Raw genomic sequence first — 56,399 nt, 5'->3', positions numbered from 1 at the left:
TTCCCGTCCGCCGCGTCCCGCCGCGCCCGGGCCGTCGCCGGAAACGTCATGGTCGCGTGACGGGACCGCCACAACGGCGCGGCCCGGGAACTGCGGCGGGGCGCGGCGTCGTGACCCTCCACGCGTGCCGGTGCGGGGCCGGCCGGGAGACATCGAGGAGCACCCATGCACCACACAGCAGGCCCGCGCCGCTCGGCGGCGGCGCTCGTGGCGGCGGCCGCCGCCACCGCTCTGATGACGGGCTGCGGTCCGGCCGAGGACGGGGCGTCCGCCACCCCGCCCGCGCCGCCCGCCGCGTCGGTCCCGGCGCAGCCGGCGCCCACGGGCGGCCCTTCGGCCGGCGGCGGGGGCGGCTCCTCCACCGGCGGCGGGGGCGGGACGGCGCCCACCCCAGCGGCGTCCGCCCCCGCGGCGTCCGCTCCGGGCGGCGGTGCGGCTAAGCCCTGCACGATCGACGCGGTGAAGGTCTCGGACGCCCAGCAGGCGCAGGTCCGGCCGCCGGGGACCGGAACGGGCGCCGCGGTCCTCTCGGTCACCAACACCTCGAAGCACCCCTGCACGCTCACCGGGTACCCGACGGTCGCCGGCGCGGGCAACGGTTCTCCCGGCAAGAACCTGCCCCTCGCCGTCACCCACAGCGGCAAGGCGTCGGCCGTGCCGCTGGCACCGGGCGCCCGCGCCTGGACGAAGCTCACCTTCGTCAACGTCCAGGGCGAGGCGGACGGTTACTGCGTCTCGGGCGCCACTCCCTCCAGTTTCCCGACCCTCGTCATCGGGGTCCCCGGCGCGGGCGCGCACCAGATCGCCATGGACGACGGGGTCTTCGCCGAGTGCGACGACAAGGTGACGGTCACCGCCTTCACGGCCGCCAAGCCGTCCTGACGAGGAGCCGAACCGGTCGAGTGCGCCGGCGCGGCACGCGCGTCCGGCGCGCGACCGGCGCTCCGCGACGGCGAACGGGCCGCCGGGGGGGCGGCGGGCCCGGCGGTGCCGGTCGGGCCTGCCCGGCCTCGGGCTTCGCTAGGCTCGCCGGCATGGAAGTCCGTACCCCGCCCGTCCTGCTCCTGCCCGCGCCCCGGACCTCCACCGGAGAACTCATCGCCCGGGCAGCGGCCTGGCGCGGTTACGAGGTGACCGGCCGGGCGGCGAGCGCCGCAGGGCGCAGGGCGCACTGGTACGGCGGCCCCCGTGCGGCCGCGCGGCTCGCCGGCCCGCTGGGCCTGGGGCTGCTCGAACCGGCCGACGACTGGCTGACCCGCGTCCCCGGCCCCCTCCTGCGGCGCCGCGTACGGCTCACCACCCTCGCCGAGGCCCGTCGGCTGCGGGAACGGGCCTTCGTGAAACCGCCGTCGGCCAAGCTGGACCTGCTGCCCGCCGCCGTCCACGAGGACGGGACCAGCCTGCCCGGCGAACTCGACGGCTCCACGCCGGTCCTGGTGAGCGGCGTGGTGGAGTTCCTCGCGGAGTACCGGCTGTTCGTCCTCGACGGCGAACCCGTCGCCGGCAGCCGCTACGCCGTCTGCGGGCGCCCCGACCCGGCACCGTTGGACGCCGGGAGCCGCGCCTTCGGCCGTACGGTCCTCGACGCCACGGCCGCGGACCTGCCCAGCGCGGTGTGCCTGGACATCGGCCGGCTCGCCGACGGGGGCTGGGCGGTGGTCGAGGCGAACATGGCGTGGTTCGCCCACTGCTACGCCGCCGAGCCGGAACGCGTCCTGGACACGGTGCTCCGCGCCGCCGGCCCGGTGGACGCGGTCGCCGACCGGGACCGGCCGTACCTCTTGAGCGGGCCGGAGGACCGTCAGGAACGGGTGTGACGAGCCCCGGCCGGCCCAGCCGGCCGCCCGGGCCCGGCCCGGATCCACCCGACACCCCTCAGGGACGGGTGGCGACGAAGGTGTGGGTGATGCCTGTCCGCCAGCCGGGCTGGGGAAGCACGCGGACACCCGTGAATCCCGCGCGGCGCAGCCGGCGGGCGAACGCGTCGGCCGTGTCGAAGTCGAGCACGCTGCGCCACAGGTGGCGGTAGAGCGCCGCGTCGCCGTGGCGGCGGCCCCACGGCAGTACGACGGTGGCCATGACCGCAGACCACACGGCGCGGTCGACGGCGCGGCCGCTCAGGGCGTACTCGTGGACGGCGAGCCGGCCACCTGGCCGGAGCACCTCACGCGTGTGGCGGAGCACGGCGTCGGGATCCGCGACGTTGCGCAGGAGGTAGGCGGCGAAGACCGCGTCGTAGGGCCCGATGACGCCGGCCCCGGCCATGTCCTCGACGGCGGCGTGGACGAAGGTCACCCGGCCGGGCCACGGCTTGCTCCGGGCCCGGGCCAGCATCCCGGCGGACGCGTCGATTCCGGTCACCGCGGCCAGAGGCGCGGCGCACAGCAGCGCGGCGGTCGAGGCGCCGGTGCCGCAGCCGAGGTCCAGGACCTTGCTGCCGGCGCCTCGCCCGGGGAGGGCGAGCCGGCGCGCGGAGCGCCGTAGGTCCCGGTGGTAGCCGGGGCTCGCCGAGACCATCCGGTCATAGGTGCCGGACGCGTGGTCGAAGGCCCCCGCGAGCTCGGCGTCCCTCAGCACGGCCATGTCGGTACCTCCCGCTGGGTGACGGCTTCCCGCCCAGCTTGGCCGACGTCCCCGCGGTCGCGGCTCGGCACGGCCGGTTCGTCCCGCCCGCCCGGACGGCATGTGGGCCGCATGGCCCAAGAAGTGGTGCATCCGGTGCGGAGGGCGGTACGGAATCACCCACGGGCCACAACGGCGGTACCGTCGGCAAGGAGAGTTGCGATGCGCGTACCTGATCCGCTCGACGTCGACCGGGACGTGTCCGCGGCCGTCGGCACGCACCTGGGCGGGGTGCTGGAGCGGCGTCTGGAGGAGGCCGCGGCGACGGACGCGGCCTTCGCCGCCGACATCGCGGGCCGGGTGGCGGGCTTCGCGCTGGAGGGGGGCAGCAGGCTCCGTTCGCAGTTCGTGTGGTGGGCGCTGCGGGGGTGTGGGGGCGGGACTGACGAGGCCCGGCGGGCTCTGGGGGTCGCGGCGGCGCTCGAGCTGCTGCAGACCTGCGCGCTGATCCACGACGACGTCATGGACGGCTCCCCGCTGCGCCGGGGACGCCCGGCGGTCCACATCGGGCTGGACACCCAGTACGGGACGGGCAGCCGCGTCCTGCCGTGCGGCACGTTCGGCGGGGCGGCCGCCGTGCTGGCCGGCGACCTGGCCATGGCCTGGTCCGACGACGAGTTCAGGGAGGCCGTTCGGGGCGCCCCCGCGGAGGTCCGGGCCGCCCGCGTGTGGCGGGTCATGCGTACGGAGATGGTGGCGGGCCAGTACCTGGACCTCCAGGCCCAGGTCACCGGCGCCAGGTCGGCGGACGTGGCCGTGCGTACGGCGGTCCTGAAAACGGCCCTCTACACGGCGGGGCATCCCCTGGCCCTGGGTGCGGTGCTCGCGGAGGCACCTGAGCCGACGGTGCGGGGGCTGCGGGAGGCGGGACGGTCGGCGGGCCTGGCGTTCCAGCTCCACGACGACCTGCGGGGAGCCTTCGGCGATCCCGCCGCGACCGGAAAGCCGGTCGGCGAGGACATCCGCGACGGGAAGGCGACCTTCCTGCTCGCCGTCGCACGGGAACGGTGCGCACGCGACGGGGACGATGCCGCGGCGCGCCTGCTGGACGAGGTGACGGGCGCCCCGGGCTCCGGGCCCCCGGACCTCGACCCGGTGCTGGACCTCCTCGTCTCCTGTGGGGCGCGCGACGAGGTCGCGCGGCGTGTCGAGGAACTGTGCGCCCGCGCCGCCACCGCCGTCGCCGGTGCCGGGCTGTCGCCGGAAGCGGCCGACCGGATCGGCCGCCTGATGCGCGGTGCCTGCGGTCTGGGGCCCGCTCCCGGGCGGCCGTCGGCGCCGGGAACCGCGCAGGACACCGGCGACACCCTCCTGATCCGGGAGTCCCGTTGAAGACCCTGACCGGGCCCACGGACCACGTCGTGGTCGTGGGCGCGGGCCTCGCCGGCCTTGCCGCCGCGCTCCACCTGGCCGGCCGGGGCCGGCGGGTGACGGTCGTGGAGCGGGACCCGGGGCCCGGCGGACGCGCGGGCCGCCTGACTCTCGGCGGATACCGGATGGACACCGGCCCCACCGTTCTGACCATGCCGGACATCCTCGACGAGGCGTTCCGGGCCGTGGGTGACTCGCTGTACGACCGGATCGACCTCGTCCCCCTGTACCCCGCGTACCGGGCGCTCTTCGCCGACGGGACCCGCCTCGACGTCCACACCGACGGCGACGCCATGGAGGCCGAGATCGTCTCCTTCGCCGGCGCCCGGGAGGCCCTCGGGTACCGCGCGCTCCGCGGATGGATGACGGACCTGTACGCCGTGCAGATGCGCCGGTTCATCGACGCCAACTTCGACTCGCCCGTCCGGCTCGTCCATCCGGACCTGGCACGGCTCGCGGCGCTCGGCGGCTTCGGGCGCCTGGACCGGGCCGTCGGCCGGTTCCTGTCGGACGAGCGGCTGCGCCGCGTCTTCTCCTTCCAGGCCCTGTACGCAGGTGTCTCCCCGTCGCGTGCGCTGGCCGCCTACGCGGTGATCGCCTACATGGACACGGTGGCGGGGGTGTACTTCCCGCGCGGCGGCATGCACGCCGTCCCGGTGGCCATGGCCGCGGCGGCGGCCCGGGCGGGTGTGGTGTTCCGCTACGGGGAGGCCGTCACCCGGCTGGAGCGGGCCGGGAGCCGCGTCACCGCCGTGGTCACCGCGCACGACAGGATCCCGTGCGACGCGCTCGTCCTGACGCCGGACCTGCCCGTCACCTACAGTCTGCTCGGCAGGACGCCCCGCCGCCCGCTGCGCCTGCGGCACGCGCCGAGCGCGGTGGTGCTGCACGTGGGGACCGACCGCACCTGGCCCCAGCTGGCCCACCACACCCTGTCGTTCGGCCACGCGTGGGAGGGCGTCTTCGGCGAACTGATCAGCTCCGGACGGCTGATGAGCGATCCCTCGCTCCTGGTCACCCGGCCCACCGCCACCGACCCCTCCCTGGCGCCCCCGGGCCGGCACCTGCACTACGTCCTCGCCCCGTGTCCCAACACCCGGACCGGTCCCACGGCTGCCCAGTGGGGCGATCTGGGCTCCCGCTACCGCGACGAACTGCTGCGGGAGCTCGAACACCGCGGGCTCGCCGGACTGGGAGCCTCGATCGAGCAGGAGGCCCTGGTCACCCCGGCCGACTGGACGGCGACGGGGCACGCGGCCGGAACCCCCTTCTCCGTCGCCCACACCTTCACCCAGACCGGCCCCTTCCGGCCCCGGAACCTGGTGAGCGGCACGGAGAACGCCGTGCTCGCGGGGTGCGGCACCACCCCCGGCGTCGGCGTGCCCACGGTGCTCATCTCGGGAAAGCTCGCCGCGGCCCGCGTGGCCGGCTCGGGACCGGTCCGATGACGGCACGGGAACTGGACGCCGCGGGCATCACCGACCCGTCGCTGCGCGCGGCCTACACGGCCAGCCGCCTGCTGAACGCCCGGCACGGCAGGACGTACTTCCTCGCCACGCGCCTGCTGCCGGTCGACCGGCGGGCGGCGGTGCACGCCCTCTACGGCTTCGCCCGCCACGCCGACGACATCGTCGACGACCTGGGGACGGCCGCCACCACGAGCGCGCGGCGCGCCGCCCTGGACGCGCTGGAGCGGCAGTGGCTGCGTGCCGTCCGGGGGGAGGAGGCCGGCGAACCGGTGGTCCGGGCGGCGGCCGACACCCGTGCCCGGTACGGCATCGAGGCCCGCCACTTCTCCGACTTCCTCGCGTCGATGCGCAGCGACCTGTCGGTCCGCGCATACCCGACCTACGCCGCCCTGCGGACCTACATGCACGGTTCGGCCGCCGTCATCGGGCTCCAGATGACGCCGGTGCTGGGCACCGTCGTACCGCGCGCGGAAGCCGAACCGTACGCCGCCGAGCTCGGAGTGGCGTTCCAGCTGACGAACTTCCTCAGGGACGTCGGCGAGGACCTCGACCGGGGACGGGTCTACCTGCCCCAGGACCTGCTGTCCGCGCACGGGGTCGACCGTGAGCTGCTGACGTGGAGCAGGCGTACGGGACGCCGGGACGCCCGGATCACTTCCGCGCTGCGGGCCGCCGCGGCCCTGACGAGGGAGGTCTACCGGGCGGCCGAACCGGGGATCGGCAGGCTCGATCCGCTGACCGCGCCGTGCGTGCGCACCGCCTTCGTGCTCTACCGCGACATCCTGGGGGCCATCGAGAGGGACGGCTACGCGGCCGTGCACCACCGCAGCGTGGTGGGCCGCCGCAGGAGGACGGCCGTCGCACTGCGCGGCCTGGCAGCGGCCCTCGCCGCGCGCACCACGGCCGGACGCACCCGCGGGCGCACGCCGGCGGGTGGACGTACGGCCACGACGACGCAGGACCGCGGGGCGGGGCTCCGGGGACGGGAGCGGACGTGAACGCGGACGACAGGCCCGCTGACGCACGGCGCGGACGCGGTGGCCGCGGGTACGGGATCCCGCTGCGGCTGCGCCGCAACGCCGTCCCGTGGGAGCGCCAGCGCCCGACGTGGCGCGAGGCCAGACCCGCGCTGATCGCCGAGGCGCTGGGGCGCGCCCTGGCGCGCCCTTCGGGGAACTGGTACGTCGTCGGGGCCGGCGCGGACCTCACCACACGGCGTCCGCTCGGGCGGACGGTCGCCGGGACCGAGATCGTGCTGTGGCGCGACGAGGACCGCGTGCCCCACGCCGGACCGGGAGCATGCCCCCACCTGGGCGCTCCGCTGAAGGACAGCGCCGTGCGGTGCGGCCGTCTCGTCTGCCACTGGCACGGGCTGTCCCTCGACGGCAGGCCGTTCGCCGGATGGTCGCCGTGGCCGGTGCACGACGACGGGGTGCTGCTGTGGGTGCGGCTGGACCCGGCGGGCGGGGAGCCGCCGACCGATCGCCCGGCCGTCCCCGCGCGCCCCCCGCTGGAAGCAGCGGTGACCGCCGTCTACACCGGGGTGGGCGCCTGCGAGCCGCAGGACGTGGTCGCCAACCGCCTCGACCCCTGGCACGGCGGCTGGCTGCACCCCTACTCGTTCGTGGACCTGACCGTCCTGGACGGTCCCGAGGGCCGGCCGGCGGACGCGGACGACGCGCTGGTGGCGGACGTGTCGTTCAAGCTGGCCGGCCGGGTCGTGGTCCCGGTGCGGGCGGCGTTCAGCGCGCCGGGTCCGCGGACCGTCGTCATGCGGATCATCGCGGGCGAGGGAGAGGGGTCCGTGGTGGAGACGCACGCGACACCGCTGTCCGCGCCGGGCGCGGCGCGGCCCCGTACCGCGGTGGTGGAGGCCGTCGTGGCCGCCTCGGACCGGCGGGGGTTCGCGGCGGCCCGGGCCCTGGCGCCGCTGCTGCGCCCCGCCGTGCGGGCGGCCGCCGGCCGCCTGTGGCGCGACGACCTGGCGTACGCCGAACGGCGCTTCGCGCTGCGCAGCGGCGGCCGGTTCCCCGGCTGAGCGTCAGCCCCCGCCGAACCGGCGGGCCAGCAGCCGCAGGGGAGCGCACCGGCCCCGGTCCGGTACGGTCCACAGGGTCTGCCCGCGCAGGCCCCACCGCCGCAGATGGACGTTGGCCGCGAGGAACCCGGTGGTGGCGGCCCGCTCCATGAGCGCCACCGGCAGGGCGGTGGCGACGAGGTCGCCGGCGACGGTGACGGTGGCGTCGGTGGTCTCCACGGCGGGCCGGTCCGCATGGCCGCCGACGGCGAAGAGCGGGCAGTCCTGCCGCCACTCGTCCCGTCGGTCGACGATGCGCGCGGCCACGGTCTCCGGGTAGACGCGGTGCAGCTGCCCGACGAGGGCGCGCGCGACCGCCCGCGGGTCGGCGGCCGGATCCGCGGCGTAGGCGTGGAGTTCGACCACGGCACCGCCGGTCTTCGAGGCCCAGCGGGCCGCCTCGCCCTCCCAGACGTTCAGCACGCTGATGTTGTCCAGGGGCCCGTAGCCGCTGGTGCCGAGGAAGCCCGGACGGTGGGCGGCGACGGGACGGTCGAGCCAGAGCCGGGACACGAGGAAGGGCGGGGCGGTACGGAGCCGGCCGATCCGGGCCCGCCACGGGCCGTCGCACAGTCCGGGCGAGGCGGCGACCAGCGCCCGCAGTCCCGTGGTGTCCAGGGCCAGCACCACCGCGTCGGCGTGCTCGCTCCCGAGCCGCGAACGGACCAGGTGGCCCCCGTGCGGGGCGGGCCGGAGGGCGGCCACGGGGGTACCGGTGCGGATGTCGACGCCGTGGTCCGCGAGGTAGCGGGCGAACGGGTCCCACAGGGCCTGGGGGTACGGCTCGTCGGGCACGTCGAAGAGGAGTCCTTCGGACGAGCCGAGGAAGTAGATGTGGAACATCAGCGCGAGTTCGGCGGCGGACAGGTCGGCGGGGTCGGCGAAGAAGCTGCGGGAGAACACCTCGAAGGCGAGGTGCCGGGCTGCGGCGGGAAAGCGGATGCGGTCGAGGAGTTCGAGCGCGCTGACGTCCTGGTACCGCCGGTGGACCTCCGCCGCCCGCACGTCGAACAGCGGAAGGGCCGCGCGGGCGTCCATCCGGGCCAGGTCCCGCACCGTGAAGCTGGGACTCAGGGCGGCGAAGGCCATGGCGCTCCACGGGGGTGTGCGCGGGACCCGGGCGAAACCGTCCCTCAGCCCGGAGCCGTGCACCAGGGGGTAGTCGGGCAGCGGGCGAAGACGGCCGAGAGCGGGATCGACCCGCCTGAGGAGCCCCCGCAGGTTGTAGTACTGGCGGAAGAAGGCGTGGAAACCGCGGCTCATGGTGACGGACGATCCGTCCGCGAGTTCCGTGGGCCATCCGGCCAGGCGGCCTCCGAGGGCGGCCTCGCGTTCGTACAGGGTGACGCGGACGCCTCGTTCGGCGAGCACGGTGGCCGCGGCGATGCCCGCGATGCCCCCGCCGACGACCGCGCACCTTGGGGGCGGCCCGACGGCCTTGGGAGCCCCGGCGTGCCCGGGGACGACGACGGCCCTGCGGTCGCGGCCGCGGCGCGCCGGCGCCGCGCTGTCTTGCGGGCTCATGGGCTTCTCCTGAGGGTCTCGACGTTGCGGCGGGCGAGCAGCGGCAGCTCGGCCGCGGTGCGGAGCATGGCGAGGACGGGGGTGCGCAGGCCGATGGACAGTTCCTCGACGGGGCGGGCCGTGCCGTCGAGGAACCGCAGCAGACGCTCCGGGGGCACGTGGCGGAAGAGGCGGGTGAAGAAGTCGGGGCCGTCGACGCGGCCCGTGTCCAGAGCACGGAGCAGTACGGAGTCCATGGCGAGGACCCTGGCCGGATGGGCGGGCGGCGGGACGGGAACCCGGCCGGCGTGCACGGCGGCCGCCACGGCCCGGGTCTGCCGCTGGATGGCGGCGAAGGCGTAACCGGTGGAAGGGCGGACCGCTCCCCCCGCCGCACCGATGCGGAAGACGTGCCGCCCGGGCCGGCGTTCGTACCGGCCGTCGCTCATCGGGATGGCGCCCCCTTCCGTGCCGAGGATCCGGAAGGGACCCAGCCCGAGCACCCGGCCGGTGTAGTCGCGCAGGGCCCTCTCGTACGCGGCTCCGGTCAGGGGGGCGCGGCTGAACTCGGTGTACTCGACCAGCGCCGCACGGCGGCTGGTGGGAAGCACGTACCCGAAGGAGAGGCCTCGTTCCGGCTGCGGTGTGCGGAAGTCCATCAGTTCGACGGTGTGCCGGTCGAAGGAGGGGCGTTCGCAGTGGACGAACCACCCGCGGAAGTGCTGGAGCAGCGCGGTGCGCGCGGCGGGCGGCACCGCCGGGGGCCGGGAGTCGTGGATCCAGCGGGCCCGGAGCGTACGCACGGCCCCGCGGGCGGTGGTGTACGTCAGGGCAGCGCCGTCCGGCCCGTCGGTGATGTCCTCGACCACGCCCTCGACGCGGCGCAGCCCGGCCAGGCGCGGCCCGAGGCCCTGCTCGAAGACGTCCGAGCGCAGCATCTTGTACCGCAGCCCGCCGAGGCCGCGGGCAGCGCCGCCGCCATCGGGAGCGCGCACGCGCAGCCGGCTCCAGCTGGCGGTGAGCAGCGGGTCGTAGTCGCCGGCGCCGGCTTCCCAGTAGCACCAGGTGCGTTCGGGAGGGCGCAGCGGCCCGGAGGGCGCGTCGACGAGGACGACGGCCGGGGCCCGGACCCCTGCCGGCGGATCGAGCAGCCGCCAGGCCAGGGAGAGACCGGCGGCGCCGGCACCGACGATGACGATGTCGCAGCCGTAGGTGGACCGCACAGCAGCTCCGTTCTCCCCGCCGGACGATCGCCCGCGCGCGGCGTGAACCGACGTCCCGGGGGGGGCACGAACGCGCCTTCCGGACGCTGGGCGTGGACGACGCTACCGCGACCGACCCGGCAACCGCCGGGACCCGGCGGGGCATTTCGTGTGGGACGCGGCGCGGCGATCCACTCCCAGGGGGCGGACCTCGTGGGCGAAGCGGGCCGGGCGGGGATACGTTCGGGGTCGGCGCCGAGCACCGTGACGCGGAGCAGCTCCATCCCTGTTCTTGCTCTTGCGAGTGAGGGCGCCGACTCCGGCCTCGGAGGCGGGAACCGGCGCCGCGTACCGTCCCAGACCCGCGGCGAGCTGCGGCTGCCGGCCGAAGAGCCGGTCCGGCCGGAGGCACCGGAGGCGGCGGCTCCGGTGCCTCCGGCCGGACCGGCTCTTCCCGCGCTCCCGGCGGCGTCGAGCCGGACCTTCGTCCCCGCCGGCGGCTTCCGGTCGCTCTCCGGTGCCGGTGCACTTCGCTCCCCGGAAGGCGTACGGTGCTGGCGTGATCACAGGAGAGACCCCGGGGACCGCCCTGCTGCTGGCGGCCGCGCCGAGGGGCAAAGACCGGCTCGTCAACGCCACGAGCGTCCTGTCCGCCCTCGCGGCCGTCCCGCCCGGCTCCCTGACGCAGGCCTCGGCCGGCACGGTCATCGAGCTCGCCGACCCGATGGACCAGCAGACCGTCCTCACCCGCGTCCGGGCGGCCGCCGCCGCCCCGGGGCCGCTGAGTCTGGTCCTGGCCGGGCAGCTCCACCTCGATCCCCGGCAGCACCGGCTCCACCTCGCCCTGGCCGGCACCACACCGGCGACCGTGCGCTACACCGGGCTCCCCTGGACCTGGCTCGCGGACGAGCTCAAGCCCCGCCGCCCGCACACCACCCGAGTGATCGTCGACCTGGTCGCCGCCCCCGACGCCTGGCAGCGGATCCGCGCGTACGGTCTCGCCCTGGATCCCGGCACGTCCCTCTACGGCCGAGTGGCGGCACCGCTCCCCCGCCGCCGGCCCGCCGAGCCGGCCTACCTCCGGGCCGTGGCCGCGATCTGGCGCAGCGGGCTCACGCCGCCCCTCGCCGACCTCCACGCGAAGGCCGCCCTCCAAGGGGGCCACGGGGAGGCGCTGTTCCTCGCCTCGGACGCCACCGCGCCGCCCTGGTGCTCCCGCACCGCGCCGGCCCCCGTGACGACGGACGGGGATCCGCTGGCGGTGGTCTTCGCCGCCGCGCACGCGGGACGGCACGGCGAGGCCGCCGTGCTCGCCGCCGGGTGGGAGGGGCGGGCCGTGGACCTGCACGGCCCGGGGTCCCCCGAGGCCATCCACTGGCTGGAGGTCCGGGCCGATCTCGCCCACGTCGCGGGCGATCCGGCGGGGAGCTGCGAGCTGTGGATGGCCGCCGCCACGGCCCGTCTCGCCCGCCGGCAGGCCATGGACGCCCCTGACGTGATGGGCGCGGTCGACCGGGCCCACCACCAATGGCAGCAGCTGCGTGACCCTCTCCGGGCTCGGGAACTCGGCCCCGGCCTGGCCGCCCTGCGCCGCCGGGTGCCCGGGGCCCGTCCGGGCGCCGTGGAAGCCGTCCAGCGCCGGCTGGAGCTGCTGCGCTCCGTGCCGGTGCCGGAGGTTCCCGGCGCCCGCGCCTAGGCACGGGGTGGTGCGGCAGCCGGCCGGCGTCGATACTGCACGGGCGGAACGGTCCGGCCACGGGGGAAGCGATGGGGCTGAACGGGTTGCGGCGGCGCACCGGCAGGAGGGGGCCGCGGGCCGGCCTGGCGGCCGTGGCGGCGGTCCTGGCCGCGGTCACGGCGGCGCCGGCCGCCTCCGTGCCCGCGTACGCGGCGGCCCCGTGCGGCGGCGCCGCGGGAGCGGCTCCGCCCGCGCGGGTGGCGTACGTCCCGGACTGGGTCGAGTCGATCGCCGTCGACCGGCGGGGCCGGATGTTCGCCACCGCCTACTTCAGCGGCCGCGTCTACCGCATCAACGCGCCGGGCAGCGCGCCGGTCGCCCTCACCGGGAACATCGGGGCGAACGGCGGGATCGTCGTCCGCGGCGACGGGCAACTCCTCGTCGGTACGGGGAACGACCTCGCGCACTCGCTGACCGGTGACCTCTTCCCCACCTCGGAGCTGCTGCGGGTGGACCCGGAATCCGGCGCGGTCACCACGTACGCCTCCGGCCTCGGCGGGATCGACGGGGTGGCCCTGGCGCCCGACGGGACCGTGTACACCACGACCCTCGGCGGGCGGAACATCGGCCGGGTGACCCCGGACGGCCGGGTCGACCCCGCCTGGGCGCGGGTGCCGCAGCCCAACGGGATCGCCGTCTCCCCGGACGGGGGCGAGGTCTACGTCGTCCAGACGGCCGTCGCTCCCGGCCTGTACCGGATCCCCGTCGGCGACCCGGCGCGTCCGCGCCTGTGGGTGTCCGCCGGCGCCGGGGAGGCCCTGGCCCTGCCGGACGGGCTGACCCTGGACGGCCGGGGCCGCCCGCTGATCGCCACGCACGCGGCCGGGCAGATCTGGCGGGTGGAGGACGGCGGGCTGTGCGCCGTGCAGTCGGGGCTCCCGCTCTCCACGCAGATCACGTACGGGCAGGGCGACCGGGGCTTCTCGGCCGGCCGGCTGTACCGGGCGGGTGTGGACGGGACGGTCTACGAGGTGCCGGCCGGTGCCGGACCCGCCCGCTGAGCCTGCGCGCCCGGCGGGGCTCCGTCAGGTCCAGGGAAGGGTGCGCCAGGGGCTGTCGGGGTCCGTGGTCAGGACGCGGTGGACGCCGAGGACCGTCTCGTACCACTCCCCGAACTCCTCGTCGTCGAAGTGGAGGCAGCGGCCGAGCACGTAGGCGGCCGAGAAGTCCTCCCAGGAACGGTAGTTGAGCTGGACCAGGCGGCCGGCGCGGACCACCGCGGCCTCCGCCTCCTGGAGGGAGCACAGGCGGGCGGCGAGGCCCCAGCGGGCCATGCCGGAGGCGCGGCCGTAGTCCCAGGCCTCGACGGAGCGGACGAAGCCGCCTTCGGGGAGCAGGCCGTCGGCACGGAAACGCGCCTCGTAGCGGGCGATGCGGCCGATCAGCCGCTGCACGCCCGTGACCTGGCCCTCGATCTCCGCCGGGGTGACGGAACTGCCCGGGGTGACGCCGTCCTCCGTCAGCCGGGGTGCGGCGGCCGCCTCGGCCCGGCGGCGCACCACCTTGCCCGCGGCCTGGCGCCAGTGGTCGACCTCGACGGGTCCCGCGAAGTCCAGGGCCATGGAGCGGCGCAGTTGCAGGACGAACTCCCAGACGCCGCTGACCATCTCGGCACGCAGCAGCCGTTCCACGGTGTCCAGCCAGTCCTGCCGGGTGGTGACGCCCCACCAGCGTTCCAGCGTGCGCTTCTCGTCGAGGTAGCCGCAGCCGTGGTAGGCCATGGAGTTCCAGTAGCGGCCGTTGCGTACGGCGATGTGCGCGCCGGCCGCGAGACCGAAGGCGACCGGGCCGCCGCGGGGGCCGCCGATCTCCAGGGTGTGGACGGCGTCCCGGGCGAGCCCGGGCCGCTCGACGGGGGCGGAGTGCCGCTGCCACAGGGCGCGGCCCTCCGGCCCGGCCGGCAGCACGCCCTCGCAGGGGCTGCCGGGGTTGACGACGAGGTAGGGCGGGTCGCCCGGGTTCCAGACCCGCGCGAACCAGTCGAGGTCGTAGCAGTTGTAGACCGGGTCGGCGGCGGGCGGCGGCAGCATGCCGCCCGTGTAGACGGCCAGGCACATGGACTGGGTCCGGGGGTTCCAGTAGGGGTGGAAGCGGGAGTTGCCCGGGTTGGCGTCGACGTCCGCCCGCGACTGCATCATGTACAGGTCCGCGCGGGCGACGAGGTCGTAGTACGCGGGCCAGTCGCCGCGCGTCCTCGCCTCGTACAGCCCCCGCTCGACCGCGCTCGGCGCCTGCCAGCCCTGCGCCGGTGCCGTCGGACCGGGCAGGGCACCTCCCTCGTGACCTGCTGTCAAACCCATGGGGAAACCCTAAGGGGTGGGCCGCCGGGGGCGGGGCGCCGGTCCCTCCGGTCTCAGCCCGCCGGGCGGGGGTCGAGGGGGGTGAGGACGCCGAGCCGGTCCTCCACCGCGCGGGCGGCGTCCAGGCACAGGTCCTCCCGGAAGGCCCGTCCGGCGATCTGCACCCCGCCGGGAAGGCCCGCGTACAGGCCGGTCGGCACGGCCACGGCGGGCACGCCGACGAAGCTGGTCGCGGTGCACAGCCGCATGGCCGACGCCACGCGGTCGCGGGACGCGCGGTCGCGGGACTCCAGGCCCGGTTCGACGGGCGGTTCGGTGAAGGAGGGGCCCAGCAACAGGGGGTGCTCGTCGAGGAACTCGGCCCATGAGCGGCGGATGTTCAGCCAGGTGCCCATCAGCCGGACGAGTTCGCCGGCGGTGACGGGAGGGGTCTTCTCCATCGCCATCCGGATGTAGCGGTCGCCCCCCTCGCCCAGGAGCGTGCGCACCACCGGCCAGCTGGGCGCGAACTCGGTCATGGTGATCCGGTCGTACGCCTCCAGGGCCTCGTCCAGCCGCGGTACGTCCGCCACCTCGCGCACGTCGTAGCCGGCGTCGCGGAGGGCGGCGGCCGCGTCGGCGACGGCCGCCGCGACGGCGGGGTGGACGCCGTGCCCGCCCGGGTCGGTCACCACCGCGACCTTCACGGGGCCGGGGAGCGGGGGGCCGTACAGGGGTACCGGGACGGCCCGGGGGTCGCGCGGATCGGTGCCGGCCAGTGCCTCGTACGCCAGCCGCAGGTCGTCGACGCGGCGGGCCAGGGGACCGTCGGTGACCAGGCCCTGGGACGCCGGGCCGGGGTCGTCGGGGCCGAGGACGCGGTGGTCGGCGGGGAAGCGCCCGGTGGTGGGCTTGAGGCCCGCCACACCGCAGAACTGGGCGGGGATCCGGACGGAACCGCCGGAGTCGTTGCCGAGGCCGAGTGCCGCCATTCCGGTGGCGACGGCGACGGCGTCGCCCCCGCTGGTGCCGCCGGGCGTCCGGGTGGGGTCCCAGGGGTTGGCGGTATCGCCGAAGAGTTCGCTGCGCGTGTGCATCCCGGCCAGGACCAGGGTGGGCATGTTCGCGTGGCCGATCGGGATGGCGCCGGCGGCGCGCAGGCGGGCCACCGGGGGTGCGTCGGCGGGTGCCGCGAAGTCACGGAAGCGCTCGGCGCCGAAGGTGGTCGGCACGCCCTCCACGGGGGTGGTCTCCTTGACCGTGAACGGCACGCCCGCGAGCGGCCCCAGCGGCTCGCCGGCTGCCCGCCGGCGGTCGGTGGCGGCGGCCGCTTCGAGCGCCCCGTCCGCCATCAGCTGCGTCACGGCGTTGGTCCGCGGGTTGACCTCGGCGATGCGCTCGAGGTGGCTCTCGACGAGTTGCACGGCCGAGACCTCGCCCCGGTGGACGGCGCGCGCCTGGGCGCCGGCCGGCCGCCGCCAGAAGGCTTCGTGTGTTCCCTGCATGGCCCGGATGCTCCCCCTGCTCGTTCTGATGCGCTTGCATCGGAACCATAACCGAGAACCGATGCAACCGCATCGGATAAAGTGGCCGCGTGCGGAGGTCCGTACGGCGGGGCCGGGACGGGGAGGCGGTCGGGCATGCCCAGACAGGTGGATCACGAGGAGCGGCGCCGTCTCGTCGCGGAGGCCGTCTGCCGCCTCGCGGACGAACGCGGGCTGGAGGGCGTCACCCTGCGCGACGTCGCCGCCGGGGCCCGGGTGTCGATGGGCGCCGTACAGCGCTGCTTCGGCACCAAGGAGGAGATGCTGCTCTTCGCCCTCGGTCACGTCGGCGAACGGATCTCCGAGCGCGTACGGGCCCGGCTGGTGCGCGGTCCCGCCCAGTCGGCCGCGTCCGCCCTGGGACACGCCGCCACCGAGGTCGCGCTGCTGCGCGAGGAGCACCGGGCCGAGGCCAGGGTCTGGCTGGCCTTCGTCGCGCAGGCAGCCGTGAGCGTGCCGCTGGCCGAGACGCTGAAGCTGAACTACGCGGCCCTGCAGGAGGCGTTCGCCCGGCTCATCGCGGAGGCCGGTGAGGGCGCCGGCCGTCCGGCGCCCCTCGATCCGCGACGGGAGGCCCGCACCCTCCTCGCGCTGGCGGACGGCCTCACCACGCACGTCCTGATCGGACACCTCGGCCCGGCGGAGGCCGAGGAAGTGCTCCACGCCCACGTGCGCGGACTCTGGGAGAGGACGGCCGGCGGCGGCCGGTGAAGCCACCCCTCCGGGGCTGTGGAAGAGTGCCGGCGGAACGCGGACCAACAGGACGGAAGGACCCCACCGTGCAGACGGCCGACCGGATCGACCACGGGGCGGCGGTCGTGGCGGAGACCGCCCGCTTCGCGGCCCTGCTCGCCGGCGCCGACCTGTCGGCCCCCGCGCCGACGTGCCCCGGCTGGACGCTGGGCGACCTGGTCCGGCACGCCGGGGGCGCGCACCGCTGGATCTCGGAGCTGCTGCGGCAGCCGAGCCGGCACGCCCCGGGCATCCGGGAAGTGGAACTGGGCCTGCCCGAGCGGCGGGACGGTTACGCCGAATGGCTGCGGGCCGGCGCCGCCCGGGCGGCGGAGGTATGCGCCGGAACCGACCTCGACTCACCCATGTGGGTGTGGGGTGCGGACGGGCACGCCCGGTTCTGGGTCCGCCGGATGCTGTTCGAGACGCTGGTGCACCGGGTCGACGCCGAACGGGCCCTCGGGCTCGGTTCCTTCATCGACCCCGGGCTCGCCCGGGACGGCGTGGACGAGTTCCTGGCCAACCTGCCCTTCGCCGCCCCCTTCGCACCGAACGTCGCGGACCTGCGCGGATCCGGCGAGACCATCCGGTTCCGGTGCGCCGACACGGACGGGACCCGGCTCGTGCGCCTGCGGCCCGACGGCTTCGGCCCGGTCCCGGACGACCCCTCGGTCCCGGCCGGGGCCGAGGTCCGGGCGGGGGCCGCGGACCTCCTGCTGCTGCTCTACGGCCGGCTGGACCGCACGGCGCCGTCCGTGGAGACCGCCGGGGACGAGGAGCTCCTCGGCCGCTGGTTCTCCAACTCGGCGTTCTGACAAGCGAGCCGCGCGCAGCGGAACATGCGGATCGCCCCCGGCTGTGTCAGCGTGGGAGGGCACACGCCCGGCCGAAGGGATCCTTACGTGGCGTCTCCTGGTGATCCGCCGTCCGCCACCGCCCTCACGGCGGAGGCCGCTCCCCTCGCGGGCCGGCCCGTCCGGGAGGCGCCGACCGAGCTGTGGGCGCTGGGCCTGGTGATGGCCGCGGCGCCCTGTTCGGCCCGCGAGGCGAAGCAGATCCTGCTGGCGGCGGCCGACCGCGCCCGGATCACCCCCGCGGAGGCGTCGGCCGCGATGGTCGCGGGCTCGCTCGGCCTGCCGGTGCCGACGCGGGTGGAACGGGCCCTGCGCAGGGCGGTGCAGGCGGCCCGCACGCCACTGCCTCCGGGCGCCTTCCAGGGGATCGGGATCCGCCCGAGCCGGCTGCGGACCGAGGAGGTCCTCTCACGCCTGCGCGGCTGCCAGGCCCGCCTCGCGGCCTCCCCCACGGATCCGGGCACCCTGCGCGCCATGGACGACGTGGCCTACACCCTGTGCGTCCTGATGGGACGTCCGACCACCCACGAAGCGGTCCTCGCCGCCGAACGGCACCTCACCGCCCCCGAGTAGGGCGCAGGCCCGGGCAGGGCCGGCGGCGGGCGCCGGCCCGGCCCGGACGGCCGGTCACCAGCGGACGGGCAGCTCCCTGACCCCGCGGATCAGCATGCCGGGCACCCAGCGGAGCGCGGCCCCGTCGGCGTCGCAGGCGAGGTCCGGGAAGCGCTCCAGCAGCGACCGGAGCGCGATGCGGCCCTCCATCCGGGCCAGTGGCGCGCCGAGGCAGTAGTGGAGTCCGTGGCCGAAGGCGATGTGGCCGCGCGCGTCACGGCGGATGTCGAAGCGGTCCGGGTCCTCGAAGCGGGCGGGGTCACGGTCCGCGTCGGCCATGGTGATCAGCACGGTGGAGTTCCTGGGGACCACCACGCCGCCCATCTCCACGTCCTCCAGGGCCAGTCGCGGGGTGCAGGTCTCGACCGGTCCGTCGTACCGGAGCATCTCCTCGATCGCGCCGTCCAGCAGTCCGAGGTCCGCACGCAGGTCGGCGAGCTGGTCGGGGTGGGCGAACAGGGCGCGCATCCCGTTGCCGATCATGTTGACGGTGGTCTCGTGTCCGGCGATGAGGAGCAGGACGCTCATGCCGATCAGCTCGGACGGCGACAGCCGGTCACCGCCCTCGTCGACGGCGTGGATCATCGCGCTCAGCAGGTCCTCACCGGGCTCGGCGCGCTTGGCGTCGATGAGGCCGGACAGGTACCGGGGCATCGCCTCGTACGCCTCGGCCTCGGCCTCGGGGCTGGTGCGGGCGACCATTTCGTTGGACCAGCGGCGGAACGCCTCACGGTCCAGCTCGGGCACCCCGAGCAGTTCGCAGATGACGGTCATGGGCAGCGGGAGGGCGAAGGCCTCCACCAGGTCGCCGCGGCGGTCCCCGTTCGCCTCCATGGCGTCGAGCAGTTCGTCGGTGATCTGCTGGATGCGGGGTGCCAGCGACTCGATGCGGCGCTGGGTGAACTCCCGGGCCACCAGGCGGCGCAGCCGCGTGTGGTCCGGCGGGTCGGACATCAGCATGTGCGCCAGCGACGGGTCGTCCTGTTCGGTGTTGATGATCTGGCCGATGTCCCCCGACCGGCGCCAGTCGCGGCTGAGCCGCGGGTCCGTGAAGGCCTTGCGGCAGGCCTCGTGGCCGACGACCAGCCACAGCTCCTCGCCGTCGGGCGTGCGCACGCGGTGGACGGGTCCCCGCTCCCGGAGGGCCGCGTAGACCGGATACGGGTCGCGGACGAAGTCCGGGCTGAGTTCCAGCAGATCGACCACGGCAGGCTGAGGTGCCACTTTCCATTCCCCCTGAATCGAATGCGGGCGCGGCTTCGGGCCGCGCCGTGCGTTCATCCCACAGTAGTCGCGGCGTCACCGCGGGCGGCGGGCGGCCTCGCTGTCCGCATTCGCTCCCCGCGCGGAGGCATTCCCCGGCCGGAAACGGGCAGACGCCCACCGGAGATGGGAGAACACCATGATCGTTCTGGGTGTCATTCTGCTGATCGTCGGCTACATCGCCGGCATATCCATCCTGTGGACCATCGGCATCATCCTGGTCCTGATCGGCCTGGTCCTGTGGATCCTGGGATCCGTCGGGCACGCCGTCGGAGGACGACGGCATTACTGGTAGCCGGCCGGCGCCGGACACCCGTGCGGGCCGGAGGGTCCAGCCCTCCGGCCCGCACGCCGGCACCCCGCCGGTCAGGCCCCGGGGCCGCGGTCCTCGGGCAGTCCGGTGCCGCCCATGCGCGTGAGCAGGGCACTCAGGGTCCCGACCTCGGCCGGGGCCCACTCCGGTGCGGCGAAGACCTCGGCGGCGACCTGCCCGGCGGCCTTGAGGCACTCCTCCAGGCGCCGGCGGCCGGCGTCCGTCAGGGCCGCGTAGGCGACGCGGGCGTCGCGGGCGTCCGCCTCGCGCACGACCAGGCCGATCCGCTCCAGGGGGCCCAGCCCGCGGGTGACCCCCGAAGCCGTCAGCCCCAGCGCCTGCGCGAGGTCGACCCGGCGCATGCGGCCGCCCTCCGCCCGCCCGAGGTGGAGCAGGACCATGAAGTCCGCCAGGCTGACCCCGTACAACGACCCGAGACGGGAGTCGAACCGGCGCACGAGGGCGGTCTGGGCCTTCACCAGGCGCAGGGACACGTCCAGCGCATCCAGCGCATCACTCATCGTTACCTCCTTGACTGCTCACAGCATGCGCCAAGAAGCTTGAGCAGTCAAGGACATGTCGAGTATCTGGACCGGGTGAGGGGCGGTCGCGTATCGTCCTGGCGTTCCCGACACTGGAGGCTCCGGCCGTGGGGCTCGTCCCTCTGTTCCTGATCAGCGGTTTCGCCCTGCTCGCCTTCGCCTTCGGCCGCCTCGCCGTACGGCTGGCCCGCCGCGCGCCCCTGTGGGCGTACGCGGCCGCTCCCCCGCTCGCCGTGATCGCCACGGGCTGGGCCATCGGCCTGCTGCTGTGGCCCTCGTACGCGGCCGCCCCCGCGGCCCTCCTGTGGTGGCTGGGCGGCCTGACCGGGGCCGTCACGTGGTGGACCTGTCAGGCCCGCACCCACCGGCGCCGTCACTGACCGTCACGGGCGGCCTCTCCGGGCCGGCCCGCGGTCCCCGGCGCGACAGCCCTTAGGGTGAGCCCGGTGACGAGGAACGCGAACACGGATACGGAAGCCGGCCGGGTGCTGTACGGGTGCATGGGGCTGGGCGGAAGCTGGGAGCCGGGTCCGTACGGGCCCCAGGACGTCGACGCCGCCGAAGAGGCCGTCCGCGCCGCCCTCGACATCGGCATCACCGCCTTCGACCACGCCGACATCTACCGGCACGGCAAGGCCGAGGCCGTCTTCGGCGAGGTCCTCGCCCGGACTCCCGGGCTGCGCGAACGCATCACCCTCCAGACCAAGTGCGGCATCCGCCTGGCCGGCCGGGACGGCGGCCCCGGCCACTACGACCTGCGCGGCCCGAGCATCGTCCGGCGGGTCGAGGAGAGCCTCGAACGGCTGCGGACCGACGTCATCGACGTGCTCATGCTGCACCGCCCCGACCCGCTCGCGGACCCCGACGCGACGGCGGCCGCCCTGATGTCCCTGCACGCCCAGGGGCTGGTGCGCGCCTTCGCCGTCTCGAACATGGGGGCCGCGCAGATCGCCCGCCTCCAGGCCCGTCTGGACGTACCGCTGGTGGCCAACCAGCTGGAGATGAGCCTGCACAGCCGGGCCTGGGTGGAAGCCGGGGTGCTGCTCAACACCCCCGAGGGCGCCGGCCACGGCTTCCCCTTCGGGACGCTGGAGCACTGCCTCGACCACGGCATCCGGCTCCAGGCCTGGGGCGCGCTCGCGCAGGGCCGGTTCACGGGCCGGCAGCGGACCCCCGCCGAGCACGCCACCGCCGCCCTGCTCGAGGAACTGGCGCGGAAGAAGGACACCACCCCGGAGACGGTGCTGCTGTGGTGGCTGATGCGGCACCCGGCCGGCATCGCGCCGGTCATCGGCACGGCCCGGCCCGGCCGGATCCGCGCCTGCCGCGACGCGGTCCTGCGCCGGCCGGACCTCACGCACGAGGAGTGGTACGAGCTGTGGACCACGGCCCGGGGCGTGCCGCTGCCCTGATCACTGGTCCCGGCGGCCGGGGGCCAGGTGGGCCACCGCCTCGGCCAGGTCCTCGCACACCTCCTCGATCTTGCGGCGGACGTTGTTCTGTTCGGTGACCAGGGCCGACAGCAGCAGTCCGGTCAGGGCGGCCGCCCCGTTGAGGGCCTGCAGGTTGACCATGACCTCCAGCAGGGTGTGGTGGGCGAAGGGTCCCGCCTGGTCGATCGCCGCCCCCACGGCCAGCACGGACACCAGCAGGGCGCACGGAGCGCTGCCGGCCAGCTGGAAGCGCACCGCGGCCCAGATGAGCAGCGGGAAGACCAGGAAGAGCAGCGACAGGGTGCTGCGGGCGGCCACGTCGGTCGCCACGCCGGCCGCCACCATCAGCGCGACCGCCTCGGCGATCCGGAAGGGGTCGCGGGGCAGCCGGGCCCCGCGCAGCACCAGCAGCAGCGGGGCCACCAGCAGCACCCCCATGGTGTCCCCGGCCCACCAGGCCGACCACACCCCCCAGAACTTCGGCAGCGGCAGGTCGCCGGTGAGGACGAGCGTTCCGGCTCCGGCGGTGGCGCTGATCAGCATCGGCACCAGGCCGCCCAGGAAGACCAGCGCCAGACCGTCCCGCAGCCGGTCGAGCTGGGGCCGGAACCCGGCACGGCGCAGCAGGGCGTAGGCGCACAGCGGGGCCAGGGTGTTCCCCGCGACGATGACGAGGCCGGCGGGGCGGAAGGCGCTGATCCCCTCGATGGCCAGGTACGTGCCGAGGGCGATGCCCGGCCAGACGCGCGGGCCGAACCAGAGCAGGGCCGCGAGGGCGATTCCGGTGGGCGGCCACAGGGGCGTGACGACCGAGCCCTCGACGACCACCTGACGCAGCAGGCCGAGCCGGCCGCTCAGGTAGTAGGCGACGGCGACCCCGAGGATCCGAAGGAGCGCCTCGGACGGGCCTCGCCATTGCAGGGTGCGCACCACAGCATCAGACAACAGCCCGGCCGCCGGTGCGGGCCGTGACACGCCTGGCGGCCGGGATCAGGGGGCCGCCGCGTCGTGGCTGAGGACGAGCACGGCCGCGTCGTCGGCGTGGCCCGTGGAGTCGGCGACCTTCATCACCTCGGCCGCCAGCTCTCCGGGATCGCCGCCGGCTCCCTCCCTGACGATGCGCAGCACCCGTTCGAGGCCGACCTCGATGGGGAACTCCGGACCCTCGACCACGCCGTCCGTCAGCAGGACGATGGACCCGGGTTCCGTCAGCCGGCGACGGGTCACCGCGTACCGCGCCCCGGGGACCGTGCCCAGGGGCGGGCCGCCCGCGTCCTCGGCGATGCCGTGGCGGCCGCCGGCGGTGGCCCAGACGGTCGGCACGTGGCCGGCCCGGGCGCTGGCGAGATCGCCGGTGCGCGGGTCGTAGCGCAGCAGGGTGCACGTGGCGAACAGGTCGCTGTCGAGGGAGAGCAGCACGTCGTTGGCCCGGCCCAGCACCTCGCCCGGATCGCTGACGACGGCCGCCACGGCGCGCAGGCAGACCCGGACCTGCCCCATGAAGGCGGCGGCGGCCACGTCGTGCCCCTGGACGTCGCCGACGGAGAAGGCGAGGGCGTCCTCGGCCACCCGGAACCCGTCGTACCAGTCACCGCCGATCTCCAGGCCGTGCTGGGCGGGCGCGTAGCGGGCCGCGGCGCGCAGGCCCGGCAGTACGGGCAGGGAGCGCGGCAGCATCTCGCGCTGGAGGGCTTCCGCCAGCTCCACCCGGGCGTGCTGGAACCTGGCCCCTTCCCTCGCCTGGGCACTGAGCCGTCCCAGCATGCTCAGCAGGTCGGCGCTGTCCCGCCGGTGGGGTTGACGCCACGGGGTCACGGACCCCTCCGGGGTATGTCCATGTTCTCCCTGCTCCCGCCGCGCGAAGATCCAGGCCCATCATATTTCGGCCGGCCGGATTCCGCCGGGCGCCCTGGCGCCCCGTCCGGGCGGCGGGAGCCCCGTCGCGCGGTGTGCCGCGGCCGCCGCGCAGGCGGCCGCCGCAGGCGCCGCCGAGCGGGTTCCCGCCCCTTCCCGAAGCGGCCGCCGGGGCCGTGGGCGGCCTCGTCCGTCGCCCGTCCGCGGGTCGTCCGGGGGGCGGGCCCGCCCGCCGCCGGGCCCGGGAACCGTGACCACCGGGTGTCCTACGGAACGTCAGCGCTCTTTCCCGGAAGGCGAGATGAGGCACCGTGGCCCGCAACCACGATGACCGCCTTTGCGTGATCTTGCGTAAGCTCCTGATCGACTCGGACGCCTCCGCCCCCTCACCCTTCGGCGGGCGGCCTCCGGGTCCCGGGAACCGCACCGACCGAGTAAGAGGAACAACGTGCCCCTGCCCCTGAACCGCCGTCTGGCCGTCAGCGCCGCCCTGCTGGCCACGGTGGCCGCCGTGGTGCCCGCCACCGCCGCCCAGGCCGCGCCCGCCGCCCCCTTCCCCGGGGTGGCCCGGGCGGCCACCACCGCCGCCACCCTGCCGGATCCCGACCTGGAGGCCGTGGCACAGGCGCTGCGGAACACGACCGCCGCCGGAGCCCCCGGCGCGCTGGCCCGCATCGGCGACGGGAAGACCGTCCGGGTCGAGACGACGGGCGTCCGCGACACGGGCACCGGCCGGGCCATGGACCCCCAGGCCCGCTTCCGGATCGGCAGCGTCACCAAGACGTTCTCGACGGTCGTGCTCCTCCAGCTGGTGGACGAGGGGAAGATCGAGCTGGACCAGCCGGTCAACCGCTACCTGCCCGGGCTGCTGCCCGACGACCGGATCACCGTGCGGCACCTGCTGAACCACCGCAGCGGGCTCGCGGACTACACGAACGCCATGTTCGACAAGACCGTCCCGGGCTTCGAGGCCGTACGGAACAAGGTGTTCGGATACGACGAGCTGGTGAAGCTCTCCCTGGCCGAACCCCGCACGACGGAGCCGGGAGCCGCGTACAAGTACTCGAACACCAACTTCGTGGTCGTCGGCATGCTCATCGAGAAGGCCACGGCCCGGCCGGTGGCCAAGGAATACGACCGCCGCATCATCAAACCGCTGAAGCTGCGCCACACCTCGTACGTGCACCCCGACACGAAGATCAAGGGGCTGCACACGCGCGGCTACCTCACCCCGGACGAGGCGGGCGCCCCGCTGGTCGACTCGACCGAGCAGACGGTGTCGTGGGCGCAGTCGGCGGGCGCGATGATCTCGAACCCGGCCGACCTCGCCACCTTCATGTCCGCGCTGGTGAGCGGCAAGCTGGTCTCCCCCGCCCTGCTGGACCAGATGCTCACCATGACGCCCACCGACGCCACGAACACCCGCTTCTACGGTCTGGGCCTGCGCCGCTACGACCTGTCGTGCGGCACGTCCGTCTACGGGCACACGGGCACCGTGCAGGGCTTCTACACGTACGCCTTCGCCACCCGTGACGGCGCGCGCACCCTCAGCGCCATGGCGAACACCTCGAACCGGGGCGCGGCGAACACCGCCCTGGGCGGCACCCTCGAAGGGGCCTTCTGCGGCAAGCAGCCGGTGAAGGCCACCGCCCGCGGCTTCTCGGCGGCCCCGGCCGACAGGGACCTGCCGGAGCACAACGCCCGATGACGGCCGGCCGCCGCGGGCTCCCGGCCCGCGGCGGCCGTACGGCGGGGGCACCCGCGGCAGCCCTTAGGCTGGGGCGGTGAACGGCCGTCACCTCCCAGGAGATCCCACCGGCATGACCATCCACCGCCCCGGCCTGCCCGGGGACCTGCCGCCCGCCGAGGTGCTGTGGGCGCACTGGGCCCTGGTGGCCGTACTGGAGGCGACCACCGCGGCGGAGGGCCGCGGCGTCCACCGGACCGGGCACTGGATCGACGGGGAGGGGCTGCACCTCGACGACTGCGGCTGCACCTGGTGGACCTTCGCCCGGGCGGGAGAGGGCCGGTACGTGCTCTTCGGCGAGGACGAGTCGAGCGCCGTCAAGTGGCACGAGCCGGCCGTGGACATGCTGGCGGGCGGCCCGGACTGGCTGCCGTACGAGACCCTGCGCGATCTGCTGGGCGGCGGGGAACTCGGCTGTGTCTACTGGTCCGAGAACGGTTCCTGGGCCCGGGCGCCCTACCCGGACGGCCTGGACGACGACGGGCTCGACTGCGGGATGAGCCGCTTCGCCGTGCGCCCGGAGGTGCTGCGGCTCCTCGAAGGCGCCTGGGACGACTGCGGTTGCGGGGCGGCCGGAGCGGCCGCCGGACGCGCGGAGACAGCGGCGCGGCTGCTGGACGCCGCCGTGCGCCGCGAGCTGACGCCCGGGACGCTGGAGGCGCTGGCCGGCGACTGTTCCTGCGGCGGCTGGGACCTGCCGGCCATGCTGCGCGCGCTGCGCCTCTCCGGTCTGGCGCAGGGCTCGGCCGCCCCCGTCAGAGGGTGATCCAGTAGCGGCGCTTGGGCCCGACCAGGGTCTCCCGTACGTCTTCCAGGACGCCGCCGTTCCGCTCGATGGTGCGGGCGGAGGCCCCGTTGCCGGGGTCGCAGGTGAGCAGGACCTGGTCCATGCCGAGCAGGCGCGCCTCGTGCAGGACCTCGCCCAGGGCCCAGGTGGCCAGACCGCGCCCGCGCGCCGAGGGACGGACGCCGTAGCCGATGTGGCCGCCCGCGTCGAGGAGGAAGCCGTTGAGGTAGTGCCGCAGGTCGATGGCGCCGAGGTACGTGTCGCCCTCGGTGATCCACCAGTGGGAGGCGTGGACGCGGCCCTGTTCCACGGGCGCCGTGCGGTCGGCCCGGCGGCGCAGCTCACCGGTCCAGTCGGCGAAGCCCTCGGGGGTGTCGACGTCGTCGGTGGAGCCGAGTCCGGCGCCGTCCATGTGGGCGTCGGGCCCCCACTCCGCCTGTGCGGCGAGCCAGGAGGAGTGCAGGCGGGCGGTGGGGGCGACCAGTGCGGGCATGCTCCGGACCGTAACAGCCGGATGATCCGGCTCCGCAATCCGGCCGCTGCGGCCGCCTCCGGCCGCTCCGGCCGCTCCGGCCGCTCGGGCCGCTCCCCGCCGCCTTCGCCCGCGGGGCCCGCCCGCTCACCGGCCGGGGCCGTAGGCAGCCCACCGGGAGATCCCGAACCCCTCCCCCTCGCGGCGGACCTCCACGGCCCCCGCTCCGCCGAAGTGGGCGGGCACCACCAGTTCCCGCAGGTCCGCGGCCCGGCCGAGGACCTCGCGGCGGGTGGCCGCGGCCTGCCGGGGGTCCCTGCAGAAGCAGCTGTCGCACGACGGGGCGAGGATCTGGACCGGGCTGTGCAGCAGGTCGCCCACGAAGACGGCCCGGTCGGTGCCGGAGGCCAGTCGCAGCACCGACGAGCCGGGGGTGTGCCCGGGGGCGGCCTCCAGGGTGAGGTGCTCGTCGATGCGGTGCGAGCCCTCCCAGAGCACGGCCTGTCCGGCCCGGTGCACGGGCGCGACGCTGTCCTCGTAGACCAGCCGGTCGTCCTCCCGTTCTCCTGCGGCGTATCCGCCGCGCGGGCCGAAGTGGTGGTCGTCGGCAGCCGGGATGAGGTACCGGGCGTTGCGGAAGGAGGGCGTCCACTCCCCCGCGGTGCCGTCGGTGCCGTCGTTGCGGGTGTTCCAGCCGACGTGGTCGGCGTGCAGGTGCGTGTTGACGACGTAGTCGACGTCCTGCGGGCGGACTCCCGCCCGCGCCAGCGCTCCGAGGAAGTCCCCCTCCCGCCGGTGGAAGAGCGGGGTGCCGGGGCGTTCGCGTCCGTTGCCGACGCCGGTGTCGACGAGGACCGTGGTCCCGCCGCTGCGCAGGACCCAGGTCTGCAGGGCCATCACCGCCGTGCCGTCCTCCGGCCGGAGGTGGTCGGGGGCCAGCCAGTGCTCGTTGTCCCGCCACAGCCGCTCCCCCGCCGTGGGGACGAGGTCCGCGGCGGGTCCGAAGGGGCCCTGCCACTCGACGACCCGGATGACCTCGACGTCGCCGAGCACGATGGTGTTTCCGTTCGCGTTGTCCATGATCAGCACCCTAGGAAGGTGCCGTGAGCCGCTCAATGCTCCGCTCGCTCGCAGAAATGCGTCAGACGCTCACCCGGGAGTGCTCGGATAGGCTGGCGCGGTGGACGTGGTGAGCGACGCGATCGCGGCGGTACGGGTGGGCCGGCCCTCGTCGGACCGGATGCGGGTGGAGGGCGGCTGGTGCGCGCGGTTCGCGCCGTACGAGGGCGCCGGCTTCCACGTCGTACTGGAGGGCGGCTGCTGGCTGCTGCCCGACGGCGGACCGCCCGTGTCGCTGGGCGCGGGTGACGCGGTACTGCTGCCGCACGGTACGGGACACGTGATCGCCGACGGCCCCGCCGACGCTGCGGCCGTGGCGCGGGCGGTGCCGTTCGAGTCGGCCGCGCAGGCGTGGCGCGGGGCCGGGCGGCCGGGCGGCGGCGCGGGTGCGGTGGAGATGCTGTGCGGGAAGTACCGGCTCGACCGCAGCCGGGCGCATCCCCTGATGGCGGAACTGCCGCCCGTGGTCCACCTGCCGAACCGGGTGGGCAGCCACCCCGAACTCCGGTCGGCCATCGATCTGCTGGGACGGGAACTCGGCGGGCAGCTGCCGGGTGCCGGGATCGCGGTGCCCGGGCTGCTGGACCTGCTGCTCGTCTACATGATCCGTTCCTGGCTGACGGCCGGGGGTGCGGCGGGCGGCTGGCCGGCCGCGCTGGGCGACCCGGTGGCGGCCGCCGCGCTGCGCGCGCTGCACGCCGATCCGGCCGCGCCGTGGACCAACGACCGGCTGGCCGCCGAGGCGGGCGTGTCCCGCCCGACGCTGGGGCGGCGCTTCACGGCCCTGGTGGGGCGGCCCCCGATGGCGTACCTCACCTGGTGGCGGCTGAACCTCGCCGCCGCCCGGCTGCGCGGCACCGAGGACCCGCTGGCCGCCGTCGCGCGCCGGGTGGGGTACGGCTCTCCGTACGCCCTGTCGCACGCCTTCAGCCGCGAGTTCGGTATGTCTCCGGGCCGTTACCGGGCCCTGCGGGCGGCGGGCGCGACGCCCGCGGAGTGACGGCGGACCCCGGGGAACCATGGCCGGAACCCGCCCCTACACTTTGTCCTTCGTTTACCCATGGCCCTCCGAACCGCGCTGGAGTCCCCGCATGCCCCACCTCATACGCCGCCCCGTCCGGACGGCGGCCCTGGCCGCCGTCTCCTTGCTGACGGTCCCCGTCCTGGCGGCCTGCGGCAGCGATGCGAAGGCTCCGGCGCGTGCGAAGCCCTCGGGGTCGGCGTCCGCGGCAGCGCCCGCGCAGCTGCCCCCGCTGCCCGCCTCGCTGACCGGGCAGAAGCCCGACTGGCGCGGCTGCCCGGCGCCGTCGGCCGCCCAGGGCGGCGGGGAGGCCCCGGGAGCGGCCTGGCAGTGCGCCACCATGAAGGCGCCCCTCGACTACGCGAAGCCGGCCGGCGAGACCATCGACGTGGCCCTGATCCGCAAGAAGGCCACGAACGCCGGCAAGCGCCTGGGCTCCCTGGTCTACAACTTCGGCGGTCCCGGCGCCTCCGGCGTCCAGACGCTCCCGCAGGCGGCGGACGACTACAAGAAGCTGGGCGCGGTCTACGACCTCGTCAGCTTCGACCCGCGCGGCGTGGGCAACAGCGCTCCGGTCATCTGCCTGGACGACAAGACGCTGGACGAGGGCACCGGTTCCGGGAACACCCTCGACGAGGTCAGGAAGTTCACCGACGCCTGCAAGCAGAAGTCCGCCAAGCTGCTCCCGCACGTCGGCACGGCCAACACGGCCCGTGACATGGACCTGATGCGCCAGGTGCTCGGCGACCAGAAGCTCAACTACTTCGGCATCTCGTACGGCACCCAGCTGGGCGGGGTCTACGCCCACCTGTTCCCGAAGAACGTCGGCCGCACCGTGTTCGACGCGGTCGTCGACCCCACCACGGACGAGGCGCAGGCCGGTCTCGGCCAGGCCAAGGGCTTCCAGCGGGCGCTGGAGCACGCGATGAAGTACTGCCGTGACAAGTACACCGCCAACTGTCCGACCGGCCCGAGCGACGCCGAGGGCAACAAGCGGATCAGCGAGCTGCTCGAGAAGCTGAAGACGAAGCCCGCCGCCACGGACGGCGGCCGCAAGCTGACCTCCGACATGGCCCTCACCGGCATCGCCGCCAGCCTCTACGACAAGGAGTCCTGGGAGTACCTCGTCCAGGGTCTGGGCGAGCTGCGGCAGCTCGGAACGGGGAACATCCTGCTGCTGCTCTCGGACAGCTACAGCGGCCGCGGTGAGGACGGGCGCTACAGCAACTCCAACGCCGCGCAGGCGGCGATCAACTGCGCCGACACCAGCCGCCGGTACACCGTCGAGGAGAAGACGGCGCAGGAGCCGGCCTTCCGCGCGGCCTCCCCGGTCTTCGGCCCGGAGATGGCCGAGGGCCTGCTCGGGTGCTCCCAGTGGCCGGTGCGCGGTACGAGCGACAAGCCGCAGGTCACCGCCGAGGGCGCGGCACCGATCGTGGTGATCGGCAACACGGGCGACCCCGCCACCCCCGTCGAGGGCGCGAAGCGGATGGCCGACGCGCTCGGCCGGGGCGTCGGCATCAACCTCACCGTGAAGGGCGAGGGCCACGGCAGTTACGGGAACAACGCCTGCGCCACCAAGGCGGTCGACGCGTTCCTGGTCGACGGGACCGCTCCGGCCGACGGGACCGAATGCCAGTGAGCATCCGTCCGCGCCCGTACCGACCTCTGTTCGGCTGCCGCGACGCCGCCGCCTACACTTGTGCCGCCCGGCCCGCGGTGCCGGCTTCAGGGGAGTGAAGTCCTAAGTGAGCAGCACCAGCAGTGATGCGCCGATCTACGCCCAGCTCGTACGCGAGCGCGGCGATGTCCCCGTCCAGGTCCGGCGGGAGGCCGAGGAGATCCTCCGCCACCTGGCACAGGTGATGGCCTGGCGCCCGTCGTCGGCCGGTCTGCCGGCCTGGCGCCCCCACCAGTAGGACGGGCGGCCCGGGCGCGCGCGGCGACGCGTCCCGGGCCGGTCCCGCGCCCGGACCCGCACGGAGCGGGCCGGGAGCGCGCGGTACGCCGGCGCCCCGGGCGGCAGTGGTGCGTTCCGCCACAGCGGGCCCGCCGAGTGTGGCGGCGGCGCACATCGGCACGGGACGGCGTACGTCCCTAACGTTCGGGGCATGACTAGCGCGAACACCACCGCATCCGGTGGAACGGCGTCCGCCCTCGCGGGGCGCGTGGCCCTGGTGACCGGCGGCGGCAGCGGCATCGGGCGGGCCTGCGCCGTGGCGCTCGGCGCCGCCGGGGCCCTGGTACACGTGGTGGACATTGACTCGCGGGCCGCCGGAGCGGTGGCGGAACTCGTCGGCGGGCAGGCCCATGCGGCCGATCTCGCCGACCCGGCCGCCATCGGCCGGCTGCCCGCCGAGATCGACGTCCTCGTCAACAACGCGGGACTCCAGCACGTGGCGGCCATCGAGGACTTCCCGCCCGAGCGGTTCGAGCTGCTCCAGAAGGTCATGGTCACCGCTCCGTTCCTGCTGCTGCGGCGGACCCTGCCGTACATGTACGGCCGCGGCTGGGGACGGGTGGTCAACATCTCCAGCGTGCACGGGCTGCGGGCCAGCGCCTTCAAGTCCGGTTACGTCACCGCCAAGCACGCCCTGGAGGGGCTCAGCAAGGTCACCGCCCTCGAGGGCGCGCCGCACGGGGTGACGAGCAACTGCGTGAACCCCGGCTACGTGCGCACCCCCCTGGTGGAGCGGCAGATCGCCGCCCAGGCCGAGGCGCACGGCATCCCCGCCTCGCGGGTGGTCGAGGAGGTGCTGCTGCGGGGCTCCGCGATCAAGCGGCTGATCGAGCCGGAGGAGGTGGCCGCGGTGGCCCTGTGGCTCTGCGGCCCCCACACGGGCCACGTCACCGGCGCCTCCCTGCCGATGGACGGCGGCTGGACGGCCGCCTGACCCGGCCGCGGCCCCGGTGCGGCGGAGGCGTCCGCCGCCCTCCGGCAGTCACGGCCGAGGGGGCGCCGGACGCCCGTCAGCCGGCGCAGGACGGGCACAGCCCCCGGTAGGTGACCTCGGCCCCGGACACCGAGAAGCCGAAGCGTTCCCCCGCCGGGAGGTCGGCGAGCGGGTTCCCGGCCGGGCGGACGTCGCGGATCAGGCCGCACCCGGAACAGACGAGGTGGTGGTGCGGGTGGTGCGCGTTGGGGTCGTAGCGCTTCGCCCGGCCGTCGGTGGAGACCTCCGCGACCTCGCCGAGGGCGACGAGTTCGCCCAGGGCGTTGTAGACGGTGGCCCGGGAGATCTCCGGCAGCCGGTCCACGGCCCGGGCGTGCACCTCGTCCGCGGTCAGGTGCACGTGGTCGCCGTCCAGGACCTCGGCGACGACGCGCCTCTGTGACGTCATCCGCCAGCCGCGCCTGCGCAGCCGTTCCAGCAGGTCACTCATGTCGGCTCACCTCTTCGGGTTCGACGGGGCCGCCCGTAGCCCCCGTGGGAATCCGGGAGCCGATGGGATCCGGGCTTGGTGTGCTTCTTGACTTGGACTGCGTCCATCGTAGGATCTGATGCGTTGATAGCCAAGGGACAAGAACATCCCGACGCGGCAGGAGACAGCGAGGTGACGGGCCGGTCCGTCGTCCGGATGGCGGACGGCGGGGCGAGGTCCGCCGCCACACCCCCTGCTGTCGCACCACCGTTTCCTCGCGCCCGTTCCCGAACAGCGTGATCCGCCTGGTCCGGAAGGATTTCCATGTCTGAGAACCATGACGCAGTCGTCGTCGACGCCAAAACAGAGGGCGCAGGCGGCTGCCCGGTCGCGCACGAGCGCGCCCCCCACCCCACCCAGGGCGGCGGAAACCGCCAGTGGTGGCCCGAGCGCCTCAATCTGAAGATCCTCGCCAAGAACCCCGCCGTGGCCAACCCGCTCGGCGAGGGCTTCGACTACGCCGAGGCGTTCACGTCCCTCGACCTCGCGGCCGTGAAGCGGGACATCGAGCAGACGCTGACCACCTCGCAGGACTGGTGGCCCGCGGACTTCGGCCACTACGGCCCCTTCATGATCCGGATGGCCTGGCACAGCGCCGGCACCTACCGCATCAGCGACGGCCGCGGCGGTGCGGGCTCCGGCCAGCAGCGGTTCGCCCCGCTCAACAGCTGGCCGGACAACGCCAACCTCGACAAGGCCCGCCGGCTGCTGTGGCCGGTGAAGAAGAAGTACGGCCAGAGCCTCTCCTGGGCCGACCTCATGATCCTCGCGGGCAACGTCGCGCTGGAGTCGATGGGCTTCGAGACCTTCGGCTTCGCCGGCGGCCGCGCCGACGTGTGGGAGCCCGACGAGGACGTCTACTGGGGCCCGGAGACCACCTGGCTCGACGACCAGCGCTACACCGGCGACCGGGAGCTGGAGAGCCCGCTCGGCGCCGTCCAGATGGGTCTGATCTACGTCAACCCGGAGGGCCCGAACGGCAACCCGGACCCGCTCGCGGCGGCGCGCGACATCCGTGAGACGTTCCGCCGGATGGCGATGAACGACGAGGAGACCGTCGCGCTGATAGCCGGCGGCCACACCTTCGGCAAGGCGCACGGCGCCGGCCCGGCCGACCACGTGGGCAACGACCCCGAGGCCGCGCCGCTGGAGGCGCAGGGCTTCGGCTGGCACAACACGTACGGCTCCGGCAAGGGCGCCGACACCATCACCAGCGGCCTCGAGGTCACCTGGACCACGACGCCGACCCGGTGGAGCAACAACTTCTTCGAAAACCTCTTCAACTACGAGTACGAGCTGACCCGGAGCCCCGCCGGCGCCCAGCAGTGGGTCGCCAAGGACGGCGCGGGCGCCGGCACGATCCCGGACGCGCACGACCCGTCCAAGAGCCACGCCCCGACGATGCTGACCACGGACCTCGCGCTCCGCTTCGACCCGGCCTACGAGCAGATCTCGCGCCGCTTCCTGGAGCACCCGGAGCAGTTCGCGGACGCCTTCGCCCGCGCCTGGTTCAAGCTGACCCACCGCGACATGGGGCCCGTCGTGCGCTACCTCGGCCCCGAGGTCCCGGCCGAGACGCTGCTCTGGCAGGACCCGCTGCCGGCCCGCACGCACGAGCTGATCGACGCCGCCGACATCGCCGCGCTCAAGGAGCGGATCCTCGGCACCGACCTGACCGTGTCCCAGCTCGTCTCCGTGGCCTGGGCGGCGGCCTCGTCCTTCCGCGGCAGCGACAAGCGCGGCGGCGCCAACGGCGCCCGCATCCGCCTCCAGCCGCAGGCCGGCTGGGAGGTCAACGAGCCCGACCAGCTGGCCGCGGTGCTGCGCACCCTGGAGGGCGTCCAGGAGTCCTTCAACTCCGCCCAGACCGGCGGCAAGCGGGTCTCCCTCGCCGACCTGATCGTCCTCGGCGGCTGCGCCGCCGTGGAGCAGGCCGCCAAGGAGGCCGGGCACGACGTCGAGGTGCCCTTCACCCCGGGCCGGGTGGACGCCTCGCAGGAGCAGACCGACGTCGAGTCCTTCGCGGCGCTGGAGCCCACCGCCGACGGCTTCCGCAACTACCTCGGCAAGGGCAACCGCCTGCCGGCCGAGTTCCTGCTGGTCGACCGGGCGAACCTGCTCAACCTGTCCGCCCCCGAGCTGACCGTCCTCGTCGGCGGCCTGCGCGTCCTGGGCGCCAACCACCAGCAGTCCCAGCTCGGCGTGTTCACCGACGCCCCCGGCACGCTGACCAACGACTTCTTCGTCAACCTGCTCGACCTGGGCACGACGTGGAAGGCCACCTCGGCGGACGAGAACACCTTCGAGGGCCGCGACGCGGCCACGGGCGCCGTGAAGTGGACGGGCACTCGCGCCGACCTCGTCTTCGGCTCGAACTCGGAGCTGCGGGCGCTGGCGGAGGTGTACGCGAGCGACGACGCCGGGCGCAAGTTCGCCGAGGACTTCGTCGCCGCGTGGCACAAGGTGATGGAGCTGGACCGGTTCGACCTGGCCTGACCGGCCCGAGCGGTGCCGATCACGACGCCCGGGCCGGCCGGCCCGGGCGTCGTGCCGCCTCCGGTACGCGCCCGCCGTCCCGGGGGCCCGTGCCCGAGGGGACGGAAACCGTCGGGGATCACCCCCGGAGTCGCACGCCGCGTCCGGTAGATTTCCGCAAACCCATTCCGACGTCTGACGGGGCCGACGTGTTAGAGCTGAGGGGAAGCGGTGCCGAACCGCTGGACGCGGAGGATCCGCGGCTGATCGGGCGGGCGGCACTGGCGGGCCGGCTGGGCGCCGGTGGCATGGGGCGGGTGTACCTCGGGGTCCTGGACGGGCGGTACGTGGCCGTCAAACAGCTCCTCGCCTCGGTCGTCGGGGAGGACGAGGACTTCCGGCGCCGCTTCGGGCACGAGCTCGACAACCTCGCCCGGCTGCCGCGGCAGGCCACCGCTCCGCTGCTCGACAGCGACCGCACCGCGAATCCCCCGTGGTTCGCCACCGCCTACATCCCCGGGCTCACCCTGCGGGAGGCCCTCGCCCTGCACGGCGGCCCGCTCCCCGCGCGGGCGCTGTGGCTGCTGCTGCGGGAGGCGGCCCAGAGCCTGGCGGCGGTGCACGCGCTGGACATGGTGCACCGGGACCTCAAACCGTCCAACATCATGCTCACCCTCGACGGCCTCACCCTGATCGACTTCGGGGTCGCCCGGGCCGCCGAGCAGAGCCAGCTCACCCGGACCGGGATGGTGGTGGGCACGCCCGCGTACATGGCGCCCGAACAGGCCTCGGGGGCCAAGGCCCTGAGCGGAGCCACGGACGTCTTCGCGCTGGGCTCGGTGCTGGCCTACGCGGCCTGCGGCCGTCCGCCCTTCGGGGAGGACTCGGGCCACGGCGTGCTCTACCGCATCGTCCACGAGGAGCCCGACCTGGGGCCCCTGCGGGAACTCGACGCCGGCCTCGCGGAGGTCGTGGCCGCCTGCCTCTCCAAGGAACCCGAGCACCGCCCCACGGCTGCCGGACTCCTCGAACGGGCCCGCGCCCGGGGCCCGTTTGAGGCTCCGCTGTGGCCGGAGGCGGTCACCGGCCGGCTGGCCGAGCGGGCCGCGTTCGCCGCGGACGTGCAGGAGATCGACGTGCCGACGCTGCCGCTGGGCGGCGGGAAACCGGTTACGGGGGCGGAGCAGCCGGCCGCCCGCCCCGAACGGCGCCGCCGCGCCCGCGTCTTCCTCGCCGTGCTCCCCGTCGTCGTGGTCGCGGGCGGTACGACCCTCGCCGTCCAGTACCTCCCGCACACCACCGCCCCCTCCCGGGCGGGGGCGCAGCCCTCCGTGTCCGCTCCGGGGCCGGACTCCCCGCAGGGCACCGCTCCGTCGGCCGCGCCGTCCAGTCCGGTGCCCTCGGGCGCGAGCGGCAGCCCGTCGGGGCCGGCGGCCGCCCCCGGGCAGTCCCCGGCGCAGGGCGAGGGTCCCGGCGCACCGCCGGCCCCGCCCGCCGGGAACGCCGGGAACGCCGGGACGGGCGCGGGTGCGGGCTCGGGCGCGGGACCCGGTACGGGTACGGGTACGGGTACGGGTACAGGTACGAGCACGGGCACGGGCACGGGTACGGGCACCACCACCGGCACGTCAGCCGGTCCGGGCGGCTCCGGAACTCCCGGCGGAGGCGGATCCCCGACGGCCGCGCCCGCCCCCGCCTCCGGCACACGCCACTACCGCAACGCCGGCAACGGCATGTGCGTCACCCAGGTCTACGGCTCCTCCGCCTACGGCGACTGCTCCGACCCGACGGCCCGCTGGACGGTGCGGAGCCAGGGCGACGGCAGCTTCAAGCTGGTCAACCAGCAGACGGGCGGCTGCCTCTACGGCAACATGCTCGGCCAGGCCGTCTTCGTGGGCGACTGCGCCCAGGACGCCGCCCGTACCTGGCGGGCCGGCTCGGGCGGCACCCTGCGCAACGACTACAACGGCGGCTGCCTCGACCTGGGGACGGGCGGCGGCCTGGTCGCCAACTCCTGCAACGGCAACGCCTCACAGCGCTGGGCGCCCCAGACCTGAGCCGGGCGGGTGCGGGTCCGTACCGGCGCGGACCGCCCTCGTACGCGGGCACGCGCGCACGCGTACCGACGGGCAGCACCGCGGCGTCCCGCTGACCCGTGCCGGGGGCCCCGGCGCCGGGGCGGACGCGGCCAGGGCCTCCGCGCCGCCGGGCACCGTCCCGCCCGGGACCGCGTACGGCGTCACGGCGCCTCCCGGCGGGGGGCCCGTCCTGACATGGCCGGAACGGCCCCGGCGGAGGGATCCTGGTAGCACGAGGCCCCGGGAGGTCAGGAGGCAGGCCATGTCACACGCCGAAGAGTGGAAGGTCGGCGTCTACCTCGTCGAGGAGGACGGCACGACCAGGGCACGGGCGGTGCTCGAGACCGGGAAGGCCACGATGGTCGGCCGCGGCCGGGCGCGGTGCAATCCGCAGGACGTGGACGTCCCCGCCATCGGTGACGAGCTGGCGGCGAGCCGGGCGATGCGCGACCTGGCCGGCCAGCTGAGCCGGGCCGCCGACCGGGACCTGGCAGCGCTGGGCGCCGTACCTCAGGTGCCGCGCACCGGGTACGGCTGGCCGGACGACTCCGGCGACGGGCGGTAGGGGCACCGGTGGGCGGCCGCCGAACGGGGCGCACCCGCCCGGCCCAACGGGAGGCCGTGGGACAGCCCGGCGCGTTAGGCTCGGACGCAGTGGCGCACGAGAGGGATGGTGCACATGTGTCGATGGCTCGCCTACTCCGGCTCGCCGATGCTGCTCGACGCCGTCCTCTACCAGCCCGAGCACTCGCTGATCAACCAGAGCCTGCACGCGCGGATGGGGGTCGAGTCCACCAACGGCGACGGCTTCGGCATCGGCTGGTACAGCGCCGACGGCGTCGGTGACGGCACCCCCGCGGTGTTCCGGGACATCGGCCCGGCCTGGAACAACCGCAACCTGCGGGAGCTGGCCTCGCACGTCCGCTCGCCCCTCTTCTTCGCGCACGTGCGGGCCTCCACCGGTTCGGCGGTCCAGCAGACGAACTGCCATCCCTTCCGGCACGGCCGCTGGCTGTGGATGCACAACGGTGCGATCACCGACTTCCACCGGCTCCAGCGGGACCTGTGCATGGCCGTCGACCCGGCGCTGTTCCCCTGCATCGAGGGGTCGACGGACTCCGAGGTGATGTTCTACCTGGCCGTCACCTTCGGGCTCGACCAGGATCCGCCGGGGGCGGTCGCCCGGATGGTGGGTCTGGTGGAACGGCTCGGCAAGGAGCACGGGGTGGCCGACCCGCTCCAGATGACGGTCGCCGTCAGCGAGGGCACGCGGGTCTGGGCCTTCCGCTACTCGAGCCAGGGCAGGTCCCGTTCGCTGTACTACAGCAGCCGGGCCGAGACGGTGCGCCAGCTGTACCCGGAGCTGCCGTACCTGCGCGAGGTGTCCGACGACACGCGGCTGGTGGTCTCCGAGCCCCTCGGCAGCCTGCCGGGCGTGTGGAACGAACTGCCCGAGGCGAGTTACGCGGTGGTCCCGTCGGAGGGCACCGCGGACTACCTGCCCTTCATCCCCGAGCTCCCCTGACCCCTGGGGGTGTTTCCCGGACCTCGTCGCGCCGCGCGCCGCCCCGGCGGGACCGGTGGGTTCAGCCCGTGGGGCCGAGGACGCGGATGAGGGCGTGGAGGAGGCGGACGTACGGGTTCCAGCGGGCGGGGCGGACGATCGTCCCGGCGGTCGCGCGTTCGGCGCGGTCCAGGCTGTCCTCGAGCAGGGCGTCGTGCAGGGGGCGCCAGACGAGGGGCCAGGTCAGGCGTGAGAGGCCGGTGGTCCTCATCGCGAGGGTGTGCCGCAGGACCGTGCCCTCCCCGTCGACGGGCAGCACGGCGAATTCGTGGAAACCGTGGAAGCCGCGCGGCCCGCTGAACGTGAAGCGGACCCAGGTGCCCGGCACGTACGCCGTGACCCGGTAGCGGACCGGGCCGTGACCGCCGGCCGCACCCACGGTCAGGCCGCGGTCGAACTCCATGGGCGGCCAGCGCCGCGGCCACAGCCGGTCCCCCGCCCCCTGGGACAGGGTGTCGACGAGCGCGCCCGCCTCGCTCCCCGTGGCCGGCAGCACACGCTCGTGCACGTTGTAGACGCCCATGCGTCGGTCCTCCCCGTCAGCTATTAGAGAGATCCCTCTAATAAATTGGAGGGTACTCTCTGATTCATGGCGAGACCACCCCGCTTCGACACCGACCAGATCCTCGACGCAGCCGTCCGGCTGGCCGCTTCCTCCGGACCGGGCGCCGTGACCATGGCCGCCGTCGCCCAGGCGGTCGGGGCGCCGAGCGGCTCCGTCTACTACCGGTTCGCCGGGCGTACGGCCCTGCTCGCCGAGGTGTGGCTGCGCACGGTCGAGCGGTTCCAGGAGAGCTACTCCGCCGCCCTCGGCAGCGACCCCGACCCCCGGCGGGCCGCCCGGGCGGCGGCCCGGCACGTCGTGGCCTGGAGCCGCGCGCACCCGCAGGAGGCCTCGCTCCTGCTCTACGGGCCCGAGGAGTTCGGCCGGGCCGACTGGTCCGAGGAGCACCGGGCGCGTGCGGACCGGGGCAATCACCGCGTCCTCGGCACCGTGCGGTCCCTCGCCGCCGCCCTCGGCGCGACGGACCCCCAGGGCCACGAGCGCGTCGCCCTGGCCATGGTCGACCTGCCGCTCTCGGTCGTCCGCCGCCATCTGCGCGCCGGCGCGCCGCTGCCGCCGCACGCCGAGGACCTCGCCGAGGAATGCGCGGCCGCGCTGCTCTAACGCCGGGGCCGGTACCCCCGGCGGAGGCTCCGGCCGCGGTCAGGGCCCGCCCGCCCCCTGGCCGGAGCCTCCGCCGGGCCGCGTCCGGCGTGCGGTCAGCGGTCGTCGCTCTCCCGCTCGGGCCGCTGGTGGGACTCCGGCGGGTAGGGGCGGACCTGTTCCTCCCGGCCGAGGCCCGGCCGTTGCCGCTTGGCGGAGCGGCCGCCGCCCTGCGCGTCCGGGCCGGTGTCCCCGGCCCGGCCGGTGGCGGACTCGTCCGCCGGGCGGCGCGCCGCGCCGTCGCCGCTCTCGCCGGCCGGCCCGGAGGGTGTGGCCGGCGCGGACCGGTGGTGCTGCCCGTGTTCGCTCATGTCGCGCTCCTCGGTCTCCTCGGTCTTCTCGGTCTTGTCGGCGACCGTGGTCTCCGCGGTCGGCGTGGTCGGCGTGGTTGGCGTGGTCGGCGTGGTTGGCGCGGTCTTCCCGGTCGGACTCTTCACGTCCCGACGGTCTTCTCGCCCCCGCGGCCCGGCCCCGGGATCAGCGGCACCGGCCGCACCAGTGCCGGAGCAGGAGGCCCATACCGACGAGCGTGATCGCGTAGGACACGGCGAAAGCGCAGATCAGGGCGGGTGAGGAGGTCGCGGCGGCGAGCGGCAGCAGGACGAGCGAGAGGACGACCGAGCCCCAGACCGCGCCCGGGAGCCGGCTGCGCGCGGCCTCCGGCTCGGCCCGGCGGTCCGGAGTGCCGCGCTCCTCGGGGAGGAGCTCCGCGCCGACGGCCATCACCCGCTGGAACCTCGGGTCGGTCCGCAGGGTCCGTTCGATGGCGGTCAGGGACCGGCGTTCGCGGCGGGAGAGTGCGTGCCCGGCCATGACTCCTACTCCTCCGAGGTGTAGCGCATCCGCGCCCACAGCGGCAGCGCGAACCAGCACAGCAGGTACCAGGCGACGACGGTGGAAACCAGCCAGGGCACGACCGTGTCGGGCGCGGCGACCCTCAGGACGAGCAGGAGGGCGGAGGTGCAGGTGGCCAGCAGCAGGACGATGCCGGCGAACGTGAGGCGCGAGGCCCAGACCACCGCCTTGGGCTTGATGCGGCGTCCCGAGACGATCCGGTGGAAGGCTACGGGCCCTATCAGCGCCCCGGTGGCCAGGGCGCCGAGGACGACCGTGGCGACGTAGATGGTCTTGTCCACTTCGGCCAGTCCCTGGAAGTGCGGCGTGAAGACGACGGTCAGCAGGAAACCGAAGAGGATCTGCACCCCCGTCTGGGCCACGCGGATCTCCTGGATCAGCTCCTGCCATTGACGGTCCGCCCGCTCGTCCGGGCTCTCGTCCCGCCCCTGGGACGTCTCTCGCGACATACGACCCTCCTCCGCTCCACCCGCCGCCTGCCCGAGGACGGCCCGGCCAATCCTCCGGAGCGGCGCCTTGGCCGCACGTCCTTCCGGAACGCAGCGGTCCGCCCTATGCCCTACTGGCCGGTAAGGGCAGGGGCCCGACCGTTTCTCCACATCTTTTTTCTCCGGCCTTTACCCGATCCCGGGATTTCGATCGTGTGATCGGGGTCACAGGGGCATTTCCTGGACAGTCCGATGTCGATCAAGTTTCGATATGGCCTGCGGCGCCGACGATCTCGGCCCGCGACCACGGGGGAATTTCCCGAATCTTGTCGTTGGCAACGGCGCTTAACGAGGGGTGGGGGCGTGTCAGTGATCCTGGCGTGCGCACGAGGAAGCTTCATGACGTCCGTACGCGCGGACCGCACCGCGGCAGGCCGATGCTGAACCGCCTGCTGCCGCCCGCCGGCCCGGCACGCGTGCTGACCGGCATCACGCTGGTGCACACCCTGGGGCAGGGGCTCTGGATGGCGCTCAACGCCATCTTCGCGACCGCCGTGCTCGGGCTGCCGCCCGGCCGGTTCGCCATCGGCGTCGGCGTGGCCGCCGGAATCGCCCTGCTGGTCAGCACCCCGACCGGTCACCTGGCCGACCGCGTCGGACCGCGCTCGGTGCAGATCTGGTCCTTCGTCGCCCTCGGCCCGCTCACGGCGGCCCTGCTCGCGGTGGAGGGCTTCACGGCCTACCTGCTGGTCGTCAGCGCGCAGGCCGTCGCCTACAGCGCCAGCCGCAGCGCCCGCATGGCCATGGTCGCCGGACTCGTGCCGCCGCAGGACCGGGTCTCGGTCCGCGCGTACCTGCGGGCCACCAGCAACGTCAGCGTGTCGGTGGGGGCCGCCCTCGCCGGCCTGCTGCTCGCCGCCGACTCGGTCTGGGCGTACAAGGCGGCCGTCGTCTTCAACGCCGCCACCTACCTGGCGACCGGGCTGCTCACCCTGATGCTGCCCGCGGTCGCGGCGCAGCCGGCCCGCCCCGGGCCGGCCCTGGAGGTGCTGCGGGACCGCCCCTATCTGACGTTCGTGGTGCTGGACGGCCTGCTGTCCATGCACAACCTGCTGCTCGACGTGGTCCTGCCGCTGTGGGTGCTCCACCGCACCCACGCGCCCCGCTGGATGATCGCGGCGATCCTGCTGACCAACACGGTCGCCGTCGTCCTCCTCCAGGTCAGGGCGGCTCGCGGCACCGACGAACCGCGCGCCGCGGCGCGGGCCTCGCGGTCCGGGGCGCTGTGCCTCGCGCTGGCCTGCGTGGTCTTCTCCTTCAGCGGCGGGACCTCGGCGGCGGCGGCCGGAGCGCTGCTGCTCCTCGGGGCCCTGGCCCACGTGCTGGGCGAGATCCGCCAGTCGGCGGGCAGCTGGGGCATGTCGTTCGCGCTGGCCCCCGAGCACGCCCAGGGCCAGTACCAGGGGACGTACGCGATGGGCTCGGACATGGGCAAGATGATCGCTCCGGCGCTGCTGACCTGGCTCGCCATCGAGCACGGGAGCCTCGGCTGGCTGGCCATGGCCCTGGGGTTCGCGCTGGCCGGAGCGGCCATGCCGCGCATCGCCGACCGGGCGCTGCGCAGCCGGAAGACCGTCCCCGACGCCCTCCCCGCCTGACGGCAGTCCCGCCCGCCCCGCCGGCCCCCCGCTCCTTCCGCTTCCTCCCCGCCCCACCCGCTTCTCCCTGGCTTTCCCGCCCGTCCGGTCTTTCCGTCCGGTTTTCCGCCTTTCCTTTACCCGTTCCTGTTCCGGTGTTTTTCCGCGCCGTCGCCCCCTCTCGCATTCCGGTCGGGTGATGACGCTCCCGTACGAATGACCCGCCGCGGAGAAATCCGATTGCGCGGGGTCCGAAGACGTGCCGTGCGTGTATTCGGCATGTCCGCCGCACGGCCGGCGAACGAAATGCAAACGAGGGGACCATCACTGTGGGCGACATTTCCGCCGACTCACCGCAGGCCCTGCAACTGCCCGTGCGGGACGCCGGGCAGGGCGCCGGCGTCGCGGGCCGGGGTACGCACTCCTGGCCGTCCGCCGTCCCGGCACCGGCCGGCACGGCCGCCGGGGCCCGGCCCGCCGACCTGTGGCACGCCGCGTTCGCCGTGCTCCTGCACCGCTACAGCGGCCAGGACGACATCGTGCTGGCCCGGGCCGGCGGCGCGGACGGTGCGCCGCCGGTCGCGGTCCGCTCCCTGCTCGCACCGGAGCGGACCCTGCCCGCCCTCGCGGCGGCGCTCGCCGGCGCCCACCGGGAGGCGGTACGGGAGGCCGCGCCCGGTACGGCGGCCGGCCTCGGCGACGGCCTGCGGGTCTGCTTCCTGGAGTCCGACGGCACCGCCCCCGTGCCCGAGGGGTTCGCGCTCCTGCTGGAGGCGCGGCCCGGGCCGGACGGCCCGCTGTTCACCCTCCACTACGACCGGGCCCTCTTCCCCGGGGAACTGGTCGCGCGGATGGCCGCGAACCTGGACACCCTGCTGGCGGACGCGGCCGCCCGCCCCGGGGTTCCGGCGGGTGAACTGACGCTGCTGTCCGGGCCCGAGGTCCACCGCCTGCTCCACGGGTTCAACGACACGGCCCGCCCCTACGACCGGGACACTCCGCTGCACGCCCTGGTGGAGGCCCAGGCCGCCCGGACCCCCGACGCGCCCGCCGTCGCCTGGCGGGACAGCGTACTGACGTACCGCCGGCTCGACCGGCGGGCCAACCGGCTGGCCCGTGCCCTGGCCTCCCACGGGATCGCCCCGGGTTCGCGGATCGGGCTGTCGCTGGCCCGCACGGACCGCAGCGTCGTCCTCCTGCTCGCCGTCCACAAGGCGGGCTGCGCGTACGTACCGCTCGACCCCGCCTATCCGGCCGACCGGCTGAGCGCCATCGCCGCGACCGCCGACCTGGCGGCGGTCGTCCACGAAGGCGAGCACGCCCCGGCCTGGCTCGGTGACGGCCCCGTGCGGGCCCTGCCGTGGCGGGAACTGTGGGAGAAGGCGGAGACGGAGGACGAGCGCGCGCCGGACGTCACCGTCGATCCGTCCTCCACCACCCACCTCATCCACACCTCCGGCTCCACCGGCCTGCCCAAGGGCGTGGTGATCAGCCACCGCAACGTGGTGGCCCTCCTCGCCTGGGCCAAGGAGACGTACACGGCCGAGGACCTGCGCCGGGTGCTCTTCTCCACCTCGCTCAACTTCGACCTGTCCGTCTTCGAGCTGTGGGCGCCGCTCACCCGGGGCGGCTGCGTCGTCGTCGTGGACAACGTCCTCGCCCTCACGGAGGACGAGGGGCTGCTGCCCACCCTCGTCAACACCGTGCCGAGCGCCCTGAACGTCCTGCTCCAGCGCGGCGCGGTGCCCTCCTCCACCCGTGTCCTCAACGTGGCGGGCGAGCCGCTCTCCCGGGAACTGGTCAACGAGGCCTTCGCCTCCACCGGCGCCGAGCGGCTCTACAACCTCTACGGGCCCTCCGAGGACACCACGTACTCCACCTGGAAGTGCTTCACCGGCCCCGTCGACGGAGCCCCCACGATCGGGGTCCCCGTCCACAACACCACCGCCCACCTGCTGGACCCGCTCGGCCGGCTCGTCCCGCACGGCGCCACCGGCGAACTCCACCTCGGCGGCGACGGCCTGGCCGCCGGTTACATCAACGACCCCGAGCGCACCGCCGCCTCGTTCGTCTCCGCACCGGCGCACCTCGGCGCGGTGCCGGGGGGACGCCTGTACCGCACCGGCGACCTGGCCCGGTGGACCGAGGAGGGCGAGCTCCGTTTCCTCGGGCGCAAGGACAACCAGGTGAAGGTGCGCGGCTTCCGGATCGAACTCGGCGAGATCGAGGCGACGCTGCGCGGGGCCGTGGGCCTGCGCGACGTCGCGGCCCTGGCCGTGCGCACCGGCGGTGACACCCGGCTGGTCTGCTACGTGGGCCTGGAGGGCGCCGACGTCACCGTCGAGGCCATGGCCGCCCATCTGCGGGCCAAGCTGCCGCACTACATGCAGCCCGCCCGGATCATCGTCGAGGAGCGGCTGCCGCGGCTCCCCAACGGCAAGGTCGACCGCAAGACCCTGGCGGCACGGGACGTCGACTGGGGGCCGGGGCCGGCGGCGGCCGGGCTGGCCGGTGACGGCCCCGCCGGACCCGACGAGGCGGAAGTGGCGGGGGTGTGGGCCGACCTCCTCGGCCTGACCGAGGTCTCCCCCGGCCTGGACTTCTTCTCCGTGGGCGGGCATTCCCTGCTCGCCACGCTGCTGGCGGCGCGCCTGTCCGACGCGGCCGGCCGGCCCGTGCGGGTGGCCGAGATCTACCGTCACCGCACGCTCGCCGAGCAGGCCGCGCTGCTGCGCCGCACCCGCGAGGAGGCGGCCGGGGCGTCGGCGGTCTCCGGGGCGGCGGCGGGGCCGGCGGAGCGGCGGCGCGCCGTGGCCGACACGCTGCGGGAGTCCGCGCGCGGGCACGGGGTGCCCGGAGCCGGCGCCGCCGTGTTCCTCGACGGCACCCTCGAGCTGAGCTACCACGGCGTCACCGACACCGCGTCCGGGGCCCCGTACGGCCCGGGCACGCGCCAGCGCGTCACCTGCGTCACCAAGCCCATGCTGGCCTTCGTCGCCCTGCGGCTCGTGGACCGGGGGCTGCTCGGCCTCGACCAGCCGCTGGACGAGCTGCTGCCGCAGGCGTTCCGGCGCCGCGACGGCGGGACCGTGCAGGTCACCCTGCGGCACCTGCTGTCGCACACCAGCGGGGTCGACGACTCGTACGAGGTCTGGCACGACACCGGCCTGCCGGACCTCGACAGCTACATCGCCACCCTGCCCGCCTACGGCCAGCTGTTCGCGCCGGGCGAGGTGTTCGCGTACTCGGCGGTGGGCACGTCGATCGTCGCCGCGCTGATCGAGAAGCTGCTCGGCATTCCCTGGCGCCGCGCGGTGAACGAGCTGATGCTCGCCCCGCTCGGCATCCGCGAGGTGCCCGAGACCCTCACCGAGGACGGCCACTACGGGGACGCCGTCTCCGTCGGCTACGTGTGGACCGAGCGGGTCAAGGGCTACGTGCGCCACGATCCGCCGCCGCAGACCATCGCCGACGACGCGGCCGGCTCGTTCTCCGTGTGCCTCACCCTGGAGGAACTGGCGCGGATCGCGATGCTGGCCGTCGACGACGGGGTCGCCCCCGGCGGCGAGCGCCTGCTGTCGGCCGGGCTGGCACGGGAGATGCGCACGCCCCAGATCCCCGTCCCCGGCCACCACTTCATGCACGCCTGGGGCCTGGGCTGGCTGATGTTCGGTCCGTCCGCCTTCGGCTTCAACTCCAACGGCAGCGGCCACCACAACTTCATCCAGATCTTCCCCGAGGAACGTTCCTTCCTGCTGCTGCTCGCCAACGCCTACCCGGCCTTCGGCCTCTACGAGGACCTGCTGCGGTCCCTGACCGGCGAGGGGCTCATCCGCACCGGGCGGCCGTTCGAGATGGAACTCGACGACTGCGCCGGCGTGTACGCCTCCGACGGCTACCGGCTCGAGGTGCTGCACGGCACGGAGCACCTGCGCTACGCGTACTCCGAGCGCCGGCCGGACGGCTCGTGGCTGTGCCTGGACGAGGGCGACCTGGTGCTGTCCGGCGCCGGCGGCTTCAGCTCGATGTCCGAGAAGAACATCCTCGCCGGTTCGATCTCCTTCATTCCCACCCCCGGTACCGCGGTCCCGGGATTCGTCCGCATCGGCCAGCGCTTCGCGAGGAAGACACGATGACAGACCCGATCCACCCCCCACACCCGTCCGCGCCCGCCCGGCACGTGGTCTTCGTGACCTGGAAGGCCGGCAACGCCCCCGCCTTCGAGGCGGCCAAGCGGCTCGGCCACCACGTGACGCTGATCCGCTCGCTGCTCATGGAGCAGGCGCAGAACATCGACTTCGACGGCTCCCCGTACGCGCGGTTCGTCGACCGGGTCCACGTCCTGAAGGACGCCACCGACCCCGTGGCGCTGCGCTCCCTGGTCCTGGAGGTCCACCGGGAACGGCCGGTCGACGGGTTCGTGGCCACCGTCGACGCGCTGGTGGTCCCCGTGGCGCGGATCGCCGAGGAGATCGGGGTGCCCTTCACCGACGCCGGCGCCGCCGAGGCGGCCAAGCAGAAGGACCGCTGCCGGGAGATCCTCGCGGCGGCCGGCGTGGACACCACCCGGTACGCGGTCGTCTCCGGCTTCGAGGAGGCCGCCGCGTTCGCGGCCGCCGGCGGGTACCCCGTCGTCGTCAAACCGGCCCGGGGCTCCGGCAGCGAGGGCGCCCACGTGGTCGCGGACGAGGAGCGGCTGGCCGCGGTCCTCGCGGACGCCGAGGACGGCGCGTACGCGGCCGGCATCCTCGTCGAGGAGTACCTGAGCGGACGCTTCCTCTCCGCGGAGATCGGCCTCGTCCACGGCCGGTTCCTGCGGCTGGCCGTCAGCGAGCGGTCCACCTGGCACCGGCACGAGGCCCTGGAGACCGGCACGACGATCCCGGCGGGGATCTCGCCGGAGGAACACGACCGGGTGATGCGGTTCGCCGAGGAGGTGGTCGGCGCGGTCGGCCTGCGGCTCGGCGTCTTCCACGTGGAGGTGATGCTGGGCGCGGACGGGACGCCCCGGCTGATCGAGCTGAACCCCCGCATCATGGGCTCCTGCCTGCCGAACCTGTTCCGGCTGGCGGGCGGCGGTGACATCTTCGAACTGCTCGTCCGGATCCACCTGAACGAACCCATCGAGCGCGGCCCGACGGCCTTCGACGCGTACGCGACGGTCCGTTGGTTCGGCGCCGCCGACCGGGTGCCCACCCCCGAGCGGGTGCCCGACCTCGGCTGGGCCGCCGAGGAGTACGGCGAGAGCCTGCACGCGCTCACGGTGCGCTTCCCCGAGGGCGACACCCTCCTGCCCTGCCGGGGCAACCTCGGCAACTTCGGCGAGGTCCAGGTCGTGCACGCCGACCGGGCGACGTCGATCCGCATCGCCGAGGACATCGTCGGGGGCATGGCCGACCGGCTCGGCATCGAGGTGACGAGGTGAGGACGACGACCACGACCGCATTCTTCGACCAGACCCGCCGGCAGCTCGCCCGGCTGGGACTGCCGGACGGGGACCCCCAGCTCAGCCCCGACTCGGACGCCGTCTTCGCCGACGGCGGGCACTTCCGCATCGAGGTGCCGACGGTGAACTCGGTGGGGGCCGCCGAACGGCTGCTGCGGGAGAGCCGGCGCCGCGGATTCACGATCAACCGCATCACCGAGACCCGCGGCATGTACCGGCACACGGCCCGGGAGATCACCGAGTACGTCGCCCTCGGCGAGGAGTTCGGCGCGGAGATCCTGATGTCGGTGGGTCCCCGCGCCACGAACGACATCGGTGCCGGGGCCCAGACGCCCGAGGGTGCCCGGATCGGCTACCGGCTGCGCGGCCAGGAGCAGATCGTGCGCGCCGTCGAGGACGTCAAGCGCGGGATCGGCCTGGGCGTACGCGGGTTCGTCGTCTACGACGAGGGCCTGCTGTGGGTGCTGGGGCGGCTGCGCACCGCCGGTGACCTGCCGGCCGGGATCCACCTGAAGGTCTCCGCGCACTGCGGCCAGGGCAATCCGGCATCGGCCCAGATGCTGGAGATGCTCGGCGCGAACAGTTTCAACCCGGTGCGCGACCTGACGCTGCCGATGATCGCGGCGCTGCGGCAGGCGGTGACGGTCCCGCTGGACCTGCACGTGGACAACCCGCGGTCCTCCGGCGGGTTCATCCGCACCTACGAGGCCCCCGACATCGTCCGGGTGGCGTCGCCGGTCTACCTCAAGACCGGCAACAGCGCCCTGGAGGGCCACGGCGTGAGCCCTTCCCCCGTGCAGCTGGACGACATCCTGCGGCAGGTCGAGCTGGTCACCGAGTTCGTCGGCCGGCACCACCCCGCGGCCCGGCAGAGCGGCGCCGGATCCGCCGCGCTCTCCCTCGAAGCGGCCGGGAGCGTCCCCGCCCCCGCCCGGACGGAGGTGTGAGCCATGTGCCGCATCCACGGCTGCTTCGGCGGGGAGCCCGCGGGCCGGGACGTGCTCGGCGCCGTCTCCTCGGCGATGTTCGAGGGCGGGCCCGACGCGCAGACCGTCCGGCACGGTGACGGCTGGGCACTCGGCAACAACCGGCTCGCCATCCAGGGCGTCTCCGCCGGCGACCAGCCCTTCGTACGCGGCGCGCTGTGCTGCGTGTTCAACGGCGAGATCTACAACCACCGGCAGCTGCGGGCCGAACTGGCCGCGCACGGCTACTCCTTCGAGGGCGACTGCGACGGTGACGTGCTGCTGCCGCTGTACGAGCTGTACGGCGACGCCTTCACGGGCCGTCTGGAGGGCATGTTCGCCATCGCGGTCGTCGACGAGCGCGAAGAGCCGTGCCTGAAGCTCTTCACCGACCACGCGGGCATGAAGTCGCTGTACTACTACGTGTCCGCCGACGGCCGCCGGCTGTGCTTCGCCTCCGAACTGCGGGCGCTCTCCCGCTTCCCGGACTTCCCCGACGAGCTCGACCCGCTCGCGGTCGACCGTTACCTCGGCGGGAAGGCGGTGTGGGGGCCGGGCACCGTCTACACCCGGGTCCGCACCCTGGAGCCCGGCTCCGTGCTGCGGTTCGCGGACGGACGCCCGACCCTGACCCGGACGGCCCTGGAGCCCGCCGAGCCCGACTGGCCCGGCGGGGCCGCGACCGTCGACGCGGCGGCGGAGCTGCTGGACGGACTGCTGCTCACCGAGATGGGCCGCATGCTCGACGCGGACGTGCCGGTGTGCGTGATCACCAGCGGCGGGCTCGACTCCAGCTACACCACCGCGCTCGCCGCCCATCTGGTGTCCGACGTGGCCTCGTTCAACATCGCCTACAAGGGTGACTGGCCGGCCGACGAGCGGCACTACGCGGCGGAGGTGGCCCGGCACTGCGGCACGGAGCACCACCAGGTGCTCCTCGACCCCGCCGGGTTCCCCGAGCTCGTCGAGCGGTTCACCCGCCACCTGGACCAGCCGAACAACGCCCCGCACAGCCTGAGCACCTTCGCCCTGTTCGAGGCCGTGCACGACGCCGGGTTCAAGGTGGCCCTGACGGGTGACGGCGCCGACGAGCTCTTCGCCGGGTACGCCCGCTTCGTCAAGGCCGACCGGGACGGCGACTCCGCCTGGCACCGCGCCTACCAGGACACGATGGCCGTCGCCGGCACGGCGTCGCTCGCCCGGCTGTACACGCCGGGCTACCTGGAGCACGTCCTCGCGTCCGGGGGCCACTTCGGGGACCGCAGCGGGGACGAGCTGGCGCGCCGGGCGGGCGCGGGCGGGCACGGCAGGCTGGAGACGCTGCTGCGCTACGACCAGGCCGAGCGGTTCCCGTACTACATCCTGCGCCGGGTCGACCATCTGAGCATGGCCCACTCGGTGGAGGCCCGGATCCCGTTCCTCCAGCCGTCGGTGATGCGTCTGGCGCACGCGCTGCCCGCCGCCGTCAAGGTGGCCGGGGACACGGTGAAGGCTCCGGTGGCGCGGGCGGCCCGGCGCTGGGTGCCCCGGAGCGTCATCGAGCGGCCCAAGCAGCCGTTCACGCTGCCGGTCGCGGCGATGATCCGGCCGGGCGAGGCGCTGTACGACATGGTCGGCGACCTCCTCCTCGGCCCCGGCGCCCGCTGCCGCGACTACGTGCGGCGGGACGCCGTCCACGAGCTGTTCCGCACCCAGACCGAGAGCCCGGGGGCGCACGCCGCCGAGCTGCTCTGGTCCCTCCTGGTCCTGGAGAGCTGGCTCTCCGCCCGCGGTCTGACCCCCGCGCCCCTCCACCCCTAGGAAAGAGACAGGACATGACCGACACGCCCGGGTCCCGGCCCGCCATCACCTCGCTCCTGGCCGGCGTCACCAAGGACGACATCCGCCGCGACCCGTTCCCGCACATCGTGATCAGCGACGCCCTGCCGCAGGAGCTGTACGACGCGCTGGCGAAGTCGATGCCGACCGCGGAGTACATCGGCGAGCGGATCGGCAAGCCGATCACCTCGAACGAGCGCTACAACTACATGTCCGAGATGATCCTGGCCGACGACACGATGGCGGCGGTGTGGAAGGACTTCGTGACCTACCACTCCTCCCCCGCCTTCTACGAGGAGTTCCTCGACCTCTTCCAGGAGGACCTGCTCGCCAACCTCCCGGACGCCGAGGAGCTGGTGGGCCCGCTGCGCGAGCTGCGCGTCGGCCGCCGCAACCGGGACGGCTTCGAGACGCACGACATCCTCCTGGACTGCACGGCCGTCATCAACTCGGCGGTCACCGGGCGCCCCTCCGCCTACCGGGGGCCGCACGTGGACAAGCCGCACAAGCTCTTCGGCGGCCTCTTCTACATGCGCCTGCCCGAGGACGACGCGACCGGCGGCGACCTGGTCCTGTACAAGTACCGGCCCGGCGCGCACAAGTTCCGCACCAGCGCCTCCGAGTACGGTGACAACCGCTTCGACATCGACCCGGAGTACGTCGAGGAGGTCACGACCGTCCCGTACCGGAGCAACACCCTGGTGCTGTACCCGATCAACCCGCTGGCCCTGCACGGGGTGTCGGTGCGCAGCCTGACCCAGCACCAGCGGCGTTTCGTCGCCCTCGTCGGGGACCTGCCCCGTCAGCTCTTCGACCTCGCGCTCTGAGAAGGAGGCAGCAGTGATCCCCTTCGACCAGCGCAGCGGGAAGATCTGGTACGACGGCGCCCTCGTCGACTGGGCCGACGCCCGGCTCCACGTGCTCAGCCACGGACTGCACTACGCCTCCAGCATCTTCGAGGGCGTCCGCGTGTACGGCGGCGAGGCGTTCATGCTGGAGGAGCACATCGCGCGCCTCGGCGCCTCGGCCCGCATCCTCGACTTCGAGCTCGAGTACGGCGAGGACGTGCTGTACGAGGCCACCCGCGCGGTGATCGCCGAGGCCGGCCTCACCGAGGGATACGTCCGCATGAACGCCTGGCGGGGTTCGGAGATCATCCAGACCGCCGCGCTGAAGACGTCGGTGCACACCTCGGTGGCGGCGTGGGAGCTGCCCGCGGGCTACTACGCGGCGGAGGACGCCGTCGACCAGGGGATCTCCCTGGTGACGGGCCGCTACCGCAGGCCCTCACCGGAGTACGCCCCGGTCAAGAGCAAGGCCGCGGGCAACTACATGATCGGTACGGTCAGCAAGAACGAGGCGCTGCGGGCGGGCTTCGACGACGCCCTCCTCCTCGACGACCGCGGGAACTTCGTGGAGGCGACGGGGGCGCACCTGTTCTTCACGAAGGGCGGGGCGCTGTACACCCCGACGACGCGCTGCACCATCGAGGGGATCACCCGGGCGTGCGTGCTGGCGATCGCCGAACGGGAGGGGATCGAGTGCGTGGTCGCCGATCTGGCCCCGGCGTTCGCGGGCGAGGCCGACGGCGCGTTCCTGTGCGGGACCGCGTGTGAGATCCTCCCCGTCGGCCGCCTCGATGATCATCACTACGACGTCGCCGGCAACGCGGTGACACGCAAGATCGTCACGGCCTACCGGGAGCTGGTCCGGGGGCGCGCGGAGCTGCGCGTCCCCGGCGCACGGGCCCGGTAGAAGCCGTCGCGACGGGAAAGCAGGCTCCCTGGGGGGCCGCAAGAGCAAGGGCACGTGCATGGGAGCGGTAGATGCTCTGGAAAAACTCGCACCGGTGGTGCTGGCCTTCGGATGCGGGGTCGTCCTGGCACGGCGGAAGGTGGTGCCGGCCGAGAGTTCCAAGGTCTTCGCGGACTACGCGTTCCTCTTCGCCGTGCCCTGCTTCCTCTTCGGGAACATCTACCGCAGTGACCTGGGGGCCCTGTTCGACTGGCGGGCCATCAGCGGTTACGCGGCCGCGGCGTGCGCCGCGGCCGCGCTGATCGGGGTCATCGCCCGGGCCACGGGCGTACGCGATCCGCGGGGGGTGGCGCTGCGCATCATGGCCGCCGTCCAGGTGAACACGGCCTACTTCGCCGTGCCGGTCTTCATCATGCTGTTCGGGAACGCAGCGCCCATCTTCCCGGTGCTGCTCTTCCAGGTGTGCGTGCTGTCGCTGATCGTCATCTCGATCATGGAGCTGGGCCGGCCGGACCGGGCCGGCAGTCCCGCGCGGCGGCTGGGATCGGCCGTCACCGCCTCGCTGATGACCCCGGTCGTGATCGCCTGCAACGCGGGCATCCTGCTCAACCTGCTGCCCGTCACGGTGCCCGGGGTCGTGCTGGACAGCTTCGCCTTCGTCGGCGACAGCGCCTCGCCGGTGGCGTTGTTCGCCCTCGGCCTGCACCTGGGCGGAAGCGGGCTCAGCGTCCGGGGCACCACCGCGGAGGAGATCTGGATCATCGGCTTCAAGTGCGTGGCGCTGCCGCTGATCACCTTCGCGATGTGCCGTTACGTGTTCGGGGTGGAGGGCGAGTGGCTGAGCTACCTCGTCCTGATCGCGGCGATGCCGGCGCCGCAGAACCTCTTCATCTTCGCCCAGCGCTACGACGTGGGGGTCGACATGTCGGCCTCCCTCGTCATCAAGAGCTCGGTCCTCGCGCTGCTGCTGCTGCCCCTGTGGACGCAGCTGGTGGCCCGGCAGGCCTGAGCCCCGTCAACCGTCGGAGCCCCTCGGACGAGGGGCCGTTCCCCCACGCCGTTCCTTGCACCTTTTGTGTGGAAAGTCCAAGAAAGGCAGAACCGTGACGCAGACCGCGCAGCCCACCAGGATCTCCGTCGAGCAGGTGGCCGGCCGCATCGGGGCCGAGATCTCCGGGGTCGACCTCCGCCAGGAGCTCGACGAGGCCACGGTGGCCGAGATCCGGCAGGCCGTCCTGACCCACCGGGTCGTCTTCTTCCGCGGCCAGGACATCACCCACGCCCAGCACATAGCCTTCGGCCGCCGCTTCGGCGCGTTGACCCGGCGTCCGGGCAAGAAGCACGGCGTGCACCCCGAGGGGCACCCGGAGATCCTCACCGTCGACCCCAAGGCGGACACCGAGCGCTACGGGGCCGACTTCGAGGAGCACTACCGCCGCAAGTGGTCCTCGCCGCTGGCCGGCTGGCACAGCGACCTGACCCAGGCCGTCAACCCGCCCAGCCTGTCCATCTTGCGGGCCGAGCGGACCCCGGCCTTCGGCGGGGACACCCAGTGGACCAACACGGTCGCCGCGTACGAGGGCCTGTCGGCACCGCTGCGCGATCTCGTGGACGGGCTGACCGCCGAGCACGCCTTCTTCACGGCCGTCCACCTGCGCCACTCCGACGCGCGGGACCGGGAGATCCTGCGGATCTACTGCGAGGACCCGCAGGTGGCCGTCCACCCGGTGGTGCGCGTCCACCCCGAGACCGGCGAGAAGGCGCTGTTCGTCAGCCCCGGCTCGACGACCCGGATCACCGGCTTCACCGAGCTGGAGAGCCGCCACCTGCTGGACCTCCTGTTCCAGCACCTGACCAGCGCCGAGTACACCGTCCGCTTCCGCTGGGAGCCGGGCAGCATCGCCTTCTGGGACAACCGCAGCACCTGTCACTTCGCCCCCACCGACTTCGCCCATCTCGACGTCGACCGGGTCATGCACCGCGTGACGGTCCTGGGGGAGCCCGCGCAGGGGCCGGACGGCTTCGTCTCCCGGCTCGTGGAGGGCGAGCCGATGCACGCCTGGTAGACGGCGCGTCCCGGCGGGCATAGAGGTCGGGCCACGGACGTACGGACCCCGGAGTGCCCCATGAGCCCCAGTGCCGCCGATGCCCCCGCTCCCCCGCCCCGGCGGCGGGGGCCCGGACGGCGGGGACCCCGGCGGGGCGCCCCGGGACGGGGCCTCCGTCTCCCGCCGGGAGTTCGACACCCTGTTCGAGGCGGTCCGGACCTGGGGCCGGTGGGAGGACCCCGGACGCGGCGCCTTCAACGCGGTGACGGCGGACCACGTGCGCCGGGCCGCCGCACTGGTCCGGTCGGGCACCGTCGTGCCGCTGGGGCGCCCCTGGGACACCGTCCCCGGCCCGGACAACGCGCGGCCGGCCCTGCACCACATGACCGACCTCGGTGACGTGGAGCCGCCGGAGCCGTCCGCGTACAAGGACTTCCTCGGCGCGGACTTCCACGGCAAGGCGGTCAGCCATCTCGACGCCCTGTCGCACATGGGCTACCGGGGGCGCCTCTACGACGGGCGCACGGCGCGCGAGGAGGTCGGCGCCGGGGGCGTCCGGTTCGGCTCGGTGGCGGCCCTGGGCCCGCTGGTCACCCGGGGCGTGCTCCTGGACCTGCCCGCCGTCCTGGGAGTGCCGTGGCTGGAGCCGGGGCACGCGGTGCGGGAGCGGGACGTCCTGGCCGCGGAGGAGGCGCTCGGCGTGACCATCGGCGACGGTGACGCGGTCCTGCTGCGCTCCGGACGCTTCCGCCGCCGACGCGAGCGGGGCCCGTGGGACCCGGCCACGGGCAGCGCGGGCTGGCACGTGGACGCCGTACCGCTGCTCGCGCGGCGGGCCGTGGCCCTGCTCGGCGCCGACGGGGACAGCGACGTGCGGCCGTCACCGGTGGAGGGCCTGCACTCCCCCGTGCACACGCTGGCGATCACCGCGATGGGGGTGCCCCTGCTGGACAACCTCGACCTGGAGGCGCTGTCAGCCGCCTGCGCCGAGGCGGGCCGCCACGCGTTCCTGCTCGTCGTGACCCCGCTGAACGTCCCCGGCGGCACGGGGTCGCCCGTCAATCCGGTCGCGGTGCTGTGACCGGACCGCCGACGGGCCGCCCCGCCCCGGCACTCGGCAAAAACTGAGGAATATACTCAAAACGTGCCGTCGAGACTGCTCCGGTGAGGAAGTGGTGCACATGGGGGTCGTGGACGACCGCGCCGGCACCGGCCCCGGCCCCGTGCAGTCCCGTGACCGGTTCCTGCACGGCGGGTCGGCCGAATCGGTCGTACGGAGCGTGCGCGGTCCGATCCTGAGTTCCTGGCAGCGCAGCATGGTGCTGGGGCTGTCGCCGGACCAGACCGAGCTGCCGTTCACCCGGGACTTCGACGCGGACGGCCCCCTCGTCCGCGCCGCCGCACCCGTACTCGACCGGCTGGCGTCGATCTTCGCGGGCAGCCGGATGAACATCTGCCTCGCGGACGGCCGCGGCACCGTCCTCGAACGCCGCTTCGGAGACAGGTCCCTGCCCGGCCGGCTGCCGGCGATCCAGACGCAGCCCGGCTTCGTGTTCGCCGAGCGGGTCGCGGGGACCAACGGGATCGGCCTCACCCTCGCGGAACGGCGGCTCGTCCAGGTCAACGGCGCCGAGCACTTCGCCGAACGCTCCCAGTCCAGCGCCTGCACCGCGGCACCCGTCCGCGACCAGCTCAGCGGGCACATCGAGGGCGTCCTGTGCCTGGGATACCCCTGCGCGGACGCCGACCCGGCGCTGGCGGCGGTCGTGCACCGGGCCGCGGAGGCCATCGAACGGCGGCTGATGGAGCGGAGTTCGGCGCGCGAGCGCGGCCTGCTCCAGGCGTACCTCGAGGCCGGGAACCGGTGCCGGGCCCTCGCCCTGGCCCGGGGGGACGCCGTCGACGGGCACCCGGTCCCCCTCGCCGAGCTGCTGCTGAGCGAGCTGGAGCAGAGCGACCACACGACCCTCAAGGAGAAGGCCACGGAGCTGCTGTCCGGCGCGCACCGCGCGGCGGCGGAGGTGCCCCTGTCGCGCGGGCGGCGGGTCACCCTCGTGAGCCGGCCCGTGACGAGCCCGGACGGGGTGGAGGGCATGGCCGTCGAGGCGCTGCTGCCGGACGAGGAGGAGCACCACGCGCCCGCGCC

General features: G+C 74.4%; 52 protein-coding genes (1 of these 52 only partly in view). 36 read left to right on the top strand and 16 right to left on the bottom strand.

Annotated elements, in window-relative coordinates; genetic code table 11:
• The first annotated feature begins 165 nt into the window (after window positions 1–165).
• Both ACZ514_RS15870 and ACZ514_RS15865 read left to right on the top strand, forming a co-directional pair.
• Window positions 166–882: a DUF4232 domain-containing protein gene (locus ACZ514_RS15870; protein WP_469124964.1), complete on the top strand. Its 717-nt coding sequence runs from the start codon at window positions 166–168 to the stop codon at window positions 880–882.
• Between the two features lie 152 nt (window positions 883–1,034).
• Window positions 1,035–1,817, top strand: coding sequence for an ATP-grasp domain-containing protein (locus ACZ514_RS15865; RefSeq protein ID WP_469124963.1), 783 nt, complete (start codon window positions 1,035–1,037; stop codon window positions 1,815–1,817).
• 58 nt (window positions 1,818–1,875) lie between these two features.
• On the opposite strand, the gene ACZ514_RS15860 is transcribed toward ACZ514_RS15865, so the two are convergent.
• Window positions 1,876–2,583, bottom strand: coding sequence for a class I SAM-dependent methyltransferase (locus ACZ514_RS15860; protein ID WP_469124962.1), 708 nt, complete (start codon window positions 2,581–2,583; stop codon window positions 1,876–1,878).
• Window positions 2,584–2,784: 201 nt separating this feature from the next.
• On the opposite strand from ACZ514_RS15860, the gene ACZ514_RS15855 reads away from it, so the two are divergent.
• Genes ACZ514_RS15855 through ACZ514_RS15840 form a run of 4 tightly spaced genes read left to right on the top strand, consistent with a single transcriptional unit; the run spans window position 2,785 to window position 7,500 of the window.
• Window positions 2,785–3,954 (top strand): polyprenyl synthetase family protein, encoded by a 1,170-nt coding sequence (locus ACZ514_RS15855; RefSeq protein WP_469124961.1) that lies wholly within the window; start codon window positions 2,785–2,787, stop codon window positions 3,952–3,954.
• Window positions 3,951–5,441: a phytoene desaturase family protein gene (gene crtI / locus ACZ514_RS15850; RefSeq protein WP_469124960.1), complete on the top strand. Its 1,491-nt coding sequence runs from the start codon at window positions 3,951–3,953 to the stop codon at window positions 5,439–5,441. The genes ACZ514_RS15855 and crtI overlap by 4 nt, the downstream gene beginning before the upstream one ends.
• A complete protein-coding gene (locus ACZ514_RS15845; RefSeq protein WP_469124959.1) occupies window positions 5,438–6,460 on the top strand; it encodes a phytoene/squalene synthase family protein in 1,023 nt (340 codons plus the stop codon). The genes crtI and ACZ514_RS15845 overlap by 4 nt, the downstream gene beginning before the upstream one ends.
• A complete protein-coding gene (locus tag ACZ514_RS15840) occupies window positions 6,457–7,500 on the top strand; it encodes a DUF5914 domain-containing protein (RefSeq protein WP_469124958.1) in 1,044 nt (347 codons plus the stop codon). Before ACZ514_RS15845 ends, ACZ514_RS15840 begins: the two co-directional genes overlap by 4 nt.
• Window positions 7,501–7,503: 3 nt before the next feature.
• Here ACZ514_RS15840 and ACZ514_RS15835 read toward each other — a convergent pair whose 3' ends face one another.
• Complete coding sequence (locus tag ACZ514_RS15835; RefSeq protein WP_469124957.1) at window positions 7,504–9,063, bottom strand: FAD-dependent oxidoreductase; 1,560 nt, start codon at window positions 9,061–9,063, stop codon at window positions 7,504–7,506.
• Window positions 9,060–10,265, bottom strand: a complete 1,206-nt coding sequence (locus ACZ514_RS15830) for a lycopene cyclase family protein (protein ID WP_468168620.1) — start codon at window positions 10,263–10,265, stop codon at window positions 9,060–9,062. Before ACZ514_RS15830 ends, ACZ514_RS15835 begins: the two co-directional genes overlap by 4 nt.
• 538 nt (window positions 10,266–10,803) lie before the next feature.
• Between ACZ514_RS15830 and ACZ514_RS15825 the strand changes: the two genes are divergently transcribed.
• Window positions 10,804–11,940 carry a hypothetical protein gene (locus tag ACZ514_RS15825; RefSeq protein WP_469124956.1) on the top strand — a complete coding sequence of 379 codons (1,137 nt, stop codon included), beginning with the start codon at window positions 10,804–10,806 and terminating at the stop codon, window positions 11,938–11,940.
• Window positions 11,941–12,011: 71 nt separating this feature from the next.
• Complete coding sequence (locus ACZ514_RS15820) at window positions 12,012–12,983, top strand: SMP-30/gluconolactonase/LRE family protein (RefSeq protein ID WP_469124955.1); 972 nt, start codon at window positions 12,012–12,014, stop codon at window positions 12,981–12,983.
• 24 nt (window positions 12,984–13,007) lie between these two features.
• On the opposite strand, the gene ACZ514_RS15815 is transcribed toward ACZ514_RS15820, so the two are convergent.
• Both ACZ514_RS15815 and ACZ514_RS15810 read right to left on the bottom strand, forming a co-directional pair.
• Window positions 13,008–14,282 (bottom strand): DUF1266 domain-containing protein, encoded by a 1,275-nt coding sequence (locus tag ACZ514_RS15815; RefSeq protein WP_469124954.1) that lies wholly within the window; start codon window positions 14,280–14,282, stop codon window positions 13,008–13,010.
• 53 nt (window positions 14,283–14,335) lie between these two features.
• The gene (locus ACZ514_RS15810; protein WP_469124953.1) at window positions 14,336–15,766 is read right to left on the bottom strand and encodes an amidase; all 1,431 of its coding nucleotides are present in this window, start codon (window positions 15,764–15,766) and stop codon (window positions 14,336–14,338) included.
• A 135-nt stretch (window positions 15,767–15,901) separates the two neighbouring features.
• Between ACZ514_RS15810 and ACZ514_RS15805 the strand changes: the two genes are divergently transcribed.
• The 3 genes from ACZ514_RS15805 to ACZ514_RS15795 all read left to right on the top strand — a co-directional run bounded on the left by ACZ514_RS15805 (window position 15,902) and on the right by ACZ514_RS15795 (window position 17,964).
• Window positions 15,902–16,516 carry a TetR/AcrR family transcriptional regulator gene (locus tag ACZ514_RS15805; RefSeq protein ID WP_468168605.1) on the top strand — a complete coding sequence of 205 codons (615 nt, stop codon included), beginning with the start codon at window positions 15,902–15,904 and terminating at the stop codon, window positions 16,514–16,516.
• A 68-nt stretch (window positions 16,517–16,584) separates the two neighbouring features.
• Window positions 16,585–17,352, top strand: coding sequence for a maleylpyruvate isomerase family mycothiol-dependent enzyme (locus ACZ514_RS15800; protein WP_469124952.1), 768 nt, complete (start codon window positions 16,585–16,587; stop codon window positions 17,350–17,352).
• A gap of 87 nt (window positions 17,353–17,439) precedes the next feature.
• A complete protein-coding gene (locus ACZ514_RS15795) occupies window positions 17,440–17,964 on the top strand; it encodes a DUF5133 domain-containing protein (RefSeq protein ID WP_468168599.1) in 525 nt (174 codons plus the stop codon).
• 54 nt (window positions 17,965–18,018) lie between these two features.
• Here the strand turns inward: ACZ514_RS15795 and ACZ514_RS15790 are convergent, their stop codons facing one another.
• Window positions 18,019–19,227: a cytochrome P450 family protein gene (locus ACZ514_RS15790; RefSeq protein ID WP_469124951.1), complete on the bottom strand. Its 1,209-nt coding sequence runs from the start codon at window positions 19,225–19,227 to the stop codon at window positions 18,019–18,021.
• Between the two features lie 178 nt (window positions 19,228–19,405).
• On the opposite strand from ACZ514_RS15790, the gene ACZ514_RS15785 reads away from it, so the two are divergent.
• Window positions 19,406–19,561, top strand: a complete 156-nt coding sequence (locus ACZ514_RS15785) for a DUF6131 family protein (protein WP_468168593.1) — start codon at window positions 19,406–19,408, stop codon at window positions 19,559–19,561.
• A gap of 71 nt (window positions 19,562–19,632) precedes the next feature.
• Here the strand turns inward: ACZ514_RS15785 and ACZ514_RS15780 are convergent, their stop codons facing one another.
• Complete coding sequence (locus ACZ514_RS15780) at window positions 19,633–20,100, bottom strand: MarR family winged helix-turn-helix transcriptional regulator (protein ID WP_468168590.1); 468 nt, start codon at window positions 20,098–20,100, stop codon at window positions 19,633–19,635.
• A 128-nt stretch (window positions 20,101–20,228) separates the two neighbouring features.
• Here ACZ514_RS15780 and ACZ514_RS15775 point away from each other — a divergent pair, with 128 nt between their 5' ends.
• Together ACZ514_RS15775 and ACZ514_RS15770 are read left to right on the top strand one after the other, a co-directional pair.
• Window positions 20,229–20,501 (top strand): hypothetical protein, encoded by a 273-nt coding sequence (locus ACZ514_RS15775; RefSeq protein ID WP_469124950.1) that lies wholly within the window; start codon window positions 20,229–20,231, stop codon window positions 20,499–20,501.
• Between the two features lie 66 nt (window positions 20,502–20,567).
• Window positions 20,568–21,533, top strand: coding sequence for an aldo/keto reductase (locus ACZ514_RS15770; RefSeq protein ID WP_468168584.1), 966 nt, complete (start codon window positions 20,568–20,570; stop codon window positions 21,531–21,533).
• Here ACZ514_RS15770 and ACZ514_RS15765 read toward each other — a convergent pair whose 3' ends face one another.
• A complete protein-coding gene (locus ACZ514_RS15765; RefSeq protein WP_468168581.1) occupies window positions 21,534–22,487 on the bottom strand; it encodes an MASE1 domain-containing protein in 954 nt (317 codons plus the stop codon).
• A 57-nt stretch (window positions 22,488–22,544) separates the two neighbouring features.
• Window positions 22,545–23,318 carry a PP2C family protein-serine/threonine phosphatase gene (locus ACZ514_RS15760; protein WP_468168703.1) on the bottom strand — a complete coding sequence of 258 codons (774 nt, stop codon included), beginning with the start codon at window positions 23,316–23,318 and terminating at the stop codon, window positions 22,545–22,547.
• A 538-nt stretch (window positions 23,319–23,856) separates the two neighbouring features.
• On the opposite strand from ACZ514_RS15760, the gene ACZ514_RS15755 reads away from it, so the two are divergent.
• Both ACZ514_RS15755 and ACZ514_RS15750 read left to right on the top strand, forming a co-directional pair.
• Window positions 23,857–25,116 (top strand): serine hydrolase domain-containing protein, encoded by a 1,260-nt coding sequence (locus tag ACZ514_RS15755; RefSeq protein WP_468168578.1) that lies wholly within the window; start codon window positions 23,857–23,859, stop codon window positions 25,114–25,116.
• A 112-nt stretch (window positions 25,117–25,228) separates the two neighbouring features.
• Window positions 25,229–25,921, top strand: coding sequence for a hypothetical protein (locus ACZ514_RS15750; protein WP_468699184.1), 693 nt, complete (start codon window positions 25,229–25,231; stop codon window positions 25,919–25,921).
• Here the strand turns inward: ACZ514_RS15750 and ACZ514_RS15745 are convergent.
• Together ACZ514_RS15745 and ACZ514_RS15740 are read right to left on the bottom strand one after the other, a co-directional pair.
• Complete coding sequence (locus tag ACZ514_RS15745; protein WP_468168572.1) at window positions 25,911–26,435, bottom strand: GNAT family N-acetyltransferase; 525 nt, start codon at window positions 26,433–26,435, stop codon at window positions 25,911–25,913. The genes ACZ514_RS15750 and ACZ514_RS15745 overlap by 11 nt on opposite strands.
• Before the next feature lie 126 nt (window positions 26,436–26,561).
• Window positions 26,562–27,494 carry an MBL fold metallo-hydrolase gene (locus ACZ514_RS15740; RefSeq protein ID WP_469124949.1) on the bottom strand — a complete coding sequence of 311 codons (933 nt, stop codon included), beginning with the start codon at window positions 27,492–27,494 and terminating at the stop codon, window positions 26,562–26,564.
• 100 nt (window positions 27,495–27,594) lie between these two features.
• On the opposite strand from ACZ514_RS15740, the gene ACZ514_RS15735 reads away from it, so the two are divergent.
• The 4 genes from ACZ514_RS15735 (at window position 27,595) to ACZ514_RS15720 (ending at window position 31,448) form a co-directional block, all read left to right on the top strand.
• Window positions 27,595–28,533 (top strand): AraC family transcriptional regulator, encoded by a 939-nt coding sequence (locus tag ACZ514_RS15735; RefSeq protein WP_469124948.1) that lies wholly within the window; start codon window positions 27,595–27,597, stop codon window positions 28,531–28,533.
• 91 nt (window positions 28,534–28,624) lie between these two features.
• Window positions 28,625–30,196 carry an alpha/beta hydrolase gene (locus ACZ514_RS15730; RefSeq protein ID WP_468168566.1) on the top strand — a complete coding sequence of 524 codons (1,572 nt, stop codon included), beginning with the start codon at window positions 28,625–28,627 and terminating at the stop codon, window positions 30,194–30,196.
• Between the two features lie 106 nt (window positions 30,197–30,302).
• Window positions 30,303–30,473 carry a hypothetical protein gene (locus tag ACZ514_RS15725; RefSeq protein ID WP_388937868.1) on the top strand — a complete coding sequence of 57 codons (171 nt, stop codon included), beginning with the start codon at window positions 30,303–30,305 and terminating at the stop codon, window positions 30,471–30,473.
• 192 nt (window positions 30,474–30,665) lie between these two features.
• Complete coding sequence (locus ACZ514_RS15720; protein WP_468168563.1) at window positions 30,666–31,448, top strand: 3-hydroxybutyrate dehydrogenase; 783 nt, start codon at window positions 30,666–30,668, stop codon at window positions 31,446–31,448.
• 76 nt (window positions 31,449–31,524) lie between these two features.
• Here the strand turns inward: ACZ514_RS15720 and ACZ514_RS15715 are convergent, their stop codons facing one another.
• Window positions 31,525–31,938, bottom strand: a complete 414-nt coding sequence (locus ACZ514_RS15715; RefSeq protein WP_468168560.1) for a Fur family transcriptional regulator — start codon at window positions 31,936–31,938, stop codon at window positions 31,525–31,527.
• Between the two features lie 303 nt (window positions 31,939–32,241).
• Here ACZ514_RS15715 and katG point away from each other — a divergent pair, with 303 nt between their 5' ends.
• From katG to ACZ514_RS15695, 4 genes are all read left to right on the top strand, one after another.
• Window positions 32,242–34,473, top strand: coding sequence for a catalase/peroxidase HPI (gene katG, locus ACZ514_RS15710; RefSeq protein WP_469124947.1), 2,232 nt, complete (start codon window positions 32,242–32,244; stop codon window positions 34,471–34,473).
• Window positions 34,474–34,661: 188 nt separating this feature from the next.
• Window positions 34,662–36,509, top strand: coding sequence for a serine/threonine-protein kinase (locus ACZ514_RS15705; RefSeq protein WP_469124946.1), 1,848 nt, complete (start codon window positions 34,662–34,664; stop codon window positions 36,507–36,509).
• 283 nt (window positions 36,510–36,792) lie between these two features.
• Complete coding sequence (locus ACZ514_RS15700; protein WP_468168551.1) at window positions 36,793–37,095, top strand: DUF1876 domain-containing protein; 303 nt, start codon at window positions 36,793–36,795, stop codon at window positions 37,093–37,095.
• A gap of 114 nt (window positions 37,096–37,209) precedes the next feature.
• Window positions 37,210–38,055, top strand: a complete 846-nt coding sequence (locus ACZ514_RS15695) for a class II glutamine amidotransferase (RefSeq protein ID WP_468168548.1) — start codon at window positions 37,210–37,212, stop codon at window positions 38,053–38,055.
• 61 nt (window positions 38,056–38,116) lie between these two features.
• Here ACZ514_RS15695 and ACZ514_RS15690 read toward each other — a convergent pair whose 3' ends face one another.
• Entirely contained in the window at window positions 38,117–38,617 is a 501-nt protein-coding gene (locus ACZ514_RS15690) for an SRPBCC family protein (RefSeq protein ID WP_468699170.1), read from the bottom strand.
• A 66-nt stretch (window positions 38,618–38,683) separates the two neighbouring features.
• Between ACZ514_RS15690 and ACZ514_RS15685 the strand changes: the two genes are divergently transcribed.
• On the top strand, window positions 38,684–39,262 hold the full coding sequence (locus ACZ514_RS15685; RefSeq protein WP_469124945.1) for a TetR/AcrR family transcriptional regulator: 579 nt from the start codon (window positions 38,684–38,686) through the stop codon (window positions 39,260–39,262).
• 95 nt (window positions 39,263–39,357) lie between these two features.
• Here the strand turns inward: ACZ514_RS15685 and ACZ514_RS15680 are convergent, their stop codons facing one another.
• Genes ACZ514_RS15680 through ACZ514_RS15670 form a run of 3 tightly spaced genes read right to left on the bottom strand, consistent with a single transcriptional unit; the run spans window position 39,358 to window position 40,605 of the window.
• Window positions 39,358–39,738: a hypothetical protein gene (locus ACZ514_RS15680; protein ID WP_469124944.1), complete on the bottom strand. Its 381-nt coding sequence runs from the start codon at window positions 39,736–39,738 to the stop codon at window positions 39,358–39,360.
• A gap of 40 nt (window positions 39,739–39,778) precedes the next feature.
• Window positions 39,779–40,114: a DUF3040 domain-containing protein gene (locus tag ACZ514_RS15675; protein WP_468168536.1), complete on the bottom strand. Its 336-nt coding sequence runs from the start codon at window positions 40,112–40,114 to the stop codon at window positions 39,779–39,781.
• A 5-nt stretch (window positions 40,115–40,119) separates the two neighbouring features.
• Entirely contained in the window at window positions 40,120–40,605 is a 486-nt protein-coding gene (locus tag ACZ514_RS15670; RefSeq protein ID WP_469124943.1) for a DUF6328 family protein, read from the bottom strand.
• A gap of 416 nt (window positions 40,606–41,021) precedes the next feature.
• Between ACZ514_RS15670 and ACZ514_RS15665 the strand changes: the two genes are divergently transcribed.
• The 11 genes from ACZ514_RS15665 to ACZ514_RS15615 all read left to right on the top strand — a co-directional run.
• A complete protein-coding gene (locus ACZ514_RS15665) occupies window positions 41,022–42,242 on the top strand; it encodes an MFS transporter (protein WP_469124942.1) in 1,221 nt (406 codons plus the stop codon).
• A gap of 308 nt (window positions 42,243–42,550) precedes the next feature.
• On the top strand, window positions 42,551–46,357 hold the full coding sequence (locus ACZ514_RS15660; protein WP_469124941.1) for a non-ribosomal peptide synthetase: 3,807 nt from the start codon (window positions 42,551–42,553) through the stop codon (window positions 46,355–46,357).
• Entirely contained in the window at window positions 46,354–47,646 is a 1,293-nt protein-coding gene (locus tag ACZ514_RS15655) for an ATP-grasp domain-containing protein (protein ID WP_468168524.1), read from the top strand. Before ACZ514_RS15660 ends, ACZ514_RS15655 begins: the two co-directional genes overlap by 4 nt.
• Complete coding sequence (locus ACZ514_RS15650) at window positions 47,643–48,614, top strand: peptidase (protein ID WP_468168521.1); 972 nt, start codon at window positions 47,643–47,645, stop codon at window positions 48,612–48,614. The genes ACZ514_RS15655 and ACZ514_RS15650 overlap by 4 nt, the downstream gene beginning before the upstream one ends.
• A 3-nt stretch (window positions 48,615–48,617) precedes the next feature.
• On the top strand, window positions 48,618–50,432 hold the full coding sequence (gene asnB, locus ACZ514_RS15645) for an asparagine synthase (glutamine-hydrolyzing) (protein WP_468168518.1): 1,815 nt from the start codon (window positions 48,618–48,620) through the stop codon (window positions 50,430–50,432).
• Between the two features lie 14 nt (window positions 50,433–50,446).
• Window positions 50,447–51,277 (top strand): hypothetical protein, encoded by an 831-nt coding sequence (locus ACZ514_RS15640; RefSeq protein ID WP_468168515.1) that lies wholly within the window; start codon window positions 50,447–50,449, stop codon window positions 51,275–51,277.
• A 13-nt stretch (window positions 51,278–51,290) separates the two neighbouring features.
• On the top strand, window positions 51,291–52,205 hold the full coding sequence (locus ACZ514_RS15635) for an aminotransferase class IV (RefSeq protein WP_468168512.1): 915 nt from the start codon (window positions 51,291–51,293) through the stop codon (window positions 52,203–52,205).
• 58 nt (window positions 52,206–52,263) lie between these two features.
• Complete coding sequence (locus ACZ514_RS15630) at window positions 52,264–53,214, top strand: AEC family transporter (RefSeq protein WP_468699145.1); 951 nt, start codon at window positions 52,264–52,266, stop codon at window positions 53,212–53,214.
• Window positions 53,215–53,308: 94 nt separating this feature from the next.
• Window positions 53,309–54,271, top strand: coding sequence for a TauD/TfdA dioxygenase family protein (locus tag ACZ514_RS15625; RefSeq protein ID WP_468168506.1), 963 nt, complete (start codon window positions 53,309–53,311; stop codon window positions 54,269–54,271).
• Between the two features lie 79 nt (window positions 54,272–54,350).
• Window positions 54,351–55,334: a cyclase family protein gene (locus tag ACZ514_RS15620; protein ID WP_469124940.1), complete on the top strand. Its 984-nt coding sequence runs from the start codon at window positions 54,351–54,353 to the stop codon at window positions 55,332–55,334.
• A 100-nt stretch (window positions 55,335–55,434) separates the two neighbouring features.
• Window positions 55,435–56,399 carry the 5' end (the start) of an ATP-binding SpoIIE family protein phosphatase gene (locus ACZ514_RS15615; RefSeq protein ID WP_469124939.1) on the top strand. It continues 1,810 nt past the right edge of the window, so the window shows 965 of its 2,775 coding nt (coding positions 1–965); its start codon is at window positions 55,435–55,437; its stop codon lies off the right edge, out of view.

The organism is Streptomyces sp. NPDC034086, from assembly GCF_055575515.1.
The sequence above is the reverse complement of the archived record's forward strand: the minus strand, read 5'-3'. Positions and strand labels throughout refer to the sequence as shown.

Excerpts from the sequence above, each read along its gene's own strand:
- ACZ514_RS15760 (WP_468168703.1), bottom strand. The coding sequence starts at position 23,318 with ATGCTGGGACGGCTCAGTGCCCAGGCGAGGGAAGGGGCCAGGTTCCAG.
- ACZ514_RS15700 (WP_468168551.1), top strand. The coding sequence starts at position 36,793 with ATGTCACACGCCGAAGAGTGGAAGGTCGGCGTCTACCTCGTCGAGGAG.
- ACZ514_RS15845 (WP_469124959.1), top strand. The coding sequence starts at position 5,438 with ATGACGGCACGGGAACTGGACGCCGCGGGCATCACCGACCCGTCGCTG.
- ACZ514_RS15785 (WP_468168593.1), top strand. The coding sequence starts at position 19,406 with ATGATCGTTCTGGGTGTCATTCTGCTGATCGTCGGCTACATCGCCGGC.
- ACZ514_RS15865 (WP_469124963.1), top strand. The coding sequence starts at position 1,035 with ATGGAAGTCCGTACCCCGCCCGTCCTGCTCCTGCCCGCGCCCCGGACC.
- ACZ514_RS15620 (WP_469124940.1), top strand. The coding sequence starts at position 54,351 with ATGCCCCCGCTCCCCCGCCCCGGCGGCGGGGGCCCGGACGGCGGGGAC.
- ACZ514_RS15780 (WP_468168590.1), bottom strand. The coding sequence starts at position 20,100 with ATGAGTGATGCGCTGGATGCGCTGGACGTGTCCCTGCGCCTGGTGAAG.
- ACZ514_RS15715 (WP_468168560.1), bottom strand. The coding sequence starts at position 31,938 with ATGAGTGACCTGCTGGAACGGCTGCGCAGGCGCGGCTGGCGGATGACG.
- asnB (WP_468168518.1), top strand. The coding sequence starts at position 48,618 with ATGTGCCGCATCCACGGCTGCTTCGGCGGGGAGCCCGCGGGCCGGGAC.
- ACZ514_RS15835 (WP_469124957.1), bottom strand. The coding sequence starts at position 9,063 with ATGAGCCCGCAAGACAGCGCGGCGCCGGCGCGCCGCGGCCGCGACCGC.
- ACZ514_RS15810 (WP_469124953.1), bottom strand. The coding sequence starts at position 15,766 with ATGCAGGGAACACACGAAGCCTTCTGGCGGCGGCCGGCCGGCGCCCAG.
- ACZ514_RS15870 (WP_469124964.1), top strand. The coding sequence starts at position 166 with ATGCACCACACAGCAGGCCCGCGCCGCTCGGCGGCGGCGCTCGTGGCG.
- ACZ514_RS15730 (WP_468168566.1), top strand. The coding sequence starts at position 28,625 with ATGCCCCACCTCATACGCCGCCCCGTCCGGACGGCGGCCCTGGCCGCC.
- katG (WP_469124947.1), top strand. The coding sequence starts at position 32,242 with ATGTCTGAGAACCATGACGCAGTCGTCGTCGACGCCAAAACAGAGGGC.
- ACZ514_RS15720 (WP_468168563.1), top strand. The coding sequence starts at position 30,666 with ATGACTAGCGCGAACACCACCGCATCCGGTGGAACGGCGTCCGCCCTC.
- ACZ514_RS15815 (WP_469124954.1), bottom strand. The coding sequence starts at position 14,282 with ATGGGTTTGACAGCAGGTCACGAGGGAGGTGCCCTGCCCGGTCCGACG.
- ACZ514_RS15675 (WP_468168536.1), bottom strand. The coding sequence starts at position 40,114 with ATGGCCGGGCACGCACTCTCCCGCCGCGAACGCCGGTCCCTGACCGCC.
- ACZ514_RS15805 (WP_468168605.1), top strand. The coding sequence starts at position 15,902 with ATGCCCAGACAGGTGGATCACGAGGAGCGGCGCCGTCTCGTCGCGGAG.
- ACZ514_RS15630 (WP_468699145.1), top strand. The coding sequence starts at position 52,264 with ATGGGAGCGGTAGATGCTCTGGAAAAACTCGCACCGGTGGTGCTGGCC.
- ACZ514_RS15670 (WP_469124943.1), bottom strand. The coding sequence starts at position 40,605 with ATGTCGCGAGAGACGTCCCAGGGGCGGGACGAGAGCCCGGACGAGCGG.
- ACZ514_RS15860 (WP_469124962.1), bottom strand. The coding sequence starts at position 2,583 with ATGGCCGTGCTGAGGGACGCCGAGCTCGCGGGGGCCTTCGACCACGCG.
- ACZ514_RS15665 (WP_469124942.1), top strand. The coding sequence starts at position 41,022 with ATGCTGAACCGCCTGCTGCCGCCCGCCGGCCCGGCACGCGTGCTGACC.
- ACZ514_RS15690 (WP_468699170.1), bottom strand. The coding sequence starts at position 38,617 with ATGGGCGTCTACAACGTGCACGAGCGTGTGCTGCCGGCCACGGGGAGC.
- ACZ514_RS15655 (WP_468168524.1), top strand. The coding sequence starts at position 46,354 with ATGACAGACCCGATCCACCCCCCACACCCGTCCGCGCCCGCCCGGCAC.
- ACZ514_RS15740 (WP_469124949.1), bottom strand. The coding sequence starts at position 27,494 with ATGGACAACGCGAACGGAAACACCATCGTGCTCGGCGACGTCGAGGTC.
- ACZ514_RS15685 (WP_469124945.1), top strand. The coding sequence starts at position 38,684 with ATGGCGAGACCACCCCGCTTCGACACCGACCAGATCCTCGACGCAGCC.
- ACZ514_RS15695 (WP_468168548.1), top strand. The coding sequence starts at position 37,210 with ATGTGTCGATGGCTCGCCTACTCCGGCTCGCCGATGCTGCTCGACGCC.
- ACZ514_RS15855 (WP_469124961.1), top strand. The coding sequence starts at position 2,785 with ATGCGCGTACCTGATCCGCTCGACGTCGACCGGGACGTGTCCGCGGCC.
- ACZ514_RS15745 (WP_468168572.1), bottom strand. The coding sequence starts at position 26,435 with ATGCCCGCACTGGTCGCCCCCACCGCCCGCCTGCACTCCTCCTGGCTC.
- ACZ514_RS15750 (WP_468699184.1), top strand. The coding sequence starts at position 25,229 with ATGACCATCCACCGCCCCGGCCTGCCCGGGGACCTGCCGCCCGCCGAG.
- ACZ514_RS15820 (WP_469124955.1), top strand. The coding sequence starts at position 12,012 with ATGGGGCTGAACGGGTTGCGGCGGCGCACCGGCAGGAGGGGGCCGCGG.
- ACZ514_RS15640 (WP_468168515.1), top strand. The coding sequence starts at position 50,447 with ATGACCGACACGCCCGGGTCCCGGCCCGCCATCACCTCGCTCCTGGCC.